Here is a 56,975-nt window from a genome sequence, read left to right as displayed (position 1 = left end):
CGGCGACTACGTCGACTTCTACGCCAGCCTCGACCACGCCACCACCATGGGAGAACTGCTGCGCCCCAAAGGGGAAGCGCTGCTGCCGAATTGGCGGCACCTGCCGGTGGGGTACCACGGCCGGGCGGGCACCGTGGTGGTGTCCGGCACCGAGATCCGGCGCCCGCACGGGCAGTACCGGACCGACTCCGGCGCACCGGATTTCGGGCCGAGCCGGCGCCTGGACATCGAGGCGGAGCTGGGTTTCCTGGTGGGTGCGGGCTCGCCGCTGGGCAGCCCGGTGCGCACGGCCGATTTCGACGCCCACGTCTTCGGGGTCGCGCTGGTCAACGACTGGTCGGCGCGCGACATCCAGGGCTGGGAGGGTCAGCCGCTCGGCCCGTTCCTGGGCAAGTCGTTCGCAACCACGCTCTCGGCCTGGGTGACCCCGCTGGACGCGCTGGACGCGGCGCGGATTCCGCTGCCGGCGCAGGAGCCGCGGCCGCTGCCCTATCTCGGCGACGGCGAGCCCTGGGGGCTGGATATCGAGGTGCGCGTGGACTGGAACGGGCAGCGCGTGTCCACTCCCCCGTTCGACCGGATGTACTGGTCCCCCGCGCAACTGCTCGCGCACATGACGGTGAACGGGGCCTCCACCCGCACCGGCGATCTGTTCGCCTCGGGCACCATCTCCGGGCCCGCGCGCGATCAGCGCGGCTCGCTGATGGAGATGAGCCGGGGCGGCAGCGAGCCCATCGATCTGAACGGGGTGCGGCGCACGTTCCTCGAGGACGGCGACGAGGTGAGCATCACCGCCGTCGCGCCCGCGGTGGGTGGCGGCACGCTCGGGCTCGGCGAGGTGCGCGGCCGAATCGCCGGCTGATAGCGGCCGGGCATGGGCATGACCATGGTCACTGGACATCGCTGAAGCCAGAAGTTGAACGCTACCGTTCCGAAGTCAGAAGACCTCGGAGGGTGCGCGTCAATGTTGACCAGTCTTGCCCGGACCGCCATGGCACGGCCGCGCGCCGTCCTGGTGGCCGCGTTGTTGCTGATGATTATGTGCGGCGGCTTCGGCGCCACCGCGAAGTCACACATGGTCGGCGGCGGCTATCTCACCGGTGAACTGGAGTCGGTGCAGGCCAACGAGTTCATGGCCGACAGCTTCCCCGACGGCAATCCCAACATCATCGTCATGATCACCTCCGAGGGCGGGGTGAACAGCCCGGAATCGCGCGCCGAGGCCCAGCGCATCACCGATCTGCTCACCGCGGACCCCGAAGTGACCGGCGTGCAGTCCTATTGGACGAGCACCACCGCGCGGCCCGATCTGGCCACCGGCCTGCGCAGCAAGGACAGCAAGCGCGGCCTGATCATGGCCACCCTCCAGGGCACCGACAACGAGGTGCAGATCGCCGCGAACGCCCTGAGCGCCGAACTCAACGGCGACCGCGACGGCGTGCAGGTCCGGACCGGCGGCATGGCGGGCACCTTCGCCGACATCAACCGGCAGGTCGAGAAGGATCTGCTGGTCTCCGAGGCGATCGCCATCCCGATCACGGCCGTGCTGCTGGTGCTGGTGTTCGGCAGCGTGGTCGCGGCCATGCTGCCGCTGGCGGTGGGCCTGTTCGCGATCGCGGCCACGCTCGGCATCCTGCGCCTGCTCACGATGGTCATGGACGTCTCGCTCTTCGCGCTGAACATGACCAGCGCGCTGGGCTTCGCGCTCGCCATCGACTACAGCCTGTTCATCGTGAGCCGGTACCGCGAGGAGGTCGCCGCGGGCCGAGATCCCAAGGCGGCCATCGCGCGAGCGGTGCAGACCGCCGGGCGCACGGTGGTGTTCTCCGGGCTCACCGTGGCGCTGGCGCTGGCCGCGCTGGCGGTCTTCCCGCAGCCGTTCTTCAAGTCCTTCGCCTACGCCGGCGTGGCCGTCGTGCTCGCGGCGGTCGCGGCCTCGGTGGTGCTGCTGCCCGCCGCGCTCGTGCTGCTCGGCGATCGAATCAACGCCTGGGATCTGCGAAAGCCGGTGCGCCGCCTGCTCGGTCGCGGCGAGAGCGCGCCGAAGCCGCCGGCGGAGAGCTTCTGGTACCGCCTGGTGTCCGGGGTCATGCGGCGCGCGCTGCCGGTCTCGCTGGTCACCGGCGCCCTGCTGCTGTTCGTCGGATCCCCGTTCCTGTCGGTGCATTTCGGCACGCCCGACGACCGGATGATCGGCACCTTCGCCTCCAGCCGCCAGGTCGGCGACGCCCTGCGCTCGGACTTCAACGCCGACATGGCCTCCAGCGCGGTCGTGGTGCTGCCGGAGTTCCGCGGTTCGGCCGAGCAGATCGGCGCGTACGCCAAGGCGCTGTCGGCGGTGCCGGGCGTGCCGGCCGTGCTCTCCAGCGATGGCGTGTACATGAATTCGGCCAAGATGGCCCCCGGCATCGCGACCATGTCCGGACCGCACGGGGCCTACCTCTCGGTGGGCACCACGGTCGCGCCGTATTCGCAGGAGGGCGAGGATCAGCTCGCGGCGCTGCGCGCGGTGCAGGCCCCGGGCCCGGTGCTGTTCGGCGGCGCGGCCGCGCTGAACGAGGACACCATGGATTCGGTGATCGACCGGCTGCCGCTGGCGGGCGCGATCATCGCGATCATCACCCTGATCCTGCTGTTCCTGTTCACCGGCAGCGTGGTGCTCCCGTTCAAGGCGCTGATCCTGAACGCACTCTCGCTCACGGCCACGTTCGGCGCCATGATCTGGATCTTCGAGGACGGGCACCTGTCCGGGGTGCTCGGCTTCACCCCGACGGGCAGCACCGATCTGTTCATGCCGGTGCTCATGTTCTGCATCGCCTTCGGCATGTCCATGGACTACGAGGTCTTCCTGCTCTCCCGTATTCGCGAGGAGTGGCTGGCCTCGGACCGGACCAGCGCCGCCAACACCCATTCGGTGGCGATGGGCGTGGCCCGCACCGGCCGGATCTTCACCGCCGCGGCCGGTTTGATGGCGGTGGTCCTGCTCGCGGTGGCCACCTCCGAGGTGACCGCGATGAAGCTCTTCGGCATCGGCCTGGCCCTGGCGGTCATCGCGGACGCCACGGTGATTCGCGGCCTGCTGGTCCCGGCCCTGATGCGCCTGATGAGCACCGGTAACTGGTGGGCGCCCAAACCCCTTGCCGCGCTACACAAGCGGATCGGGCTGGAAGAGGAAGTCCCGGACACTGCTGCCGCGCAGCCTGTTCCGGAGCCCGCGCTCGCCAAATAGGCCCCCGGGCGGCCCGCGCACCGACACCAGCCGGATCGCGGGCCGCGGCGGTGCACCCCGATGACCCGATAAGCGGGGGCAGCGCGGCGAGGGTTCGAAACGATAACTTCATCTCGGCTCCCCTGAACCGAATACACCGAGGTATCGAATGAACAAGCGCATTGCCGGCATCGCCCTCGCGGGCGCCCTGCTCGTTCCCGCCCAGCTGGCCGCGTCCGCGATGGCCACCGCCGCCGCGCCGCAGGCCGCGAGCCCGATCGGCTCGTCGGATTACGGCTGCACCTCGTCGCAGCCGCCCACGTGCAACCCGGCGTTCCTGCAGTTCCTGCTGCCTCTGCTGACCGGATCCGCGTCCGGATCCGCCAACGGCGGGAAGTAGCGCCACGCGCATCCCGGCCGGGCCGGGCCGCCCCCGGCCACCGGGAACAGATACGCGGGCCGATCCTTTCGGATCGGCCCGCGTTGCGTTTCCGGCGCTAGCGCGCGGCCTGCCGGCCGACATCCACCACGATGACGAAGCGGGTCAGATCCTCGGTGAGGGTCTCCACGCTGTCCGGATCGCCGCCGTCGTCGTGATGATTCAGCCAATCGGTGACGAGTTCGAACATGCCGCCGACGGTGGCCAGGCTCAGGGCCAGATCCTGGCGCTCGTCGAGCGCGGCCCGATCCGGCCACTGCTGCGCCAGGAAGGCCGCGGCCCAGCGGCGGTTGGTGCGGCGCTGGGCCTCGACCGCGGGCGAAATGCCGCCCGCCTCACCGAAGGTGACCTTGGCCAGCCGGGAGTCGTCGGCGATGGCGTGCACGAACGCGCCGATCACCAGGGGCAGCCGGTCGTGCCAGTCCAGCGTGGCCGCTTCGGCCGCCACCTGCGCCACCCGCTCCTGAATGTCGTGCGTGATCTGCAGCAGCAGCGCGGTGTAGCACGATTCCTTGCTGTCGAAGTGGTCGTAGAAGCCCTTGGTGCCGACGAAGGCCGCCTGGCAGATCTGTTCGATCGAGGTACCCGAATAGCCCTGCCTGGCAAAGAGTTCGGTGGCGGCGGTGAGCAGTTGACGACGGCGCTGCGCACTGCGCTCATCGGCGTCGAGGCCGCGAATACGGCGCCGCACGGGGGTCCGATCCGGTGCCGCGGCTGGGTTGCTGCGGGTCATGCCCACAGATTAGCGGCCGCCTTTTCAGAAAGACATCTTGTTGGCAACCGGGCACCGTGCTGTAATCGCTGTCACGTCGAGGAGAGGGAACAGACGTGGCAATCATCGGGGATCACCGGCGTCGGGGGTGGCGCCGGCTGACCGCGCTCGCGCTCGTCGCGGCGGTATCGGCATCGGCGGCAGTACTGCTCGGGGGAACGGCGACCGCGCCGCGGGCCGCCGCGCAGCCGCTGCCGCTGAACGTGGATCCGTTCTACAGCGCACCGGAGGGCTTCGAATCCCTTGCGCCGGGCGCGATTCTGCGCTCGCGCGAGGTGCAGCTCGCGGTGCTGACCGTCCTGCCGGTGCGGGTGCGCGCCTGGCAGCTGCTGTTTCGCACCACCGACCTGTTCGATCGGCCGACGGTGGCGGCGACCACGGTCGCGATTCCGCAGGGAGCGAATACTTCTCGCGGTCGGCCACTGGTCTCGCACCAGTTCTTCTACGACAGCACCGCGCCGCACTGCGCGCCCTCGTACGTCCTGCAGCAGGGCGGCGGGCTGCCCGCGCTGGAGGGCATCCACTCCACGGTCGAGTATCTGGAGCTGGCGGCCTCGATCAGTCAGGGTTACGCCATCAACGTGCCCGATTACGAGGGCCTGAACGGAAATCTGGCCGTGGCCAAGGAGCCCGGCTACATGATCCTGGACAGCATCCGCGCGGCCGAGGCGTTCGAACCGCTCGGGCTGGACGGCGCGAATACCCCGGTGGCCCTGTGGGGTTACTCCGGCGGCGGGATGGGCAGCGGCTGGGCCGCGGAGATGCAACCCACCTATGCGCCGGAGCTGAACATCGCGGGCATCGCGCTGGGCGCGCCGGTGTCGGACGTGGAATCGCTGCTGCACGTGAACGGTTCGATGTTCGCGAGCCTGATCGGCGTCGGGATCGCCGCGCTGCGCAACGCCTACCCGACGTTCGCCGAGACCACAGACCGGCACCTGACCGCCGAGGGCCGGGCGATCATGGACCGCACCGCGAACCAGTGCCTGGTGCGCAACGTGCTGAATCTGATGTTCACCGATTATCAACGGCTGCTGGATATTCCGATCGCGGACTTCCTGGCGCTGCCCGAGATCGCCGAGGTCTTCGATCAGACGGTGCTCGGCGGCACCGCACCGGCCGCGCCGATGTTCGTGTACCAGGGCGTCTTCGACGAGGCGGTGCCGTGGTTCACCAACGACCGCATGGTCGGCCGCTGGTGCGCGGCGGGATCCTCGGTGCTCTACAAGCGCGATCACCTCAGCGAGCACCTGACCCTGACCACCCTCGGCATGGCCGACGCCTTCAACTGGATCAAGGCCCGGCTAGCTCCGGGCGCGGCCGATCCGGTGGGATGCCGGACCGAGAACGTCGTCACGATGCTGGCGAACGTGGACGCCCTCGTCACCCAGACCGAGATCGGCCTGAACGCCACCTTCGGCGCGCTGGGCTGGCCGATCGGCCCGCGCGAGAACTGACCGCGCCGCCCCGCGCCCGGCCAACGAGGGCACGGCCCAGCGCGGAATCCGCGAAACCCCACGTCGACGGCCGTGCCCGGGTGCTTCCCGGGCACGGCCGTCCGGTTTGCGCGGGTATCGGCCGGTCCGCGCGGGTAGGTCTCGCGGGTTCCGGACGCCCGGTAAGGTCGGCTGCGGTAATCACTGCCAACGGGGGCTCGCACCAGCGGGCTGAGAGGACGGCTAGCCGCAAGGCGTCAGGGCCGTCGACCGTATGAACCTGACCGGGTAATGCCGGCGTAGGGAGGATTCTTTTCCATGTCGAATCGTGCCACCGGGACGTCCGCGCCCGTAGACACCGTGACCACCGGCCCCATCGAGGGCAGCGTCAAGCACTACGAACTCGTCGAATCCGACGGGGTCACGCTGCGCATTCCGGTGCGCCGGGTCAACCTCACCAACGGCGAGCATTTCGACCTGTACGACACCTCGGGCCCGTACACCGACGACACCGCGGTGATCGATCTCGAGGCCGGGCTGCCGCGCACCCGCGACTCCTGGGCCAAGCCCGATGTTCCGGGTCCGCGCACCCAGCTGGCCTGGGCGCGCGCGGGAATCATCACCGCGGAGATGCGCTTCATCGCCGCGCGCGAGGGCGTCGAACCCGAGGTGGTGCGCGAAGAGGTCGCGGCCGGGCGGGCGGTGATTCCCGCGAACCACAATCACCCCGAGTGCGAGCCGATGATCATCGGCAAGAAGTTCCTGGTGAAGATCAACGCCAATATCGGCAACTCGGCCGTGAGCTCCTCGATCTCCGAGGAGGTCGAGAAGATGGTGTGGGCCACCCGCTGGGGCGCGGACAACATCATGGATCTGTCCACCGGCAAGAACATTCACGAGACCCGCGAGTGGATCCTGCGCAACTCCCCCGTCCCGGTCGGCACCGTGCCGATCTACCAGGCGCTGGAGAAGGTGAACGGCGATCCCACGAAGCTGACCTGGGAGATCTACCGCGACACCGTGATCGAGCAGGCCGAGCAGGGCGTGGACTACATGACCGTGCACGCGGGCGTGCTGCTGCGCTACGTGCCGCTGACCGCCAAGCGCGTCACCGGCATCGTCTCGCGCGGCGGGTCGATCATGGCCGCGTGGTGCCTGGCGCATCATCAGGAATCGTTCCTGTACACCAACTTCCGCGAACTCTGCGAGATCCTGGCGAAGTACGACATCACCTTCTCCCTCGGTGACGGCCTGCGGCCCGGTTCGATCGCGGACGCCAACGACGAGGCCCAGTTCGCCGAGTTGCGCACCCTGGGCGAGCTCACGAAGATCGCGAAATCCTATGGCGTGCAGGTGATGATCGAGGGCCCGGGCCACGTGCCCATGCACAAGATCGTGGAGAACGTGCGGCTCGAGGAGGAGCTGTGCGAGGAGGCCCCGTTCTACACCCTCGGCCCGCTCGCCACCGACATCGCGCCGGCGTACGACCACATCACCTCGGCCATCGGCGCCGCTATCATCGCGCAGGCCGGCACCGCCATGCTCTGCTACGTCACGCCCAAGGAGCACCTGGGCCTGCCCAACCGCGATGACGTGAAGGTCGGCGTCATCACCTACAAGATCGCCGCGCACTCCGCGGACCTGGCCAAGGGGCACCCGCACGCCCAGGACCGCGACGACGCGCTGTCCAAGGCGCGCTTCGAGTTCCGCTGGCACGACCAGTTCAACCTGTCGCTGGACCCCGACACCGCGCGGGAGTACCACGACGAGACCATGCCCGCCGAGCCCGCCAAGACCGCGCACTTCTGTTCCATGTGCGGTCCGAAGTTCTGCTCGATGCGCATCTCCGCCGACGTGCGCGAGTACGCGGAGAAGCAGGGCCTGACCGATGTGGCCGCCATCGAGGCGGGCATGGCGGAGAAGTCGGCCGAGTTCGCCTCGACCGGCGGCAAGGTGTACCTGCCCGTCGTTTCCTGATCGGCGACGCGCTTCGGGCGCTGGATGATTCGACGCCCCGGAACGGATAGCGGCTGCGGCCCACCGGATTTCATCGGTGGGCCGTTGTCGTGTGCACCGGGTGCGCGGCAAGCGCTGCCGGGCACGATCCGGCTCAGCGGCGCTGCCAGCGATGGGCGAACTCGTCCGGTGCGGGCGGCGGCCCCGGCAGCTCGCCGACGGTGGCGAGCCCGTCCACCAGCAGGGCCAGCACGCGGCGGCGCAGCTGGGCGGTGCGCTCGGCGTCCGGCAGCGTGATGGCGGCGCAGGATTCGAGGATCAGCCCCACGTCGGCGACGGTGGCGGCGGGGCGCAGGCGGCCCGATTCGTGTGCGCGGCGCAGGATTTCGGTGTTGAGGGCGCCGGCCCGCTGGATGTCCGGCAGGATCGAATCATCCGGGGTGAAGGTCCCCGCGAGGTGCGTGGTCAGCGAGTGCACGTCCGCGTCCACGACCCGCTCGAGGAAGCCCACGAACCCGCGCCAGCCGTCGGAATCCTCCAGCGCCGCTTCGGCTTCGACGTTGTAGCGGCGCAGTCCGTCGTAGCAGAGGGTGCGCAGCAGATCCTCCTTGCCCGGGTAGCGCCGGTACAGCGCACTGATGCCCACCCCGGCCCGCTCCGCGACCGCGGAGATAGGCGCCTTGGGATCGGCCAGGAACACCTCGCGCGCGGCCGCCAGGATGAGTTCGTCGTTGCGGGCGGCCTGCGCCTTGCGGCCGGGCAGTCCGCGCTGAGCTGGGGTTTCGGAAATCTTCGGCATGAATCGAGGATAGCACTTGAACGGAATGATCTGTTCCGCTATCGTTGAAACAGAACGAAACATTCCGTTCCAAACGAGGAGAACGACATGAGCACCACCGCCGCCGCCATCAAGCCCTTCCGCATCGACGTCCCCCAGGCCCGGCTGGACGATCTGGCCGATCGGCTGCGCCGGACGCTGTGGCCGCACGAACTCCCGAACGTCGCCGATACCTACGGCGTGCCGAACCAGCGGGTGCGCGAGCTCGCCGAGTACTGGCTGGAGTCCTTCGATTGGCGGGCGCTCGAGGCGAAGCTGAACTCGTACCCGCAGTTCACCACCGAGATCGAGGGCGAGGACATCCACTTCCTGCACATCCGCTCCGAGCGCGCCGACGCGACGCCGGTGATCCTGACCCACGGCTGGCCGGGCTCGATCCTCGAGTACCTCGACGTCATCGAACCGCTCACCGCGCCGGCCTCGGACACCGATCCCGCCTTCCACCTGGTCATTCCGTCGGTGCCCGGCTTCGGGTTCTCCGGCCCGACCCGCAGCACCGGCTGGAGCCGCTACCGCACCGCCCGCGCCTGGGTCGAGCTCATGGACCGCCTCGGCTACCAGCGATACGGCGCGATCGGCAACGACGGCGGCTCGATGATCTCCCCCGAGATGGGCCGCATCGCCCCCGACAAGGTGATCGGAGTCCATGTGACGCAGCTGTTCTCGTTCCCGTCCGGCGATCCGGCGGAGATGGCGGACCTGTCCGAGGAGGACCTGGCCGGGCTGGCGATCCTGCAGTGGTTCCACGAGAACAAGATGGCGTTCAACATGCTGCACAGCCAGCAGCCGCAGACCCTGGCCTTCGCGCTCGCCGATTCCCCGGTGGGCCTGCTGGGCTGGAACTCCCAGCTCTTCGGCGAATCCCTGGACGCCGATTTCATCATCGGCAACATTGCGATCTACTGGCTGACCGGCACCGCGGGCTCCTCGATCCGCTTCTACTACGAGGACGCCCACACCACCGACCACCCGCAGGGCCCGACCACCGTGCCCACCGCGCTGGCCATGTTCAAGGGTGACTTCCAGTCGATCCGCCGCTTCGCCGAGCGCGATCACAAGAACATCGTGCGCTGGAACTCCTACGACGCGACCTCCGTGCACGGCGGCGGCGCGAACGACGCGGCCGGGCACTACGCGGCCCACGAAGCGCCGGAGGTGCTGATCGCCGACATCCGCGAGTTCTTCGCCCAGCTCGGCTGAGCTGTCCGCACGTCACGAGACCCGCCACCCTCCGGGGGCGCGGGTCTCGCGCGTTCTCCCCGCGTTCGGCGCGCGAGCGTCTCCCGCATGTCCGCGAGACGCACGGCGATGGTTCCGCGCGGTCTCCGTTGGTGTACTGGATTCAGCGAGTTACCAACGGATTTCACCAGGAGAACACAATGCGTATCGCACTTTTCGGAGCCACCGGCACCCTCGGCCGCGTCGTCCTGACCAAGGCGCTCGAGGCCGGTCACGAGGTCACCGCGCTCACCCGCAACGCGGACAACATCACCGTCTCCCACGAGCGGCTGCGCGTGGTGGTCGGCGACGTGCTGGACCCGGCGGCGGTGGAGCGGACGGTGCTCGGCCAGGAGGCCGTGCTGGTCTGCCTCGGCGCCGGGCGCAAGGGCGTGGTCCGCGCCGAGGGCACGCGAATCATCATGGCGGCCATGGAACGCGCGGGCGTGAAGCGTCTCGTCTGCCAGTCCACCCTGGGCGCGGGCGACAGTCACGGCAACCTGAACTTCCTGTGGAAGTACATCCTGTTCGGCCTGCTGCTGCGGCCGGCGATGGCCGACCACAACGTGCAGGAGGGGTACGTGCGGGCGTCGAACCTGGACTGGACCATCGTGCGCCCCAGCGCTTTCACCGATGGACCGGCCGAGGGCACCTACCGCCGGAATTTCGGGCCGGACGAGAAGGGGCTGACGCTGAAGATCTCGCGCGCCGACATCGCGGATTTCCTCGTCGAGCAGCTCACCGACACCACCTACGTGCGCCGCACGCCCGCCATCTCGAATTGAGTTCGAGATCGGCGACGGTGGCCGAGCCGGGGTATCGACGCCCGGCATCGGTGATGGGCAGTGCCGGTCGCTACTCGCACGCCGGGCGGCGACCGGTGCGGCGGCGAGTGGTGGCCGTCGAAGCTGCCGGAGACGCACCGCTGGGTCACACGATCGGATCAGGCGTGGTCGTGCGCCACACTCCAGGACGGGAACGGGTCGGCGTATCCGGCCCAAACCTCCGGCCCCCCAGCCATTTCCGCGTCGGTGAGCAGGGCCGAGTTCAGCAGATCGCGCACGTGCGGGCGGTCCAGCTTCACCCCGATGAAGACGATCTCCTGGCCCGGCGGCATATCCAGCGCCGACCAGTACGCGCCCGCCTCGAAGGTCAGATTCGGCCCGGCCTGCGACCAGATGGCGGCCAGGTCGGCGCGGGTCGCGAGCCAGAAGAAGCCCTTGCTGCGCAGCAGGCGCTGCATCTGCGCGAGCGCCGCCTCCAGGCGTTCGGGATGGAAGGGCCGGTCGGCGGTGAAGGTGATGCTGCTGATGCCGTATTCCTCGGTTTCCGGGGTGTGGCCGCCGGCCAGTTCCTCGTCCCAGCCTTCGTACTGCGCGGCGATGTCGGGGTTGTAGCGGCCGGTGCCGAGCACCTCGGACAGTTCCACCACCCCGTGGGCGGCGTGCACGATGTGCGCCTGCGGATTGAGCCGGCGCAGCATGGCCTCGACGGTGCCCACCGCGTTGCGGCGCACCAGGTCGGTCTTGTTGAGCACCAGCACATTCGCGAATTCGACCTGATCGACGAGCAGGTCGGCGATGGTGCGCGCGTCACCCTCCCCCGCCTGCATGTCCCGGTCCGCGAGGGCCTGGCCCTTCACCACTTCGGCCAGGAACGTCGAGGCGTCGACCACGGTGACCATGGTGTCCAGCCGCGCGAGCTGCCCGAGGGTGAACCCGTCCTCGAACTCCCACTCGAAGGTCGCCGCCACCGGCATGGGTTCGGAGATCCCGGTCGACTCGATGACGAGCTGGTCGAACCGTCCCTCCCGCGCGAGCTTGCCGACCGATTCGAGCAGATCCTCCCGCAGCGTGCAGCAGATGCACCCGTTGGTCAGCTCGACCAGCTTCTCCTCGGTCCGGTCCAGATGCCCCTGCCCCGCGATGAGCGCGGCGTCGATGTTGACCTCGCTCATGTCGTTGACGATGACGGCGACCCGCCGTCCCTCCCGGTTGGCGAGGATGTGGTTGAGCAGGGTTGTCTTGCCCGCCCCGAGGAAGCCGGAAAGCACGGTCACGGGCAGCGGGGCGGGTGCGGGGGCTGAAGTCATCCTTACATGATAATGATTTTCATTAGCAGTAGAGCGCCGGGGGTGGTTGTCGCCCCCGGACGTTGCACGGCGCGGATACGGCGATCGAGCGAAGTAGAAGTAGGGGTTCGTCATCGCCGATCACACTCCCCGCGCGATTCCGGCCCGATGCCGCCCTCGATGCCACCGTCCCCCGCCACCGGCTGCGGGGACGTAGAGGTGTCCCCCGCCCCCGATGCTGTCGAGTCGGAGGAATCTGGCCTCGCCGCCGGCCCGGATCCCCAGAAACCCCCAGACGGTCACGGCGGTGCACAACATAACGAGCGCTACGAGCACGCAAGTCTCCCAAGACATATCGAATCACCCCATTCGAATTCCGTTGCTGCGATATCGGGACGAAGTCGGCGGTTCAGATGCGATTCCATCGCCCGCCGCCTACTCCAGTAGACACCCGGGCGAGCTTTTCTGAACCGTTCACAGCGTGATGCAGAACGAATATGATGGGCGCACAGTTTGAACATGCACGCGCTGTGCACGCACGAAATGTGCACGCACACACTGCACCTGAACAGTTCGAAGCACACGCAGATAGCGAGGCTAACGAAATGACAGGATCGACAGTCTCTCGCAGAGCCTTCGGAAACCTCATTCGCGAATTGCGAGACCGCGCCGGAAAGACCTTGCTGGCGGCAGGTTTGGAGGCCGAGGTGTCACGCATGACCATCCAGCGCATGGAGGACGGCTGGGCAACCAAGATCAGCACCATGCAGCTCAAAAGTCTGCTCGATTTCTACGGCGCCGACGCCGGGAGCCGCAGCGAAGCCTTGGCCCTATGGGACGAGGTCAAGGAGCAGTCGAAAGTGGAAAGGCTGCAGGGGAATTCCAAAGGATTCTGGAAGTCCTACACCGATCAGATCGCTCCGAACTTCCCGAAGTTTCTTCGCCTGGAGTCCGCCGCCGAATCCGTCATCACCTACCAGCCGACCATGATCCCCGGATTGCTGCAAACACCCGCGTATCGCCGTGCCATCATCTCCATCAACGAACCCGGACTGTCCGCTGTCGACATGGAACGCCGCCTGGAGTTGACTGCGAAGCGAAAACTGGTTCTCGACAATGCATTTCAGCTGGAAGCGTTCATTTCCGAGGCGGTTCTGCGCCATCTGCCGGGCGACCCGGCAGTGATGGCTGACCAGTTCCGAAGTCTGGCGGAGGTGGGAGAAACGGTGCGGCTCAGAGTGGTTCCATTCCGAGCCGGGCCTCATCGCGGGCTGACGATGCAGGGCTTCTCCCTACTGCAGTTCCCCGACAGCACACACGGCATGCCGCTACCCCCGGTCGTATTCGCCGAGGGAGCGCTCGGCAGCACTTTCCATGAACATGAGGAAGAGCTCTCCGAATATCGCGAGGCGATCGAGAACCTCCGGACGGTAGCGTTGTCCGCGGAGGGTTCCAGAGACCTCATGCTTCGAGTTGCGAAGGAGTACGCGGCGTGAACAAGCCGAACACAGGCGACTGGTACAAGTCCAGCAGGTCCGAGGGCGGCAAGCAGTGCGTGGAGGTCTGCCACGCCGAAGGCCGCACGGGAGTCCGCGACAGCAAGAACCCCGGCGGCCCCGAGCTGTGGTTCACCCCCGGCGAGTGGGATGCCTTCGTGGCAGGAACCAGTAACCGCGAGTTCGACTGCCCCTGAACCGATCCCGCCGGGCCCGCCCGTCGGTCAGTAGGCCGCGACCGCCGCGTCGAGCGCGGCCTGCAGCTCCTCGCGGACCAGGGTCGTGATCGCGGCGGGTTCGGTGGGCGGCTCGCCGACCGGCCGCCGGAAGTAGAAGCTGGCCGAACGAACATCCGCCGTGCTCAGTTTGACGGCGGGATCCGCCCGGGGCCCGTAGCTCAGCCCGATATTGACCAGCACCGGGTTCGCGCCGAGTTCGCGGGCCCGGCTGACGACATGGCCGATGCCGCCGCCCAGTTCCTGCACCCGCGTGTGGTCGACGTAGTTGCAGGTCCCCTCGGGGAACAGGGCGATGCTGTCGCCGCGCGCCAGGATCTCCGCGCAGGTGTCGATCAACCGCGCCGACGCGGCGTTGACCGGGGAGTTCTCGTGGTCCCGGCTGCGAAAGACCGGCATCCCGCCCATGGTGTCGAGCATGCCCCGCATCTTGGGGTCGGCGAACACCTCGTGCTTGGCCAGCACCCGGGTGTGCCCGATGACGGGCCGCAGCGGGCTGCGCCAGGCCGCCGCGCTCACGGTGTAGGGGTCCTTCTCCGACAGGTGGTTGATCGAGATGACCACCGGACGCCCCCCGGAGATGAAGTCCCGCAGCTCTTTCCGAGCCCCCTCCGCGAAACCGACCCGCGGCCGGAAGCGATGCCCGAGCAACCAGTACGCCGCCTTCGCCTTCACCAGGTTCTGCCGATGATCGCGGTAGTAGTCGTACACGGCGTCATAGTTGTCCAGCGCGATCTCGGGCGGTTCCATACCGACAGCGTATCTGCGGAATACCCCGCCCGATGACGGCGCGGCCACCGCGCCCACGCCTGCCACCAGCACAAACCGCCGATGAGCAGCTTCGGCTGCCGGAACGCGGCCGGCCGTCCGCTGCCCGTGGCCGGATCGGTCGGCGCGGTATGCGATGAGCGGATGATCTTTCGAGACTCTCACGTAACCTCTCGGCAGCGAATGCGGAGTCTCAACCGGGGCTACATATCGGCCAACACCATTCCCGGCGAACTGAAATCATTTAGTGGACAGCGACTTCCGACCGCCTCATACTCGGCGGTATGGGGTGGAAACATAGGCGGGCACCAATTCTGGGTGCGCTGTTGATAATCGGGGTGTTCGTTACCGGCTGTTCGGTGGCACCGAACCCGGACGAGGCGGGGCTGGAATACGACGCGGGGCCCTTCAGCGCGACCACGTTCTCCAATTGCGTCTCGCCCGGCAACCGGGAATATCACGGTCCCGGCGATCAGGTCTATCTCTACCCGGCCGGGCAGCGCACCTTCGAGTTCGCCGGTACCGAGGACGCGGAGATAACCCAGGCGACCGTGGTGTCCAAGGACGATCTCGAGCTCCAGGTCACCGGCCTGGTGACCTTCAGCCTCAACACCGACTGCGACACACTGCAGCAGTTCCACGAACGCATCGGCATCAAGTACGAGGCGTACGAATCCGACGGCTGGGTCAGCATGCTGCGCGACTACATCGGCCATCCGCTCGAACGGGCACTCGACGACGCCACCAAGGCGTTCGCCTGGCGTGATCTGTACACCAGCGCCGAGACCAAGGGCAATTGGGAGCGCGCGGTCGGCGAGTTGCTCGCGAAGTACATTGCCGAGCAGGGCGGCGAGGCGTTCTTCTGCAGCCCGGTCTACACCCCCGGCGCCGGCGACTGCGGCGATCCGCAGCTGACCATTCAGCAGCCGATCCCGCCCGAGCCGGTCCGCGCGGCACTGACCGACACCCAGCGCGCTATCGAGGCGACACGAGCGCAGGGCGAGGAGAACGTGCGGGTGACCACCGAACTGGAGGCGATCCGGAGCCTGGTCGCGGTGCTCGGACCCGAGGGCTACGTCCTGTACCAGGCGATAAAGGACGGCAAGGTACAGGTGGTTCCGGTGCCCAACGGTGTCGGTGTGAACATCACTCCGGGTGGCTGACCCGGGTTCGCCGGGGCCCGAAAGCCCGCCGCACAGGTGGGATATGTTGACGCGATGCCGTATTTGCAGCGTGAGGGACAGGTTTTCGTTCTCCGGTTGGGCAACCGCGGAGAACGCGATACCGAGAACCGGTTTCATCCGGAGTGGGTCGGCGAAATGGGCGCCCTGCTGGATGAGGTCGCCGCGACCTCCGGTCCCCGCGGGCTGGTCACGATCGGTGACGGGAAGTTCTATTCCACCGGTTTCGATGTGGAGTGGGCCGCGCGAAACCCGGAGCGGATCAACGAGAATGTCGCCGACCTGCTGCGGTTGTTCGCCAGAATTCTCACGCTGCCGATTCCGACCGTCGCCGCGATCAATGGTCACGCCTATGGCGCCGGCGCCTTTCTCGCTGTCGCACACGATCACCGGATAATGCGCCGCGATCGTGGCTATGTGTGTTTTCCCGGCGTCACGCTCGGCGTCAACTACGCCCCCGGAATGGTGGAGCTGGCACAGTCGCAGCTCCCGCTCCCCGTGGCCCGTCGTGCCCTGGTCACGGGCCGGCGCTACGACGGGCCGGAAGCGCTGACGACGGGCTTGGTCGACTCGCTCGCCGACGAGCACGATCTCCTGAACTCCGCCGTGGAGTACGCGCAGCACCTGGCCCCGACCAGCGGACCCGCCCTCGGCCACGTCAAGTCGACGCTCTATCGCACGGCGGCCGCGGCCCTGCTCGGGTCCGTCGCGGAATACAACCACGATTCCGCCGCGAGCCGGCCGGGAGATGCCCGATAACTCCTGTTTCGCCTGCGCGTAGGGTCGCAGGCGTGAACCTCTTGCCACTCACGCCGGACGGGCAGACGCCGGTCCGCGCGCTCACCATCGCCGGCACCGACTCCGGGGGCGGGGCCGGTATCCAGGCCGACTCGCGGACCATGGCGCTGTGCGGGGTGCACGCGTGCGTGGCGGTGGCCGCGGTCACCGTGCAGAACACGGTGGGGGTCAGCGGATTTCACGAGATCCCGCCGGAGGTCGTGGCCGCGCAGGTCCGGACCGTGGTGAGCGACATCGGGATCGGGGCGGCCAAGACCGGCATGCTCGCCTCCACCGGGATCATCGAGGCCGTGGCGGCGGTGTGCCGGGAGGTGGGGATCGGGCAGGACGGCGCGATTCCGCTCGTCGTCGATCCGGTCGCGGCGTCCATGCACGGCGACCCGCTGCTGCACGCGTCCGCACTGGATGCCTTGCGCGACACCCTGATTCCGCTCGCCACCGTCATCACCCCGAACCTCGACGAGGTGCGGCTGCTCACCGGCATCGAGGTCGTCGACGACGCGACCGCACGCAAGGCCGCCGTCGCGCTGCACGCCCTCGGCCCGCGGTGGGCCATCGTCAAGGGCGGCCACCTGCGCACCTCGGCGGTCAGCACCGACCTGCTCTTCGACGGCGACACCTTCCACGAGCTGACCGCGCCGCGCATCGCCACCGGCAACGACCACGGCGGCGGCGACACCCTGGCCGCGGCCATGGCCTGTGCCCTCGCGCACGGCTACACGGTCCCCGATGCCTTCGCCTTCGCCAAGGAGTGGACCCGCCGCAGCCTGGCCGCGGCCTACGACCTGGGCGCGGGCCACGGCCCGGTCTCCCCGCTGTGGCGGCTGCACACCGACCCGCGCGGCAACGCGATCTGACACCCACCCCGGCTCCCAGGAACCTCCCAGCTGTGACGCAGGGTCGGCCCAGCGTGGTCCACCAACTTGGTGATCATGACCGACACAGCGACCGCCGTCCGGGCGGCGGAACCAGCAGGGGCAGTGACCGCGCCCGTCGTGGACGTGGTCGTGCCGGTGTACAACGAGGAGCGCGATCTCGGGCCGTGCGTGCTGCGGCTGCGGGATTTCCTGGACCGTAGTTTCCCGTTCTCGACGCGAATCACCATCGCGGACAACGCATCCACCGACTCCACACTCCGGGTGGCCGCGCATCTGGCGCGGGAACTGCCGGGCGTGCGCGTGGTGCACCTGGACCGCAAGGGGCGCGGCCGGGCGCTGCGCCAAGTGTGGCTCGACTCGGACGCGCAGGTCGTCGCGTACATGGACGTCGATCTGTCGACGGACCTGAACGCCCTGCTCCCGCTGGTCGCGCCGCTGGTCTCCGGGCATTCGGACGTGGCCATCGGCACCCGGCTGGCGTCCTCCTCGCGGGTGGTGCGCGGACGCAAACGCGAGATCATCTCGCGCTGCTACAACCTGATCCTGCGCACCTCGCTGCGGGCCGGATTCTCCGACGCGCAGTGCGGGTTCAAGGCCATGCGCACCCCGGTGGCCCGGGTCGTGCTGCCGCTGGTCGAGGACGGCGAGTGGTTCTTCGACACCGAACTGCTGGTGCTGGCCGAACGCATCGGGCTGCGCATCCACGAGGTCCCGGTGGACTGGATCGACGATCCGGACAGCCGCGTCGACATCATCGACACCGCGCGCAAGGACCTGCTCGGTATCTGGCGGGTGGGCCGCGCGCTGGCCGCCGGCCGCCTGCCCATCAACGAACTGCGCGCGGCGGTCGGGCGCGAACCGTTGGTCCCGGGCGTGCCGCTCGGCATGGTCGGCCAGCTGGTGCGCTTCGGCATCGTCGGCGTCGCCTCGACCCTGGCCTACCTGCTGATCTACCTTGCGCTGCAGTCGTTCACGGGCGCCCAGGCCGCCAACTTCCTGGCCCTGCTCATCACCGCGGTCGGCAATACCGCCGCCAACCGCGCTTTCACCTTCGGCGTCCACGGCTCCACCCGCGTGGTCTCCCATCAACTCCAGGGCCTGGCCATCTTCGGCATCGGCCTGCTGCTGACCAGCGGATCCCTTTTCGCCCTGCATCATTGGGCGCCCGACGCCTCGGTCCACGTCGAACTAGTGGTCCTGGTGGCCGCCAACCTGCTCGCGACCCTCACCCGCTTCGTCGGCCTGCGCTGGGTCTTCCGCCAGGCGGGCGCACACGAGCCGGAGGGCGGCCGATGACCCGGCCGCGCCGTCCGGAGTCGCCGCACCGCGAGCGTCCACCGCTGATGTACGCGCGGCGATCGGGCACGGGCACGGTGAGACCAGCCGAGCAATCCACTCCGCGCGATGCACTCATCGAATCTCGCACCCGCCGCGCCGATTTCACCGTCCGGCCGCGGCATCCCCGACACGGCATCCTGCCCGATTGGGCGACCACCGGCATCGATACGCCCGAGGAGGCGAACCATGACGACGTTGCAAGCTGAGCCCGCCCACGCCCCCGTGGCGGCAGCCCCACGGCGGGTTTCGCGCCTGGAGTATCCGGCGCTGGCCGTGCTGCTGATCGGCACCGGGCTGGCGTACCTGTGGAATCTGTCCGCGAACGGGTGGGGCAACTCGTTCTATGCCGCGGCGGTACAGGCGGGTTCGGTGTCCTGGAAGGCGTTCTTCTTCGGATCCTCGGACGCGGCGAACTCCATCACCGTGGACAAGACGCCGCTGTCGCTGTGGCCCATGGAACTGTCGGTCCGGGTGTTCGGGCTCTCCAGCTGGAGCATGCTGCTCCCGCAGGTGCTCATCGGCGTCGCCTCGGTGGCCCTGCTGTGGGCGACCGTACGACGGAACTTCGGGGCGAGCGCGGGACTGCTGTCCGGGCTCGTGCTGGCGCTGACTCCCGTTGCGGCGCTGATGTTCCGGTTCAACAATCCCGACGCGCTGCTGGTGCTGTTCATGGTCGCCGCGGCCTGGGCCATGACCCGCGCGGTCGCGGACGGCCGCTGGCGGTGGCTGCTGCTGACCGGCCTGTTCATCGGACTGGGCTTCCTGACCAAGCAGCTCCAGGTCCTGCTGGTGGTGCCCGCACTGGCCCTGACCTACCTGATCGCGGGCCCGCCGAAGCTGGGCAAACGCGTCGCGCAGTTGTTCGCCGCGGGCGGCGCGATGCTCGCCGGCGCGGGCTGGTGGGTTCTCATCGCCGAACTCTGGCCCGCCGACGACCGGCCGTATTTCGGTGGCTCGCAGAATAATTCGATCATCGAACTAACCCTCGGCTACAACGGCCTCGGACGGCTCAACGGCGAGGAGTCCGGCAGCGTCGGCCCCGGCGGGGAACTGCCCGCGGGCGGGAACGGCATGTGGGGCAGCACCGGCATCGGGCGGCTCTTCGAGCCCGCGCAGGGCGGTCAGATCGCCTGGCTCATCCCGGCGGCGCTGATCCTGCTCGTCGCGGGACTTCTCCTGCGCGGCCGGTCCGTCCGGACCGATCCGCAGCGCGCGGCCCTGATCCTGTGGGGCGGCTGGCTGCTGGTGACCGGACTGGTCTTCAGCTTCATGAAGGGCATCTTCCACCAGTACTACACGGTGGCCCTGGCCCCGGCGGTGGCGATGCTGGCCGGCGCGGGCGCGGTCCTGCTCTGGCGCGAACGCGACCGGCTGTGGGTCCGCGCGACCCTGGCCCTGACCGTCGGCGCGACCGTCGCGACGGCGTGGATGCTGTTGTCCCGCAGCAGTTCCTTCCAGCCCTGGCTGCGCTGGACGCTCCTCGCGGCCGGTACCGTCACGGCCCTGGCGCTGCTGGTCCGCCTGCCCCGCAGGCTCGAACTGGTCGCCGCCACGGCGGCGGTACTGATCGGCCTGGCCGGCCCCCTGGCCTATACGGTCGACACCCTCGCCACCGGTCACGCCGGCCCGATCCCGTCGGCGGGCCCGAATGCCAAGGGCGGCTTCGGCTTCGGCCCCGGCGGCGGCCATCAAGACGGCGGCGGTCCGGACGGCGCCAACCGCGGTGACGGCGGCAACGGCCTGAGCATGCCGCCCGGCAACGCCCGCGGCACGACGCCGGGCGGCCCGATGGACGGCGGCGGAAACGCCACGCCCAACGGCACGACGAACGACGCGCCGACCGGCGCGAACCGTTCGGAGAACCGGATGGGCGGCGCGGCAGGCGGTCTGATGTCCGCCAGCACCCCCGGCGCAACCCTGACGGCCCTGCTCAGCGCCGAAGGCGACGAGTACACCTGGGTCGCCGCGACCGTCGGCTCGAACAGTGCCGCGGGCTATCAGCTCGCCACCGAACTCCCGGTCATGCCGATCGGCGGCTTCAACGGCAGCGACCCCTCCCCCACCCTGGCGCAGTTCCAGCAGTACGTCGCCGACGGCGAGATCCACTACTTCCTCGGCAGCGGCGAGAACGGGATGCGCGGCGGCCACTCCGGCACGAGCGCGGAGATAACCGCCTGGGTCACCGAACATTTCACCGCTCAGGAGGTGGACGGCGTCACCGTCTACGACCTCACCGCCCCGAAGAACTGAACACAAAATACGTACTCCCGCATACGCGCCCGCCTCCCTCGGGAGGCGGGCGCGGCGCGCGTTCGGATCAGCGGTACACGCTACCGGTGCCCGGGCTCTCCCATGACGGGCCGATGCTCCCGGAATCTATGCTGCCGACGTTCACGCTGCCGGTATCGAGACCGCAGCCATCCTGCTTCGGCGCATCGACGGGGGTGACACCGTCCGGCGTCGGGGCGACCGTCACGGTGATCGAAATCGAGTCCGCACCGCGCCGCGCCAGCAGCGTGTGGGTTCCCGCCGCTGACGGGACCCACACGATACTGGCCCTGCCCGGTTCCACCGCCGTATCGCCGCCGTGCGAACGGATGAGAGTACTCCCGATACAGCGGCCGTTGTCGTAGAAGCTCACGTGCCGGCTCGCACTGTCGCCGGGATTGGGTGACACCCCGATGCCGTACTTTCCACCGACGTAGAGGGCCTGCCCGGGGTCGGTGACGGATCCGACGCTGAGACGTTCCAGCCCGGCCGAGGCAGGGGCGGCCACCACGGCGACGGCGACCGATGACATGGCGAAAACAGCTGTCCCCCAGGCGATTCTACGACTCGAACCAGTATCCACGCGCATCCGTTCACTCCTGTCAGAACTACGTCGGGTCGCCGTGGACGATAGTTCTCCGGCCCTCTGAAAATCCTGCAGTTCAAACTTGCCGGGGGCCATCACTTTTCGGGGCACTCGAATCGGGGGCAGACACGACACGGGCCCGCCTCCGAATCGGAGGCGGGCCCGGCGGCGGCTCTCACCGGATCAGGCGAGTCCCCACGCCTGCAGCAGGTAGGTGATGTTCGCGGCCAGGGCGGTGACCGAGTTCGCGAGGTTCAGTGCGGCGGAGCCGAGGTCGATAATGGGCACGCTGGATCCTTCGTTCGGATACGGACTGGGATTCGTTATCCAAACTAGGTTTCTGGGCAAGCGACCAGCAATGTGACAGATCACGTATAACGGCCGGTCAGGCGCGATTATCGCCACTTCGAAACGGCGCTATGACGTAGGTCACTGCCCTACCCTGAAAGACGGCAATGCCGGACGATCCGATCCAGGGACTTGTCGTGATGAACGAACCTCTGCTGCCCCTCACCGATGAACGCCGCGAAGCCTTCTGGCGTCGCGTGGGCTGGAGCCCGGACCTCCCCGAACGAGAACGCAGGAGCATCGAGCTGCGCTGGGACGACGAATACATAGAAATGGCAGAGGTTTACGGCTGGTAGGAACCCTCGAACACGGCGCGCCTATCAGCGCTGCGCCTCCAGCGCGGTGTGCAGGGTGGCCGCCCACTGCTGCACGATCTCCTTGCGGCGCAGGGAGTCGTCGGTGAGCACGTCGGCGAGCCCGAGCCCGCGTGCCAGATCCATCGTCGCCTGAACCAGATGGTGCGCAACGGGATTCGCGTCATCGACCCCGAGCGCCTCGACCGCCATGCGGTGCGAGACGCGGCCGAATCGCGCTTCCATCGGCAGAATCCGCTCGCGCAGGGCCGGATCGGCGGCGGCGTGCGTCCACACCTGCAGCGCGGCCTTGAAGAACGGGGTCGTGTAACCCTCGACCAGGGCGGTGACCACCGCCTCGGTCCGGCCCACGCCCTCGGCCACCTCGCCCAGGGCGAGGGCATCGGCCTTGGACTGGTCCATGCGCGTGTCGAACATGTAGTCCAGGGCCGCGGTGATCAGATCCTCGCGCGTCGGGAAGTGATGCTGCGCCGCACCCCGGGATACCCCGGCCCGTTCGGCCACCACGGCGACCGTCGCCGCCGCCCAGCCCATCTCGGCCAGGCAGTCGATGGTCGCCTCCAGCAGCCGCTGCCGGGTGGCCCGGCTGCGGTCCTGCTTGGGTTCGTGGGGTGTGGCCATGGTGGCTATTCTGCCCAGCTCGGTGGACGCTTCTGAAAGAAGGCCGTCATGCCCTCGATCACATCGGCGGTGCCGAAGAAGCTGCCCGAGCGCTCGGCGAGGGTGTCGGCCTGGCGATCGAACTCCGCGAGGATGGGCGCGGAGGTGAGGCGCTTGCTCTCGGCGAGCCCCTGGGGCGAACCTTTGCGCAGGTCGGCGCGAAATCCCCGCACCGTGGCGGCCGGGTCGTCGGCGGCCAGGGTGATGAGCCCGATGCGCTCGGCCTCGGCGGCGTCGAAGGTCTCCCCGGTCTGGAAGTAGCGCGCCGCCGAGCGCGGGGTCATGCGCGGCAGCAGGGTCAGCGAGATCACGAACGGGGCCAGGCCCAGCCGCGCCTCGGTGAGCGCGAAGCTGCTGCTCCGCCCGGCCACGACGATGTCGCAGCCGGCGACCAGGCCCATGCCGCCCGCACGGACGTTGCCGTCGATCTGGGCGACGACCGGCTTGGGCAGCTCCAGGACGCGGCGCAGCACCGACACCATCCACCCGGTGCGGATGCCGGCCGCCGCTGCCGGATCGGCGTCGATGGCCTCGCGCAGATCCGCACCGGCGCAGAAGGTGTTGCCGGTGTGGGTGAGCACCACCCCGCGCACCGCGGTATCGGCGGCGGCTTTCTCCAGGCCCGCCAGCAGCTCCGTCACCAGCCGGGACGAGAGCGCGTTGCGATTGTGCGGGGAGTCCAGGGTCAGCACGGCGAAGCCGTCGTCCTGGACCTCGTAGCGCACGAACGGCGCGTCGGGGGTGGTCTCACTCATTCAGCTCTCCTGAATCTCGTTGTCGCGCAGAACTATTGCCCGGGTCAGTACGACCGGGGCAGACCGAGCGAGTGCTGCGCCACGAAGTTGAGCACCATCTCGCGGCTGACCGGGGCCACCCGGCCGATGCGCGCGGCGGCCAGCATGCCCGCCAGACCCACATCGGAGGTCAGGCCCGCGCCGCCGTGCGTCTGGATGGCCTGGTCCAGCGCCTTGATACTCGCTTCGGCCGCCGCGTATTTCGCCATGTTGGCCGCCTCGGCCGCGCCGAAGTCGTCACCCGAGTCGTACAGGTGCGCGGCCTTCTGCATCATCAGCTTCGCCAGCTCCAGCTCGATCTTGACCTGCGCCAGCGGATGCGAAATGCCCTGGTGCGCACCGATCGGCGTCTTCCACACCGTGCGCTCCTTGGCGTAGGCCACGGCCTGATCGATGGCGTAGCGGCCCATGCCGACCGCCATGGCCGCACCCATGATGCGCTCGGGGTTCAGACCCGCGAACAGCTGCCCGAGCGCGGCGTCGGCCTCACCGACCAGCGCGGTCGCGGGCAGGCGCACATCGTCCAGGAAGAGCGTGAACTGGTTGTCCGGCTCGATGATGTCCATCTCCTGCTTCGTCTTCACGAAGCCGGGGGCGTCCACCGGGACGATGAACAGCGCGGGCTGGAGCTTGCCGGTCTTGGCGTTCTCGGTCCGCGCGACGATGAGCACCGCGTCGGCCTGATCCACGCCGGAGATGTAGATCTTGCGGCCGGTGAGCAGCCAGTCCTCGCCGTCCCGGCGCGCGGTGGTGGTGATCTGGTGCGAGTTCGAGCCCGCGTCCGGCTCGGTGATGCCGAAGACCATCTTGGCCGAGCCGTCGGCCAGCTTGGTCAGCCAGTGCTGCTTCTGCGCGTCGGTGCCGAACTTGCTGATGATGGTGCCGCAGATCGCGGGCGAGACCACCATGAGCAGCAGGCCGCAGCCCCGCGCGGACAGCTCCTCCTGCACCAGCGCGAGCTCGTAGATGCCCGCGCCACCGCCGCCGTACTCCTCGGGCAGGTTCACGCCCAGGAAGCCGAGCTTGCCCGCCTCGTCCCACAGCTCGTCGAAGGGCTCGTTCTTGCGGGCCTTGGGTCCGGCGTAATCGCGGAAGTTGTACTTGGCGGCCAGTTTGGACACCGCGTCGCGCAGCGCCTTCTGTTCCTCGGTTTCGACGAAACTCATTGCCTACTCCTGGTTTTCGCTGTCTTCGGATTCCGCCTGGACCACGGCGAGTACCGCGCCCACTTCGACCTGCTGCCCCGCGCTCACAGGGAGTTCGGTGAGAACGCCCGCGCTGGGCGCGGCGATGGTGTGCTCCATCTTCATCGCCTCCAGCCACAGGATGGGCTGGCCCTTCTCCACCCGGCTGCCGACCTCGGCCGCGACGCGAATGACCGCGCCCGGCATCGGGGCCAGCAGCGAGCCCTCGGCCACCTGATCGGCCGGATCCTCGAACCGCGGCAGCCGGCGCACCGACACCGGGCCGAGCGGGGAGTCCACCGCCACCAGATCGCCGTAGCGGGCCACGGCGAAGCGGCGGCGCACCGGCCCGCGCTCGCCCGGCACCAGCAGGGTCACCGAATCCGGTGTGGCCTCGATCAATTCGAGCCCGGCGAAGCCGTCGACCTCGAGCCCGGACCGGGTGATGCGGTACCGGACCTCGTGCTTACCGCTGACCCGGCTCTCGTACGACTTGGACTGCGGCTGCGACGCCAGATTGCGCCAGCCGCTGGGGACGCCGGAACCGACCTTGGCGGCCTGGCGATTCGCGGCGGCCTCGGCCAGCGCGGCCGCCACGATCGAGAGCGCCTCGTCCGACTCCGAGGCCAGCGGCGCGGCGAGCGCGTCGAGCCCGTGGGTGGCGAAGAACGCGGTGTCGGTGTCCCCGGCCAGGAACGCCGGATGCCGCAGCACCCGCACCAGCAGATCGCGGTTGGTGACCAGACCGTGAATCTCGGCCCGCTGCAACGCCGATGCCAGCAGATGCGCGGCCTCGTCGCGGGTCTCGGCGAAGGAGATGACCTTGGACAGCATGGGGTCGTAGTGCACGCCCACCAGCGAACCGTCCACGACGCCGGTGTCCAGGCGCACGCCCGGCTCGGTCAGCACGGTGAACTCGCCGATGGTGCCCGGGATCGCGAGCCGGTGCACCGGGCCGCTCTGCGGCTGCCAATCGTGCGCGGGATCCTCCGCGTACAGGCGCACCTCGATCGAGTGCCCGCGCATGGCCGGCTGGGTGGCCGGCAGCGGCCGCCCGGCGGCGACCTGCAACTGCAGGCGCACCAGATCCAGGCCGGTGACCTGCTCGGTGACCGGATGCTCCACCTGCAGACGGGTATTCATCTCCAGGAAGAAGAAATCGCCCTTCTCGTCGGCCAGGAATTCGACGGTGCCCGCACCCTCGTAGCCGATGGCCTCCGAGGCCAGCCGCGCCGCCTCGAACAGCCGCGCCCGCATGCCGTCGATCTTCTCGACCAGCGGGGACGGGGCCTCCTCGACGACCTTCTGATGGCGGCGCTGGATCGAGCACTCGCGCTCGCCGACCGACCACACGGTGCCGTGCTGATCGGCCATGACCTGGACCTCGATGTGGCGGCCGGTCTCGAGGTAGCGCTCGCAGAACACCGTCGGATCGCCGAACGCGGAGGCGGCCTCGCGGGCCGCGCCCTCGATCTGCTCGGTGAGCTCGGACAGTTCGCGCACCACGCGCATACCGCGCCCGCCACCGCCCGAGGACGCCTTGATCAGCACCGGCAGCATGTCGGCGGTGACCTCGGCGGGATCGAGCTGCTTGAGCACCGGAACGCCGGCGGCGTCCATCATCTTCTTGGACTCGACCTTGGAGCCCATCTGCTCGATCGCCTGGACCGGCGGGCCGATCCACACGAGCCCCGCCGCGATGACGGCTTTCGCGAATTCGGCGTTCTCGGAGAGGAATCCGTAGCCGGGGTGGATGGCGTCGGCGCCGGCGGCCAGCGCCGCCTCGATGATCAGCTCACCGCGCAGGTAGGTCTCGGCCGGGGTGTTGCCGGGCAGCCGGATGGCGGCGTCGGCCTCGGTCACGTGGGGCGCGGCCGCGTCGGCGTCGGAGTAGACCGCCGTCGTGCCGATACCCATCCGGCGACAGGTCGCGAATACGCGCCGCGCGATCTCGCCACGGTTGGCGACCAGAACGTTCGTAATCTCCATACCGGCACTCACATTCGGAAGACGCCGAAGCCCTCGGCGCCCTTGATCGGGGCATTGTGGATGGCGGACAACGCCATTCCCAATACCGTGCGGGTGTCGCGCGGGTCGATGACGCCGTCGTCGTACAGGCGGCCCGACATGAACATGGGCAGCGACTCGGCCTCGATCTGCGCCTCGATCATGGCGCGGATACCGGCGTCTGCCTCGGCGTCGAACGGGATGCCCCGGGCCTCGTTGGCCGCGCGGCCCACGATGGAGATGACACCGGCCAGCTGCGCGCCACCCATGACGGCGGATTTCGCACTGGGCCAGGCGAAGACGAAGCGCGGGTCGTACGCGCGACCGCACATGCCGTAGTGGCCGGCGCCGTAGGACGCGCCCATGAGCAGGGAGATGTGCGGCACCTTGGAGTTGGAGACCGCGTTGATCATCATCGCGCCGTGCTTGATGATGCCGTTCTCCTCGTATTCCTTGCCCACCATGTAGCCGGTGGTGTTGTGCAGGAACAGCAGCGGGGTGTTCTTCTGATTGGCCAGCTGGATGAACTGGGCCGCCTTCTGCGCCTCTTCGCTGAAGAGCACGCCGCGCGCGTTGGCCAGAATGCCGACCGGGTAGCCGTGCAACTCGGCCCAGCCCGTGACGAGGCTGGAGCCGTACAGCGGCTTGAACTCGTCGAAATCGGAGCCGTCGACCACGCGCGCGATGACCTCGCGCGGATCGAAGGGGATCTTGAGATCGGCCGGGACGATGCCGGACAGCTCGTCCTGGTCGTACAGCGGTTCGATGATCTCCGCGGCCGGGCGCGCGGCCGGGCCCTGCTTCTTCCAGTTCAACCGGCGAATGATGGAGCGGCCGAGGCGAATAGCGTCCTGCTCGTCGACGGCCAGGTAGTCGGCCAGACCCGAGACCCGGGCGTGCATCTCGGCGCCGCCGAGGGATTCGTCGTCGGTCTCCTCACCGGTCGCCATCTTCACCAGCGGCGGACCGGCCAGGAAGACCTTGGAGCGCTCCTTGATCATGACCGTGTAGTCGGACATGCCGGGGATGTACGCGCCACCGGCGGTCGAGTTGCCGAAAACCAGCGCGACCGTGGGGATTCCGGCCGCGGACAGCCGGGTCAGGTCCCGGAACATCCGCCCGCCCGGGACGAAGACTTCCTTCTGCGTCGGCAGATCGGCGCCGCCGGACTCGACCAGGCTGATGCAGGGCAGCCGGTTCTCCAGGGCGATGTCGTTCATGCGCAGGGTCTTGCGCAGCGTCCACGGATTCGACGTGCCACCGCGCACGGTCGGATCCGGGGCCACGATCATGCACTCGACGCCCTCGACGACGCCGATGCCCGCGACCACGCTCGCGCCGACGTGGAAGTCGCTGCCCCAGGCCGCCAGCGGGGCCAGCTCCAGGAATGGGGAATCCTCGTCGATCAGCAGCTCGATGCGCTCACGCGCGGTCAGCTTGCCGCGCTTGCGATGCCGGGCCACCTTCTCCGGACCGCCGCCGCCGATGTTCTTGGCGTACTCGGCCTCGACCTCGCCGAGCTTGGCCGCCATCGCCTCGGCCGCGGCCGAGAAGTCCGCCGAGGCCGGGTCTACGTTCGTGCGCAGAATACTCAAGACTGGAACCCCAATCGCTTTGCCGCCAGGGCGGTCAGGATCTCGTTGGTGCCGCCGCCGATACCGAGGATGCGCACATCCCGGTACTGCCGCTCCACCTCGGACTCGCGCATGTAGCCGAGGCCGCCGAACAGCTGCACGGCCTGGTGCGCCACCCACTCGGCCGTCTCCACCGCGGTGTTCTTGGCGAAGCACACCTCGGCGATGAGATCGGTCTCCCCGCCGGCCGCGCGCTCGGCGATATGGCGGGTGTAGACGCGGGCGACGTCGATGCGGCGCGCCATCTCCGACAGCGTGTTCTGCACGGACTGCCGGCTGATGAGCGGACGGCCGAAGGTCTCGCGATCGCGGGTCCAGGCCAGGGTCAGGTCCAGGCAGCGCTGGGCCTGTGCGTACGCCTGCACGGCCAGGCCGACCCGCTCGCTCACGAAAGCACTGGCGATCTGGGCGAATCCGGAGTTCTCCGGGCCGACCAGGTTCGAGACCGGCACGCGCACATCGACATAGGACAGCTCGGCGGTGTCCGAGGCCAGCCAGCCCATCTTGTCGAGCTTGCGGCTGACGGTGAAGCCGGGCGTGCCCTTCTCCACCACGAGCAGCGAAACCCCGCCCGCGCCATCGCCTCCGGTGCGCACCGCGGTGACCACGTAGTCCGCGCGCACGCCGGAGGTGATGTAGGTCTTCGCGCCGTTGACGATGTACTCGTCGCCGTCGCGGACGGCCCTGGTGGTGAGGTGCCCGACATCGGAGCCGCCGCCGGGTTCGGTGATGGCGAGCGAGCCGATCTTCTCCCCGGCCAGGGTCGGCTTGACCCAGCGCTCGATGTGCTCGGCGTTACCGGTGGCGGCGATGTGCGGAACCGCGATGCCGCAGGTGAACAGCGAGGCGAAGAGCCCGCCCGAACCGCCCGCGTAATGCAGCTCCTCACACACGATGGCGGCGTCGATGGCGTCGCCGTCCGAACCGCCGACGGCCTCGGGGAACTGCACCCCGAGCAGGCCCAGCGCACCGGCCTTCTTGTGCAGCTCGCGCGGGATCTCCCCATCGCGCTCCCAGTCGGCGAGGTACGGCAGCACCTCGCGCTCGGCGAATCCGCGCACGGTGGCGCGCAATTCGCGACGCTCGGGGCTTTCCCACAGATTGACGTAGCTCACAACAGCTCCACGGGGATATCGATGTGCCGGGCCCGGAGCCATTCCCCGAGCCCCTTGGCCTGCGGATCGAAGCGGGCCTGATAGGCCACACCCGCCCCGAGCAGACCCTCGACGATGAAGTTCACGGCCCGCAGGTTCGGCAGCACGTGCCGGGTGATCGGCAGTTTCGCCGTCTCGGGCAGCAGCAGGCGCAGCTCGTCCACGGTCAGGGCGTTGACCAGCCAGCGCCACTGTTCGTCGGTGCGCACCCAGACGCCGATGTTGGCGTTGCCGCCCTTGTCACCGCTGCGCGCCAGCGCGATGGTCCCGAGCGGGACACGCCGGGTCTCGCCGGCCGGAAGCGGCTGCGGCAGCGCGGGTTCGGGCACGTTGGCCAGTTCCAGGGTGTCGCTCGCGGGGGCGATGTCGACCGTGCTGCCGTCGGGCAGCACCGCGATGTGCGGCACCTGCTTCGCGTCCACGTAGCCGGGAACGAAGACCCCGTACGGCGATCCGTTGCCGGGCAGCGTGCTCAGCGAGAAGCCCGCGTAGCTCGCCAGCGCCAATTCCACGGCGACGCTGGAGAATCCGCGACCGACCTTGTTGGGGTCCGGATCGCGCACCACGCAGCGCAGCAGGGCGCTGGCCTGCTCCTCGGTCTCGGCGTCGGGGCGATCCAGGCGCGCGAGCGTCCAGTCCAGCTCGGCCGGGCGCACCGGCAGCCACGATTCCAGCTGACGCTGTACGAGTTCGGCCTTGGCCTCGATGTCGAGACCGGTGAGGATGAACTCCATCTCGTTGCGGAAGCCGCCGATGGTGTTGAGCGAGACCTTGGTTCGCGGCGGCGGAGCTTCGCCGGTCACGCCGCTGATGAGTACGCGGTCCGGGCCGTCCTGGCTCAGCTCGATGGTGTCCAGGCGGGTGGTGACATCGGGTCCGGCGTAGCGCGCGCTCTGGATCTCGTACATGAGCTGCGCCGCAACCGTATCCACGGTGACCGCGCCGCCGGTGCCGGCGTGCTTGGTGATGATCGTGCTGCCGTCGCGGCGGACCTCGGCGATCGGGAAGCCGGGGCGGTTCAGATCCGCGATCTCGGTGAAGAAGGCGAAATTGCCGCCGGTGGCCTGGGTGCCGCACTCGATGACGTGCCCGGCCACCACCGCGCCCGCGAGCGCGTCGTAATCGGTTCGGCCCCAGCCGAAGTGCGCCGCCGCCGGTCCGACGACCAGCGCCGCGTCGGTGACCCGGCCGGTGACCACGATGTCGGCCCCGGCGTTCAGCGATTCGGCGATGCCCCACGCGCCCAGGTAGGCGTTGGCGGTGAGCGGCGAGCCGAGCCCCAGTTCGCTTGCGCGCGAGAGCAGATCGTCACCGGTCACGTACGCGATCTTCGGGGCCAGCCCGAGCTTGTCCGCGAGCTCGCCGACCTTCCCGGCCAGTCCGGCGGGATTCAGGCCGCCCGCGTTGACGACGATGCGCACACCCTTGTCCAAGGCGGTGCCGAGGGTGCCTTCCAGCTGCCGCACGAAGGTCTTCGCGTACCCGAGGTTCGCGTCCTTCATCCGGTCCCGGCCCAGGATCAGCATGGTGAGTTCGGCGAGATAGTCGCCGGTCAGCACGTCGAGTTCGCCGCCGTCGAGCATCTCGCGCATCGCGCTCGCCCGATCGCCGTAGAAGCCGGAACAATTGCCGATCCGAATGAGCTCGGGATCGTCGGCGAGCTGACTCATTACTGGGCCTCCCTGTGCACCCGCGCGCGGCACGGCGTCCTCGCCGTGTTCGCAACCAGGGTCACACCGCGCCGGAAAAAAATCAAGCCTGCGTGCTTGTTAATTGCCGGCGATTCCGGTCCCCCGCGGAATTCACCCCGGTCGAGCCGCTACCGGAGATTTCGGACACTCCACACGCGGCCCGCGGCGGGCGGGCGCGCACCGACCGGGCAGACTCGACCCGTGACGATTCTGATGCTGGCCCTGGCCGGATTCCTGCTCGGCGGCGCCTACTCGCTGTGGAAGACCTCGCGGCCGCTGGCCTTCGGGCTGGTGAGCCTCGCGGTGCTCGCGGCCCTGGGCGCGTTCCTCTGGCGCTGAAAAAGGCGGCCCGGGAACTCCGAGCCGCCCGTCAACCCCCGGAAATCGCTATTCGGCTTCCAGGCGGAAGATCCGCAGATCCTCCGGCACGCCGCTGAGCGGCGCCGCGAAGAAGCTGCGCCGATAGGGCTTGACCCCGAAGCCCAGCTGTTCGAGGGTCTCCGGCGAGAGCGCCTCCAGGGTGACCGCGGACAACATGGTGTTGCCGTTGCCGCCCGCCGCCATGACCCTGGCCGCGATCGTGACGTCCACGCCCAGCCAATCCCCGCCGATCTCGCGCGGTGACCCGGTGTGCAGGCCCATGCGCATCTGCGGGCGGTAGCCGTCGATGGAGACGGCTGCGAGGTTCTCCTTCGCCGCGACCGCCGCCTGCAGCGCGCGATCGGCCGAGGGGAACACGGCCATCAGGCCGTCGCCCATGCGCTTGATGACCTGACCGCCGCGCTCGGCGACCGGCGGCTCGATGGCCCGGGCGACCCGGCGCAGCAGTTCCAGCGTCGCCTCGTCACCCGCGGCGAGCGACCAGCTCGAGAACGCCACCAGGTCGGTGAACATGATCGTGACGTCCTGCGGGCCCCGGCCCTTGCCGACCCGTTCCAGCATGGCCTGCCACACCTGCAGCGCGCCCAGGCCCAATTCCTTGGCCGCGCTCGGCGAATCGCCGAGCGCCTTGTCCGCCGCGCGGGCCACCGCTCGCGCGCCGCCCGGCCCGGAGACCGAGAGCGGATCGCCGAACGCGGGATCGCCGGGTAGATTCTCGCGGGCCTTGCGAATGACGCCGATCAGATCCCCGCGCTGATTCGCGGCGTTGACCAGGGCCGAGAGCTGGCCCGGGAACCGCGCGCCGGAACGCCGGCGGCCCGATTCGGCATCGTCCTCGAGCTCGTCGTCGGCCAGTTCGGCCGGGGTGAGGGGAATGACCACGTCACGATTGATCTTGCGGGGCTCGCGCCCGCGCGCGCCGTTGACACCGCGCGACCGGCTGCGATCGGTCCCCAGTCCCTCCGTGCGGGACGCGTCGGACGCGTCTTCGCCGCCTTCGGAGGGTCGTTCGCTCACGCGGAGAGCGTATCTCAGCCCTTGATCGCCGGATGGATGAATGACCGCCACCTGACACCTCCCGATCGGTTCGAGCGGCCACACCTTTGGACCCGCCGATTGTTTGAGTGCTTTGGTTGCTGTTGCGATGCTACCCATGCCCAATTACCGGGGCCAGAAACTACGCGCCCCCTGCGACAGTATTCACATCCCGTTCATCCGGTGGGCTGCGCGACCCGGTACGGCATCGGCCCGACGCGGGATCCGCGTCGGGCCGATGTGCCGCCGCGCCGGGCAGTGGCCGACGGCTCCCTGGGCAGGGTCTCTACGCGTCGCGCTTGTTCACCACCACCAGCGCGGCGCCGAAAACGATCGCCACGAAAGCGGCGAAGTACACCAGGCTCCCCCACGGGCCCCAGTGCCAGTTGATGACCTGCAGCTCATCTGCGGTACCCACCGTGTAGAACCGGCCGGCATTCTGAAAAGGCAAGAAAGCGCCGACATTTCGGCCGAAGCTGCCGAAGGCGCCCAGCAGGAGTTCGATGACCGTCGGGAGCAGCAGCACGATGGAGATGGCGGCCGCGCTCTGGCGGACCAGCACGCCGACGCCGATCGCGAAGACCACCGCGAGGAAGGCGTAGATCGGGACGCCGTAGAGCCCGCGCGCGGTGTCGGCGTTGAGCACCAGCCCCTGCGCGGCATCACCGCCGATCGCCTTGGCCAGCGCGTATCCGAGCAGGGACACCACGCCGATGACCACCGCGCCGAAGACGCCGAGCAGGCCCGCCTTGGTCAGCAGAACCTTGTCCCGCGCGGGGGTTGCTAGAAATGTGCTGCGAATGGTTCCGAATCGATACTCACTGGTGACCGCCAGCGTGGCCATGATCATCAGCACCAGTACGCCGAAACCGCTCGTACCGCCGACCGCGCCGCTGAGGGTGATCCCCTCCTTGTCGACCGCCGCGAGCAGGGCCGCGAAGCCGAGGCCCAGCGCCACGATGATCGCCGTGCACCACCAGGGCGAACGGGTCGAGGTGAGCTTGATACGTTCCGCTGCGAGCACGCCCATCAGAGCGCACCTCCCATCACCTGGTCGAAGCCTGCACCGTGGTACTCCACCGCACCACCGGTCATACGCATGAACGCCTCCTCGAGCGAAGCCCGCTGCGGGGACAGCTCGAACAGCGTGATGTCGTGCGCGCCTGCGAGTTTGCCGACCACGTCACTGGTCACCCCCGCCACCACCAGCGCCGCGCCCTCGGTGTCCGCGGCGTCCTCGCGCACGGTCATCCCGTTCGAGGTGAGCAGGCTGCGCAGCTGATCCAGCTGCGGACTGCGCACGCGCACGGACTGTTCCGAGGAGCGCTCGATGAATTCCTTCGTGCTCACATCGGCCATGAGCTGACCCCGGCCGATGACGATGAGATGTTCCGCGGTCTGCGCCATCTCCGAGAGCAGGTGGCTCGACACCAGCACGGTGCGGCCCTCGGCGGCCAGGCGCTGCATGAAGCGGCGGATCCACAGGATGCCCTCGGGGTCGAGGCCGTTCACCGGCTCGTCGAACAGCAGCACCTTGGGATCGCCGAGCAGCGCGCCCGCCAGGCCCAGACGCTGGGACATGCCGAGCGAGAAGCCGCCCGCGTTGCGGTTGGCGACCTCGCTGAGGCCGACCAGGCGGAGCACTTCCTCCACGCGCGCCACCGGAATGTCGTTCGACGCGGCCAGCCAGCGCAGATGCGACCGGGCCGACCGGTTCGGATGCACCCACTTGGCATCCAGCAGGGCGCCCACCGATTCGAGCGGCCGCTGCAGCTCGCGGTACGGCTTACCGTTGATGAGCGCGGTACCGGAGGTCGGCGCGTCCAGGCCCAGGATCATGCGCATCGTGGTCGACTTGCCCGCCCCGTTCGGGCCGAGAAAGCCGGTCACCTGCCCCGGGCGAACAGTGAACGACAGATCCGACACAGCGACGGTTTGCCCGTAGTGTTTGGTCAGGCCCCTCAGTTCGATCATGGGGACCAGTCTTCCCCAACTGTCGTGCTCGCACTATCGACCCGAGGTCGCGCTTCGGATACACCTCGAGGATGACCCGGGGCCGCGGGGCCCGGGGTCGAGCCCCCACCCACACCCCGAAACCCGGACCGACGCCTCGCCGCATTCGGGCCCGCCGGCAGCCGCGTGGTGATCACGTTGTGCGATATCCAGCAGACGGGGGCTTACCGGCGTGGTCGAGCAGCCCGCTGTTCACCGTGGGCCGTCGGCCTGGAAACCTCGCTCGCCCAAGGGGACCCGACCTGGGCCGGATCGTGGCAGCGGTCGAGATGGCACCCGTGACAACCCCGCCGGAGTCGCGCACTCGCCAGGACGCCGCGCGAGTGTCGTGCGAGCCGCCCGGACGAGATCAGAGATCGGGCGAGGAGGCCTGGGCCCAGAAGCGTTTGGGGATGCGGCCCGCCGCGCGGGCGAGGCGGCCCGCTTCCACGGCGTGCGCCATGGCCTTCGCCATGAGGGCGGGTTGGCGGGCTCGGGTCACCGCGGTGGCGAGCAGGACCGCGGAGCAGCCCAGTTCCATGGCCAGGGCCGCGTCGCTGGCGGTGCCGATACCCGCGTCCAGGATGACCGGGACGTTCGCGGCGGCCACGATCATCTCGATGTTGTGCGGATTGCCGATGCCGAGGCCGGTGCCGATCGGCGAACCCAGCGGCATGACCGCCGCGCAGCCGATGTCCTCCAGGCGGCGCGCCAGCACCGGATCGTCGTTGGTGTACGGCAGCACGACGAAGCCGTCGTCCACCAGTTGCTCTGCGGCGGCGACCAATTCGATGGCGTCGGGCAGCAGGGTGCGCTCGTCGGCGATGACCTCGAGTTTGACCCATTCGGTGCCCAGGGCCTCGCGCGCGAGCTGGGCGGTGAGCACGGCCTCGGCGGCGGTGCGACAGCCCGCGGTGTTGGGCAGCGGGGCGATCTCGAGCTTCTTCAGCAGGTCGAGCACCCCGGTGCCGCCGGCGGCGTCCACCCGGCGCATGGCGACGGTGGTCAGCTCGGTGCCCGAGGCGATCAGGGCTTCCTCCAGCACCGAAAGGCTCTCCGCGCCACCGGTTCCCATGATCAGCCGGGAACCGAACTCGCGGCCCGCGATGACCAGCGGATCGGCGCCGCTAGCCACCCTGCACCGCCGTCAGCACCTCGAGTTCCCAGCCGCGCTCGACCGGCTCGTCCCAGCGCGACTTGGGGAACAGCGCGCCGTCCACCGCCACCGCCACGCCCTGGCAGGGCAGGTTCAGCGCCTCCAGCACCGCGCGCACCGACGGCGCTTGCGCGAATTCGTGCTCCTCACCGTTGACGGTGATGGCGACCGGGATAGCGGTCATCGGATTCCTCCTGGGTGGATCGGGACGGACGGGGCGGACCGTGGGGGTGGCGCGGAATGCGGCGGCTCCGGCTCGCGCGCAGCGGAATCCGCGACGATGCCTGCGCCGGAACCCCGGGCACCGCTCGGCCCGGAATTCGGGGCAGCGCTCGCCCCGGGGTATGAGACAGCGCTGACTTCGGAAGATGGCACGCCGCCGGAACCGGCCGGGGCGTGACCGCGAGGACTGTCCGCGCCCGCACCGGGCCGGGTGAAGCGCCCCGGATCCGCGGCGCGCGCGGCGGGGAGGACGGATCCGGCGAGCAGCTCGACGACCGCGTCGGCGGTGACCGGGACGCCGAGAATGCCGTTGCGGCCGTGCCCGGTCGCGGCGATCACGCGCTCGTCGAGATAGCCGATGAGCGGCAGGTTGTCCGGCGAGCCGGGCCGCGAACCCGCCGTGGCCTCGGCGAATTCGTACTCGCCGATGCCGGGGAAGACCGCTTCCGCGTCGGTGATGAGGTCGCGCACACCGGCGACCGTGACGGCGGTGTCGAACCCGGCCTCGTATTGCGTTGCGCCCAGCACGATTCCGTCACCGCGCGGCACCAGGTAGATGGGCCTGCCGTGCACCCGGGCACGAATCACGTGACGCGGCTGCGCCGGCGCGCTGGGGCGGCGGCGCAGGCGAAGTATCTCCCCCTTAACCGGTCGTACGGGCAGTCCGGGCCACAGCTCGGCCGAGGCGGCGCCGGCGGCCAGCACGATGCGATCGTGCGGCAACTCACGCAGCACGCGGACTCCCGCAATCCCGCCACCGGCGGCAAGATCCGGGTCGCCGGTGCGGGGCTCGGCCACCACGCGTTCGGTCCGGAACTCCACCCCGGCCCGCGCGCACGCGTCGCGCAGGGCGGCGACCAGGGCCCGGTTGTCCACCGCGGGCTCGTCGGCGGCCAGCAGGCCGGCGCGTACGGTCCGGCCCAGACCCGGTTCCGCCGCGCGGACTCCGGCGCGATCGAGCAGGCGCAGGCGCTCGGTTCCCGCCGCGACACGCGCCACGCCACCGCCGGAGGACGAAACCGCTTCCGGCACAGCCGAATCGGGCGCGGCGGCGGCCTGGAAGCCGCGCAGCTCGTGCGCGTTCACCCAGTCGGCGACGGTGCGCAGATCGGCGACGTCGGCACTGTCCAGGGCCACTGTCAGGGTTTCGCGGGCGGTGAAGAGCTCGATTCCGGTGGCCGCGGTCAGGCGGGCGGCGAAGTCGGGCCAGCGGACCAGGGACGCCGCGCCGAACTCCAGGGCCGCGTCCTCGCCGGGCCAGCCCTCGGACAGGGGTGCGAGCATGCCGCCCGCGACCCAGGACGCTCCGGCGCCGATCGCGGGGTCGAACAGTGTGACCGTCCAGCCCGATTCGGCGGCCCGCCATGCGATCGAGAGACCGATCACACCGCCGCCGACGACGGCCAGAGTCCGCATCCGGTTCCACCTCACCACTGCCCGGGTTACAGCCCCGGGGCCTGCACTGACAGCGATAACGAGCGCGAAGATCGCGTTCTTCGAACGACCGCATCACGCATGAGACGCGGCTGCGTTTCGTTTCGCCCCACCAAGGTATCGCGACTAGCGTCGAGCCCGTGCAACCCTCCCACCCGAACAGGCCCGCATCGCCGCGGGAACGCCTGGCCGCGGCCCGGCTGTACCTGTGCACCGACGCTCGTCGGGAGCACGGTGACCTGGCCGCCTTCGCCGAAGCCGCGCTCGCCGGCGGCGTCGACATCATTCAGCTCCGGGACAAGGGTTCGCCGGGCGAGCAGCAGTTCGGCTCGCTCGAGGCCAAGGCCGAACTCGGCGCGCTGGCCGAACTGAAAGCCGCCGCCCGCAGACATGGCGCGCTGGTCGCGGTGAACGACCGCGCCGACATCGCCCTTGCCGCCGGCGCCGACGTCCTGCATCTGGGCCAGGGCGATCTACCCCCCTGGTACGCCCGCCGCATCCTGGGCCCCGACGTGGTCATCGGCCGCTCGACCCACAATCGCGCACAGGCCGGCCTCGCCGCGATCGACGAGCACATCGACTACTTCTGCACCGGCCCGGTCTTCGCGACCCCCACCAAACCCGGCCGCCAGGCGTCGGGCATCGACCTGGTCCGCTCGACCGCCGACGCCCACACCAGCCGCCCCTGGTTCGCGATCGGCGGCATAGACGACCAGCGCCTCCCCGAGGTCCTCGCCGCCGGCGCGACCCGAATAGTGGTGGTACGCGCGATCACTCACGCTCGCGACCCCGAGGCCGCCGCCCGCGCCCTCAAGCAACGGGTCCTGGACAACAGCGGCTACTGAACGACCCGCCCCGCGGGTTCCAGGCGGATCGGGACGCCGTTCAGGTGTGCCATGCCCGCCAGGCGTTCCACGTCGGTGAGGGCGCTGGACATCAGGTCGTTCACGTTCGCGCCGCCCGCAGCGTTGGCGCGCTGCCAGCCGCCGCTGTGGCCCCAGCCGTGCGGGATCGCCACCGTGCCCTCGGTCATGTCCTCGGTGCAGCGGGCCACGACCTCGATCGAGCCGTGCGGTGAGGTGACCCGGCAGCGGTCGCCGTCGGAGATGCCCGCGACCGCGGCGTCCTTGGGATTCACCCGGGCCGCGTGTTCGCGATGGCCGCGCATGAGCGGCTCGACGTTGTGCATCCAGGAGTTGTGCGACTTGAGCTCGCGCAGGCCGATCACTCGCAGGGGGTACGCGGGGTCCACCGGATCGGGGGTCAGATCGCGTAGTTCGGCGCGAATCTCCGGGGGCGCCAGGTGCACTCGGCGATCTCGATGCTTCACCACGTCGGCCAACACGCCGGTCTCGACGTCCTCCGCAAGGACCACCCCGTGCGGGTGGCGGCGCAGCATCGCCAGGCTCAACCCATTGCGGCGCAGGCCGAATCGATCGCCGTAGGGCCCGACGCGCAGGGCCAGATCCACCAGCAGCCGCGGGGTCGGGCGCACCGCGCCGCCACCGGGCAACCGGCGGCGCAGCGCGCTGAGCAGCCTGCCCGGCGCGTCGGGCCCGATCACGAAGGGCTGCACCCCGATTCGGGTGGCGATGTCGTCGATGATGCGCCATTCCTCGCGAGCCTCACCGGCGGGCTCCAGCACCCGCTCGGTGTACTGCGTGTACGGGGTCGGCGCGAGCGCGGTGAAGGGCAGCGGAATGTCGTCGCGCTCCAGGAAAGTCGTCGCGGGCAGGATGTAGTCCGCGGCTCGATTGGTCTCGGTGACATACAGGTCGATGGACACGAACAGGTCCAGATGACCCAGGGCGTCGGCCAATTCGCGGCCGTTGGGCAGCGACGACACCGGATTGCCCGCCGAGGTGAACAGCGCCCGCAACCGCCCCGGGCCCGGCGTGGTGATCTCCTTGGCCATGATCGCGGCCGGGAAGGTACCGAGCACGTCGGGGAAGTCGCCGATCCGCGACCGCGATTTGCCGTAGCGGATCAGGCCGAGCCGGGCGTTGAGCTCGGAGACCGCCACCAGTTCCCGGCCGAACACCGAACCGCCGGGCGCGTCGAGGTTGCCGGTGACCAGGGCGAGCGCGTCGATGAGGAAGGCCACCAGGGTCGCGTGCCGCCCCAGGCAGGTGCCGGTGCGCCCGTAGATCGCGGCCGAGGCGGCGCCGGCCAGATCGCGGGCGAGCGTGCGCACCCGGTCCGGGTCCAGACCGGTGACCGCGGCGGTCGATTCGGGGGTGAACCGGGCGACCGCCGCCCGCAGCTCCGCCACCTGCGCGGCCTGACGCCGCAGCGCGCGCTCGTCCGCCAGGCCCTCGTCGAAGATCACCTGCAGCAGGGCGGCCAGCAGCCAGGCGTCGCTGTCCGGGCGCACCCCGAGGTGTTCGAACAGCCGGGCGGTCTCGGTCCGGCGCGGGTCGACCACCACCACGCGCCCGCCGCGCGCGGTGATCGCGGTGAGCTTGTCCCGCACGCGCGGCGCGCTCATGGCGCTGCCGTGCGAGACGAGCGGGTTCGCGCCGAGCATGAGCAGGAAGTCGGTGCGGTTGAGATCCGGCACCGGCACCGTGGTGAGCGAGCCGTACAGCAGATGGCTGGCCACGAACCGGTTGTTGATGTCCTGCGAGCCCGCCGAATACACGTGCTTCAAACCGGCCGCCAGCTGAAAACCCACCAGCCACAGGGTGTGCGAGTAGGAGAACGAGGACGGATTGCCGAAATACCAACCGAGACTGTCGCGCCCGTGTTCGCGCGTGATGGCCCGCAGCCGCCGGCCGATGTCGTCCATCGCCTCGTCCCAGCTGACTCGTTCGAAGCCGTTCTCGGTGCGGCGCAAGGGGTATAGCACCCGATCCGGGTCGTTCTGCACCTCGGTGAACGCGATGCCCTTGGGGCAGGCGTTGCCGCGCGAGAGCGGATGTTCCTTGTCCGCGCGCAGGCGCACCAGCTTGCCGTCCTCGACGGTGGCGATCAGTCCGCAGAGCGGCTCACAGATCCGGCAGTAGGTGGGAACTTCGCGCGTGCTCACGCCATCAAGACAACACCTGCGCGAGAGTGAGGAACAACACATTTCCGGCCAGATCGGCGGCGGCCGCCGGGCCGGACGCGGGCTCGGCCGCCCCGATCCGGGCGGTGCGGGCCGTGCCGTCGGCGGCGTGCCCGTTGCCGCCGGGCAGCAACCACAGGAACCCGCCGTCGGCCAGGTCCAGGGTCCGGGGCAGCGCGGCGGCCACGGCCGCGGGATCGTCGACCCCGTCCAGGCTGACCCGGGTCGGGATCGCCCGCAGCGCCGGCCACGCGGCCGCGAAACCGGGGTGCAGCAGGCGCGCCTCGACCTGGTCCTCCGGAATCCACGCCAGTTCGCGGCTCTCGATGTTGCCGCGCAGCTTCAACTGCTGGGCACTGTCGGCGATGACCGTGGTGTACGTCCAGCCGCTGGGCGCGGTCGAGGTCACCCGGGAACCGCGCACCCGAATCGCGCCCGAGGTGATGCCCGCCTCCTCCTCGGCCTCGCGGACCGCGGCGTGCACACTGGTCTCGTGACTGTCCCGCGCTCCGCCGGGCAGCGCCCAGGTGCCGCCCTGATGACTCCACGCCGCGCGATGCTGCAGCAGCACCGCCGATCCACCGTCGGCGAGCGGGGCGCGCAGCAACAGTCCAGCGGCGCCGAAACGACCCCAGTGGCGGGTGCCATCGGGGCTCTTCGACCAACCGTCGCCGTCACCACGCATACGTCAAATCCCATCGTCGGTCCCCGTCGCGCACGGCGCCGGGTCTTCCCGCGTCACGGCACGGGTACATCCACAATAAGCTCAACCGACAGCAAGTAGCCGTTCGTACGAATTCGGTCAGTGGGAGGTGAGCATGGCTCGCACCGAGCAGTTGCGGCTCGACGAGCTGTCGCCGCGCGCCACGCTCGCCGCCGTCCGGGAACGGCTGGCGGCCACCGAGTTGCGCTCCTTCGCGCAGTCCTCGCCCGCCAAACTGCTCGCCGTCGGACTGGTGCTGCTGGGTTTGTGCGTGGCCGCGGGCACGGTCACCGCCGGCGCGGTGACCGATCGGCAACACGCCCTGGACGTCCTGCTCGACGAGTCCGAACCGGACGCCAATTCGGCCCAGCGGCTCTACACCTCGCTGTCGGTGGCCGACGCCTCGGCCGGTACCGCGTTCATCTCCGGCGGGCTCGAACCCAAGCCCGTGCGTGACCGCTACAACCAGGCGCTCGGCGAGGCCGCCGCGGAACTGGTGACGCAGTCCAATCGCAGTGGGGACGACGAGGATTCGTACCTGCGCACCGGCATCGCGACCGGGCTGCCGGTGTACAGCGGGGTGGTGGAGACCGCGCGCGCCAACAATCGCAGTGAACTGCCGGTGGGCGCGGCGTACCTGAGCGAGGCGTCCAACCTCATGCAGTCGACGCTGCTGCCGATGGCCGCCGAGCTGCAGGCGCATCGCGCCGCCGCCATCACCGCGACCCAGCGCAGCCACGTCCGCCCGCCCTGGCCCGCCATCGTGCTGCCACTGCTGGTGGTGGCCACGCTGCTCGCCGCGCAGTGGTTCCTGTTCCGGCGCTGGCGCCGGGTGCTCAATCCGGGTCTGCTGCTGGCCACGACCACCATGGTGGTGCTGCTGTCCTGGACGGTCATCGCGGGCGTGTTCTCCGCGGTGGCCACCACGCAGTCGCGCGACGACGGCAGCGTGCCGACCGCGGCGCTGACCCGCAGCCGCATTCTGGCCCAGCAGGCGCGCACCGCCGAGACACTCAAACTGGTACGGCGCGACGCCGGAACCGAATACGACCGCACCTACGACGCGGCCATCGCCGAGTTGAGCTCGATTCTGTCCGGCTACGCCGGTGATCAGCCCGGCGCGGCGCAGGTGCGGACCGCGAACGACGCGCTGGGCCGCTGGCGGGCGGCCCACCAGCGGATGAACGAGGCGCTGTCCAAGGGCGATTTCGTCGGCGCCGGCGCGGTGGCGACCGGTCCGGGCACGAACGAGGCCGCGGCCCAGGTCGACGCCCTGGACACGGCCCTCGCGGACGGCATCGGCGATGCCCGGAACACGCTGCGGGACAAAACCTCCCGGGCAGCGCGCGCCCTGGATCTGCTCGGTCCCGGCGCGCTGGTGCTGAGCACCGCCGCCGCCGTCTTCGTGGCGGCGGGCCTGTGGCCGCGACTACGGGAGTACCGATGAGCCGAAGACGACTATCCCGGGACGCCGGCCGGCCGGCGCGATGTAGTGCGCGGAACCTGGTGCGGCCCACCGCCGTCGCGTTCGCGGCGCTGGCGATCACGGTGACCGCGGGCTGCGGGTCGGACTCCGCTCCCCCTCCGCAGTCCACCCGCGTGCCCAGCTACGTGGAGCCGCCGCTGCCCTCGGGCGCCATTGCGGCCCAGACGCATTCGGCGCTGCCCCCGGTGAACGAGACCTGCGCCGATCCGACCGCGAGCCTGCGCCCGTCCTTCGCAAAGGACGGCGCGAACGTCAGCGCCATCCGGGCGCGCGGCAGGCTGCTGGTCGGGCTCGATCCGGGCAGCAATCTGTTCAGCTTCCGCGACCCGACCACCGGCGCGCTCGACGGGTTCGACGTCGACATCGCCCGGGAACTGGCCAGGGACCTGCTCGGGGACCCCGAGCTCATCGAGTACCGCATCCTCGGCTCGGCCGATCGCGAACGCGCGCTGCAGGAACGCACCGTCGACGTGGTCGTCAAGACCATGACCATCACCTGCGAACGGCGCGAGCACGTGGCGTTCTCCACCTCGTATCTGCAGGCGCACCAGCGGGTGCTGACCGCCAAGACCTCCGGCATCGCCGGGCTCGGCGATCTGGCCGGCAAACGGGTGTGCGTGGTGCGCGGCACCACGTCCCTGGATCGCATCCGGCGCGAGCAGCCCGCCGCGTCCATCCTGACCGTGCCCAGCTGGGCGGACTGCCTGGTCGTACTCCAGCAGCGCCAGGTGGACGCCATCAGCACCGATGACACGCTGCTGGCCGGCCTCGCCGTCCAGGATCCGATCACCCACGTGGTCGGCCCCGACCTGAGCACCGAGCAGTACGGGATCGGCATGCCCAAGGACGCGGACGATCTGGTCCGGCACGTCAACGCGACCCTGGAGCGCATCCGCGCCGACGGCACCTGGAACCGCGTCTACCAGCACTGGCTGGCGGGCCCGCTCGGCGACGCCGCCGTCCCCCCGCCGCCCCGCTACCGGGATACCCCATGAGCGGGGACGAGACCACCGCACCCGAACCCGGCGGGAACGAGCGGGACGGACGCCGCGAACACGGCGCGCACGAGACCGGCGAACACGGACCGGGCCAGGCCACCAGGGCTACGCCTCGCCCCGAGACATCCGGCCCCGCAACCCAGTTCACCACGCGCGAGGCCGGCGAGCCGTCCGCCCCGAGCACCTCGGATCCGGGTCCGGCAACGCAGGCGACCCTGCGATTCGTGAACACCGCGGCCGGCACCGCCGAGCCCGCCACGAGGTCTGGGGACAACACGAAGGCCGGCAGCACCACGGAATCCAGCGGCACCGCGACGCGGGCCACCCCGCGCGACGACAACTCCGGCCCGGCGGCGACCGCGGCGGCCGAGCGCGTCCCGCCCGGCGGGGACCTGCCGGGATTCCGGTGGCCCAGCGAGGGCGAGGCCGCGAACTCCGGGGGCGGGCAGGGCACCGCGCCGGAGACCGCGAGCCGGTCCGAGGGGGAGGCGCGGACCCCGACCCGGCCGTCCCAGCGCACCGCGCGTTTGGCGCGGCCGCGACCGCTGGTGCGGCGGCTGGGGGCCGGGCTGGTGCCCATCCCCGCGGTGGAGCCGGTGGAGCCCGAGCGCGCGGTGCTGGCCGATCCGGTGGTGGCCCAGGGCCGCCGATTCTGCTGGCGCTGTGGGAAACCCGTGGGCCGGGCCACCGCCGGGCGGGCCGCGACGGCCGCGGGCACCTGCGACACCTGCGGGGCCGCCTTCGATTTCCGGCCGTCGCTGTACCCGGGCGACCGGGTGGCGGGTCAGTACGAGATCCAGGGCTGTATCGCGCACGGCGGGCTGGGCTGGATCTACCTGGCCATCGACCGGAACGTGAGCGACCGCTGGGTGGTGCTCAAGGGCCTGCTGCACTCCGGCGACGCCGAGGCGCAGGCGGTCGCGCTGGCCGAACGGCAGTTCCTGGCCGAGGTGGTGCACCCCAGCATCGTCAAGATCCACAACTTCGTGGAGCACCCCGGCCCCGACGGGTCGCCCGTCGGCTACATCGTCATGGAGTACGTGGGCGGGCACTCGCTGCGCGATCTGCTCGATCAGTACCGGCGCCCGCAGCGCATGCCGATCGCCGAGGCCATCGCGTACGTGCTCGAAATCCTTCCGGCCCTGGACTATCTGCATTCGGTCGGCCTGGCCTACAACGACCTCAAGCCCGACAACATCATGGTCACCAGCGACCGGGTGGAACTCATCGACCTGGGTGCGGTCGCCCAGTTCGAGGCCTACGGAAACCTGTACGGCACCAGAGGTTTCCAGGCCCCGGAGATCGCCAGGACCGGGCCGACGGTGGCCTCGGACATCTACACGGTCGGCCGTACGCTCGCGGTGCTCACCCTGGATCTGCCCATGGAGAAGGGCGCCTACGTCGAAGGCATCCCCGAACCCGAATCCCAGCCGGTGCTGGCCCAGCACGAGTTCTTCCACCGACTGCTGCTGCGCGCCACCGATCCCGACCCGGATCGGCGATTCGGCACCGCGCGCGTGCTGAGCAGCCAGCTCATGGGCGTGCTGCGCGAGATCCTGGCGCTCGAGACCGGCAACGAACATCCGCAGCTGTCCACGCTTTTCAGCCCGCCGCGCACCAGTTTCGGCACCGCGGAGGTCGTCGCGCAGACCGACGGCATCATCGACGGCGTCCACCGCGACATCCTGCTGAGCCCGCACGAGGTCATGGCCGCGCTGCCCGTCCCCATCATCGATCCCGCGGACCCGTCGGCGCCATTGCTGGCGGGCGCGGCTCACCCCGAGCCGCGGCACGCCCTCGACGAACTGCGCCATGCCCGCCAGCGCGCGGCGGCCGAACCCGGCGGCGCCCCGGACACTTTCGACCTGGAGGTGACCCTCGCCGAGGCCCGGGCCCACCTGGATCTGGGCGAACCCGCCGCCGCCCGCCTGCTGGTGGACCGCCTCGGCGCCGATCCCGAGGAGCCGGACGACTGGCGGGTCGATTGGTACCTGGGCCTGACCGAACTGCTGGAACAGGAGTACGAGCGCGCCTTCGAGCACTTCGACGCCGTCCTGCAGGCCCTGCCCGGCGAGATCGCGCCCAAGCTCGCGCTCGCGGCCACCGCCGAACTCATTCTCCAGCACTGGGATTCCCCCGATCCCGAGGAATGGCGGGCGTACGCGGAGAACTACTACGCCACCGTCTGGCGCACGGATCGCGGCGTGGTCAGCGCGGCGTTCGGGCTGGCCCGGCAGCTGGCCGCCGCCGGCGAGGTCGCCGACGCGGTGCGCGCGCTGGACGAGGTGCCGCCAGCGTCCCGGCACTACTTCGAGGCCCGGATGACGGCGGTGCTCGTGCTGCTGCGCAGCGCGCCGGTCGGCGAACTCACCGAGGCGACCCTGCACGTGGCCGCCGCCCGGATCAAGGCGCTGCCGTCCGGGGAGAGCCGCACCGCGCAGCTGCGGGTCATCGTGCTGGGCACGGCGCTGGGCTGGTTGCAGGCGGGCCGGACACCGCGCACCGCGGAGGCCACGCTGCTGGGCGCGCCGTTCGGCGAACGAGAACTGCGGCGCGGCATAGAGTCCGGGCTGCGCGGGCTGGCGCGGTCGGCGCCCGGCCGCACCCACCGCTACGCGCTGGTGGATCTGGCCAACGCCGTGCGCGCGAAATCCTGGTTCTGACGAACAGGTAATGGCGCGGGCACTGTTCTCCTGCCCGCGCCATTACCGGCTCGTTGACCGGATATCCGTACGGCGCGCCGCGGTGGGCCCCGGGGGCAGCCGGGGACCGGCGGGACCGACGAGGGCGGGTCCCTGCCGCGGGGGTGCTACACGGAATCCGGGGGACCGATGAACAGCCGGCCCGGGAACTACTGTGCCAGAGCGATTGCGAGCCGGGGGTGAAGGGGGTTCACCACACTCATCCGACCAGGTCGGCGGCCGCCCGCGCGATGGCGAGTTCCTCGTTGGTCGGCACCACCAGCACGGCCACCTCCGCGCCCGCGGGCGAGATGTACCGGGCCGAGCGGTCTTTGGCCGCGTTGCGCTCGGGATCCACCGCGATGCCGAACCGCTCCAGCCCCGCCAGCGCGGCGGCGCGCACCGCGGCGGCGTTCTCCCCCACGCCGGCGGTGAAGGTGATGGCGTCCACCCGGCCCAGCTCCACCAGGTAGGCGCCGATGTAGCGGCGCAGGCGGTGGATGTAGACGTCGAACGCGAGTCGCGCTGCGGCGTCCCCGGTTTCGATGAGCCTGCCCAGTTCCCGGAAGTCGTTGACCCCGGACAGGCCCTTGAGCCCGGACTGCCGATTCAGCAGCGCGTCCACGTCGTCGACGTCCATGCCGGCCGTGCGGATCAGATGAAAGATGATGCCGGGGTCCAGGTCACCCGAGCGGGTGCCCATGACCAGACCTTCCAGCGGGGTCAGGCCCATGGTGGTGTCCACCGCCCGCCCGCCCCGGATCGCCGAGGCCGAGGCGCCGTTACCCAGGTGCAGCACAATCTGATTCAGTTCACCGGGCTCCCGGCCCAGGAACTCCGCGACCCGGCCGGCGACGTACTCGTGCGAGGTGCCGTGGAAACCGTAGCGGCGCACCCCGTGCGCGGCGGCGACCTTCGCGTCGATGGCGTACGTCTTGGCGGCCGGGGGCAGCCCGTGGAAGAAGGCCGTGTCGAACACCGCCACCTGCGGCACGTCGGGCAGCAGGGCGCGGGCGCTCTCGATGCCGACCACGTTGGCCGGATTGTGCAGCGGGGCAAGGGCGGACAGCTCGGTGATGGCCCGCACCACGTCGTCGGTGACGAGCGTCGGCTCGTAGAAGACCTCGCCGCCGTGCACCACGCGGTGCCCGACCGCGCCCAGTCCCTCATCGGCCAGATCGTGCCCGCTCGCGGCGAACAGGTCGAAGACCAGCCGCAGCCCGGCGGCGTGGTCCGGCACCTCACCGTCGTGCTCGAAAGTCCGGCCGTCACTCTGGTGTTCGATGGTCGGCGACCCCTCGGCCACCGGCTCGCCGATGCGCTGCACCATGCCGGAGGCGATCACCTCGGCCGACTCCGCGTCCAGCAGTTGATATTTGATGGACGAGGACCCGGAATTGATCACCAGAACCTTCACAGCGACTCCCTCTCGACCCGTCTCCCGGACACCTGTTCCCCTGTCTCCCGCACAACCGCCCGCGCCGCGGCTTTCTTCCGCCGGTGTCAGGACGCGGTCTCCTGCTGGGCCTGAATGGCGGTGATGGCCACGGTGTTGACGATGTCGGCGACCAGCGCGCCGCGCGAGAGGTCGTTGACCGGCTTGCGCAGGCCCTGCAGCACCGGGCCGATCGCGACCGCGCCCGCGCTGCGCTGCACGGCCTTGTAGGTGTTGTTGCCGGTGTTGAGGTCCGGGAAGATGAACACCGTGGCCTGCCCGGCCACCGCGGAGTCCGGCAGCTTGGTGCGCGCGACCGTGGGCTCGATGGCGGCGTCGTACTGAATCGGGCCTTCCACCAGCAGTTCCGGAGCCCGCTGCTGCACGAGCTTGGTGCCCTCGCGCACCTTCTCCACGTCCGCGCCCGAGCCGGATTCGCCGGTCGAGTACGACAGCATGGCGATCCGCGGCTCGATGCCGAACTGGGCGGCGGTGCGCGCGGAGGAGATGGCGATGTCGGCCAGCTGATCGGCGGTCGGGTCCGGCACGACGGCGCAGTCGCCGTAGGCCAGCACGCGGTCGGCCAGGCACATCAGGAACACGCTGGACACCGTCGAGACGCCCGGGACGGTCTTGATGATCTCGAAGGACGGGCGGATGGTGTGCGCGGTGGTGTGCGCGGCGCCGGACACCATGCCGTCGGCCACCCCCATGTGCACCATCATCGTGCCGAAATACGAGATGTCGCCGATGGTTTCGCGGGCGCGATCCACCGTCATGCCCTTGTGGGCGCGCAGGCGCGCGTACTCCTCGGCGAACTCGTCGCGCAGCGGGCAGGTGCGCGGATCCAGCACCTCGGCGGCCTCGATGTCCACGCCGAGTTCCGCGGCCCGCCCGCGCACTGCGGCCTCGTCGCCCAGGATGGTGAGGTCGGCGATCTTGCGCTGCAGTACCCGCCCGGCGGCGCGCAGGATGCGATCGTCGTCGCCCTCGGGCAGCACGATGCGCTTGCGGTCGTTGCGGGCCCGCTCGATCAGCTGGTACTCGAACATCTGCGGGGTGACGATGTTGGGGATCGGAATCTCGATCTGCCGCAGCAGTTCCCGCCCGTCGACCCGCTCCTCCATGAGCGCGAGCGCGGTGTCGACCTTGCGGATGCTGGACAGCGAGACCCGTCCTCGGGTGTGCACGGCGGCCTTGGCGGTCTCGAAGGTGCCCAGATCGGTGGCCAGGATCGGCAGTCTCGGTTTGAGGCCGCGCATGAGCCGGGCCACCGACTCCGGCGGCTTCATCCCGCCGTTCATGATGATGCCCGCCAGCGACGGAAAGCCCTCCGCCTCATGGGCGTTCACCATCGCCAGCAGCACGTCCGACCGATCGCCGGGGGTGATGACCGCGACGCCCTCGCTGAGCCGCTCGAGGATGTGCTCGATGGTCATGCCGCCGATGATCACGTCCAGGGCTTCGCGATGCAGCAGTTCCGGATCGCCGCTGTAGATTTCGCCGCCGATGGCCGCGCACAGCTCCTCCATGGTGGGCGCCTGCAGCAGCGGGACCTCGGGCAGGGTCCAGGAGGGCACCGCGCACGCCTTGCGCAGCGCCTCGGTGTCGGCCTCGAGTTGTTCGGGCGCACAGCGATTGGCCACGACCGCCACCAATTTGGCGTGCTCGGAGACGAGTTCGGTGCGGCACAGCTCCACCAGCTGGGACAGCTCGGCGGGCGTGCGGCCCAGACCGCGCACCACCAGCAGCACGGGCGCGCCGAGGTTCACCGCGATGCGGGCGTTGAAGCGCAGTTCGCTGGGACTCGCGACGTCGGTGTAGTCGCTGCCCAGGATGAGCACGGCGTCGCACTGCTTGGTCATGGCGTGATAGCGCATGACGATCTCGCTGATCGCCGCGTCGGGGTCGGCGTGCACCTGCTCGTAGGTGACCCCGATGGACTGCTCGTAGTCGTCATCGGCGGTGGAGTGCTCGAGCAGCAGTTCGAGGATGTAGTCGCGCTCGGTGGCCGAGCGGGTGATGGGCCGGAACACCCCGACCCGGGGCGTCGTGGCGGCCATCGCCTGCAGCACGCCGAGTGCCACGGTCGATTTGCCGGTGTCGCCCTCGGGGGACGCGATGTACACACTGGAGACCGGTGCTGCAGCCATGGTCCAGAGCCTACCGACCGTTAAGTCCCGATTCGGGCGACTATGGCGCGCAGGTGTCGCGTGCCACAGCGCACCGGGCCGGCCGCACCCGGAAACGACGGTGGCGCGCCCGGACCTGGGTCCGGACGCGCCACATCGGAACGCTGTGCGGGTGCGGCTAGAGCGCGCGCAGGCGCGGCGCCAGATCCCGTTGGAACAGATCCAGGAAGCGGCGCTGATCGTGGCCCGGCGCGTGGAACACCAGGTGGTTCAGGCCCGCGTCCAGGTACGGCTTGATCTGCTCGACGGCCTGGTCCGGATCACTGGCGACGATCCAGCGCTTGGCGATCTGCTCGATCGGCAGCGCGTCGGCAGCGGCCTCCATCTCGATCGGATCGGTGATCGAGTGCTTCTGCTCGGCGGTCAGCGACAGCGGCGCCCAGAAGCGCGTATTCTCCAGCGCCAGTGCGGGATCGGTGTCGTACGAGATCTTGATCTCGATCATCCGGTCGATGTCCTCGACCGTGCGCCCGGCCTTGGCCGCGCCCTCGGCCACCGCGGGCATCAGCTTCTCGGTGTACAGGTCCATGCCCTTTCCCGAGGTGCAGATGAAGCCGTCACCCGCGCGGCCCGCGTACCGGGCCACCAGCGGGCCGCCCGCCGCGATGTAGATCGGGATGCCGCCCTTGGGCACGTCGTAGATCGAGGCGCCGACGGTCCGGTAGTACTGCCCGTCGAAGTCCACGCGGTCGCCGGTCCACAGCGCGCGCATGAGGTCCACCGACTCGCGCAGGCGCGCGAAACGCTCCTTGAACTCCGGCCATTCGCCCTGGTAGCCGGTGGCGATCTCGTTGAGCGCCTCGCCGCTGCCGACGCCGAGCATGATGCGCTCGGGGTACAGGCACCCCATGGTCGCGAACGCCTGGGCGATCACCGCGGGGTTGTAGCGGAAGGTGGGGGTCAGCACCGAGGTGCCGAGCTGGATGCGCTTGGTGCGCTCGCCCACCGCCGCCATCCAGGCCAGCGAGAAGGGCGCGTGCCCGCCGTTGTGCCGCCACGGCTGGAAATGATCGCTGACGGTGGCGCTGTCGAGGCCGTGCTCCTCGGCCGCCACCGCGATCTCCACCAGTTCCCGCGGGCCGAATTGCTCCGCGGACGCCTTGTATCCGAGTTTGAGGTCTGTCACCGCGCCACTCCTGTCGCCTTGTTGCGCTCGTTGTGCGGGCCAACCTCCCGCTGCCGGCCGCCCGGGACGCGATGGACGCGTCGTGCCGAACGGCTTACTTCGCACCATAGTTCCGCCCCGGGCCCCGGTGTGCCGGGGGTCGCACCCGAGGTCTGCAACCGGCGCGGTCAGCGCCCGTATTCCGGTCGCCGCACCTGGCGATTCGCCCACCGCGACCGATCCGCGCGGCGGCGCGCGCCACGGCCTGCCGAAATATCGCACAGCGGGCGGCGAACGTGAAGAACGAGACAAAAAGGGCCGCGCACGGGCGCAGCTACGCGGGGGCAAATTAGACTCGGACCCGTGACCTCCACCGAAGAGCCGATCCTCTCGTACCTGACGGACATGGACGGCGTGCTGGTGCACGAGAACCACATGGTGCCCGGTGCGGACGAGTTCCTGGCCGAGTTGCGCGCCAACGACATTCCCTTCCTGGTGCTCACCAACAACTCGATCTACACCGCGCGCGACCTGCAGGCCCGGCTCCGGCACACCGGCCTGGAGATCCCCATCGAGTCCATCTGGACCTCCGCGCTTGCGACCGCGACCTTCCTCAACGACCAGCGCCCCAACGGAACCGCCTATGTCGTAGGCGAATCCGGGCTCACCACCGCGCTGCACGAGATCGGCTACGTGCTCACCGACAGCGACCCGGACTACGTGGTGCTCGGCGAGACGCGGACGTACTCCTTCGAGGCCATCACCACCGCCATCCGCCTCATCTCGGCGGGCGCGCGCTTCATCGCCACCAATCCCGATGCCACCGGACCCTCGCGCGAGGGCATCCTGCCCGCGACCGGGTCGGTCGCCGCCCTGATCACCCGCGCCACCGGCAAGGAGCCGTACTACGTGGGCAAACCCAACCCGCTGATGATGCGCTCGGCGCTGCGCCGCATCGACGCGCACTCGCAGTCCACGCTCATGATCGGCGACCGCATGGACACCGACATCATCTCCGGCCTGGAGGCCGGGCTGCGCACGATCCTGGTGACCACCGGCATCTCCACCCACTCGACGGTGGAGCAGTACCCGTACCGGCCCACCGCCATCCTGCACTCGGTCGCCGACCTGATCGGCAAGACCAAGGCGCCCTTCGACGCCTGAGGGTTCGGCCGCGCCCGTGGTTCCGGCGCCGGTCCGACCCGCCGGATATCGCCGCGACGCCGCAGCCGGTCCGCCCGGATCCGCGAAGCTGTTGCGCGGCAACCAGTCCGGGCATCGCCCCTAGCTCGTCGCGACCGGCCGTTCGGCGTCGAGCGCGTCCAGTGCCGCCGACAGCGTGGTGAGCGCGTCGACGATCTCGGCGAAACGCTCGGCCCCCAGGTGCGCGGCCATCCGCGCGGAGATGTCGGCGTGCTGCGGGTGAATCCGGCGCACCGCCTCGTGACCGGCCGGGGTGATGGCCACGAGTTTGGCCCGCCGGTGCAGCGGATTCGGCCGGTATTCGGCGAAACCCCTGTCCACCAGCAGATCCGCTATCCGCTGCACGCTCTGGCGCGTGATGCCCATCGCGCGCGCGATGCCCGCCACCGGCAGCGGATCCGGCAGCACCGCGCCGAGCACCTGCCACCAGGCGGCGGTGAGCCCCGCCGGGGCGGCCAATTCCTCGGCGATGGCGAGGAATTGGCCGTTGAGCTTGAACGAGGTGATGGCCGCCGTACTGAACAGTTCCTGTTCGGAGCGCGTCATTGCTGTTCCCGTCGGACGGAGGGTTTCCCCTAGGTGGTGGCGGCCGCCGCGCGGCTCTCCTCGTAGTCGGCCAGCGCGAAGAAGCCGGCCGGATCATTGTGGCCGTAGAGCCGGTGCCAGGCCTCGAGCACCTGCGGTTCGAACAGGCCGAGCCGCGCGAAGATGGCGTGCGCGAAGTCGACCGGGGTGATGCCGCTCGCGGTGATGAGGTCGGCGTCGATGACGGCCGGCTCGTAGACGAAGCCCTTGCCGCCCGAATACTCGGTCATGGCAAGGTATTCCGCCGCGTTGCTGGTGTGCTTGCGCTCGTCCAGCAGCCCTTCGACCGCCATGCCCCAGGTCGCGCCGCAGATGGCCGCGACCGGCACGCCCGCCGCCAGGAACTCGCGCGCCTTCGCGCCGAAGGCCGTCAGGTCACCGCGCTCCCAGGTCTCCGAACCGGGCAGGATCAGCATCTCGCTCTCGGCCGGGGTCAGATCCGCGAGCGCGAGGTCGGGCGTGACGCGCAGTCCGCCCATGGAGGTCACCGGGTCGGTGGTCGGACCGACCGTGCGGATCTGCCAGGCGCCGGGTTCGCGGTGCCACAGCGTGCGGTTGATGTGCGCGGTGGCGTGCCCGACCTCCCAATCGGCGAAGGTGTCGTAAACGGCCAGGTGCACTGTCTTCGTGGTCATGACAGTATCCTGTCATGTTTGACAGTATGCTGTCAATACTTGGACCGCGGACGGCCCCGGAGCTCGGGAAACACCGGGAGAGCGGCCCGGAAACGACAAGAGGGCCGGAACCTGACGGTTCCGGCCCTCGGCCCGCTACTCGAGCAGGGTCAGCTCAGCGCGCGATCCAGATCCGCGATCAGATCCTCCACGTCCTCCAGCCCGATCGAGATGCGCACCACCCCGTCGGTGATACCGATGGCCGCGCGACCCTCCGGGCCCATAGCCCGATGCGTCGTCGTCGCCGGATGCGTGATCAAGGTCTTGGCGTCACCGAGGTTGTTCGAGATGTCGATGATCCGCAGCCCGTTGAGCACCTCGAACGCCCGCTTCTTGGCCTCGGCCTCGGGCGCGGTCAACTCGAAGGTCACCACGGTGCCGCCGCCGGACATCTGCGCCCGAGCCAGGTCGTACTGCGGGTGCGAGGTCAGGAACGGGTACTTCACCCACGCCACGGCCGGATGCTGTTCCAGGAACTGCGCGATGCGCAGCGCCGAGTCGTTGGACTGGCGCACCCGCAGCGGCATGGTCTCGAGACCCTTGAGCAGCGTCCAGGCGTTGAACGGGCTCAGCGCCGGACCGGTATGGCGCATAAGGTTTTTCACCGGGCCGTCGATGTACTCGTGCGAGCCCAGGATCGCGCCGCCGAGCACCCGGCCCTGGCCGTCGATGTGCTTGGTGCCCGAGTAGACGAGCACGTCGGCGCCGAGATCGAAGCCGCGCTGCAGCAGCGGGGTCGCGAAGACGTTGTCCAGCACCACCTTCGCGCCGGCGGCGTGCGCCAGATCGACCACCGCGCGCACGTCCACCAGGGACTGCATCGGGTTGGACGGGGTCTCGAAGAACACGGCCTGGGTGGGCACCGACAGCGCCTCGGTCCACTGGTCCAGATCCTCGCCGTCCACGAAGACGGTCTCCACGCCCCAGCGCGGCAGGATCTCGTTGGCCACCACGAAGCACGAGCCGAACAGGCTGCGCGCGGCGACCAGCCGGTCACCGTTGCCCAGCAGCGCGGCCAGCGCGGTGAACACCGCGGACATGCCGCTGGCGGTCGCGAAAGCCGCTTCGGCGCCGTCGATCAGGGCCAGCCTGTCCTCGAACATGGCGACCGTCGGGTTGCCGTAGCGCGAGTACACGAAGTGCTCGATGTCGCCGGTGAAGGACGCCTCGGCGGCCTCGGCGCTCTCGTAGACGAAACCGGAGGACAGGTACAGCGCCTCGGAGGTCTCCTCGAAACCCGAGCGCCGCAGGCCACCTCGCACACTGAGCGTGGCGGGGCCGACGCCCTCGGGCAGCGGCTTGTCGAACGCGCCACCGGTGATCATGACTGCCTCCACGGAAGTCCGTCCGCGCGCCAGCCTTCGACGCCGCGGTGTCCCTGCGCGTCGAGCGCGCCCTCGAAACCCTCGAGCACATTGAACGACGGAGCGAGCCCGAGCGCGGTCGCGGCGGTCGCCGCGCCGATGGAACGCTGCCCGGAGCGACAGATGAAGATCACCGGCGCGTCCGAGTCCGCGGCCCGGTCGGCCAGCACCTCGCGGAGCTGATCGACGAACCGGGCATTGCGCGCGCCGCTGGTGTCGACCCATTCGATCAACGCCGTCGGGCGGCCGATGCCGCTGGTGTCGGGGACGCCGACGAATCGCCATTCGGCTTCGGTGCGCACATCGACCAGCACCGCATCCGGATTGTCGCGCAACAGTTCCCACGCCTGCTTCGGCGTGATGTCACCCGCGTAGCTCACTTCGAACCTCCTGTGAATCCGCACTTGCCGCACCGTTGCCCGATGCGCGGCCAGGTCGTCACCCGGAGCACCCCACCGCGGAGGAGGGTTGCCGACCAGCCAGCCGGGGCTTGGCGCTGATACTCATGACCTGGGTTGAGATTGACCGACATGGGGCCTCACTGTCAAACCGTGCGGGCGGTCAGGAATTGCACACCAGCCACGCCCCATCGGTCTTGGTGAAAGTCCAGGTCGAGGTGGAATCGCGGTCGTCGGCGCGCCAGGTCACCTGCGCGGTGGCGCGGTCGCCCTGGATATTCGGATCGGTCAGCTTGACAAGCGTTGATTTCCCGGCCTTTTCGCCCGTCTCGGTCCGCAGCGGCGAGCGCTGTTCGTCGAAGCCCGGGCACGCGGTCGAGGGGTCCAGCGCGTCGGTGCCGCTGCGGGATTCGATGAAGTTGCGCGCGGACTTCGCCAGCCGGTTCGCGTCTGTGACATTCTTCTCAGCCGGCGACAGCAGGGCCGAGACCACGATGCCGATGATCACCACGACCGTGACGCCGATGGCGATCAGGAACGGCAGCATGGTTCTGGACTCACGCTGATCGATACGTTCGGGCTGGTCCGCGTCCTCGCTCATGACCTTGATCATGCCTGCTCGGGGCGGGTGTCCCGGCGGCGACACCGGACCGCGCCCGGGGAGAGCATGCCCACAGTTGACCGCACCGGCGCGGGGGGTGGTCCATACCACCGATAGAATCGGCACAATTCCCCCGCGAGGCCGGGAATCGCAGTACAGAGCAGCAACGCTGCAGCTTCGGGGCCCGTAGGGTGGTTCACTCGAAGCCAGGGCGTCAACTTAGCCTAAGCTAAGAACGACGGCTGAGACTTGACGGCAAGATAGTTTTCGACCAAAGGGTGCGCGAAGAATGACCGAACAGCTTGCGGGAACCGATGCAGCGACCCGCCCGCTTCGCATTGCGATCGTGGGCGCGGGCCCGGCCGGAATCTACGCCGCCGACGCGCTGATGAAGTCCGATACCCCCGCCGGTTTCGACGGGGTGAGCATCGACCTGTACGAGCGCATGCCCGCGCCGTTCGGTCTGATCCGCTACGGCGTCGCGCCCGATCATCCGCGCATCAAGGGCATCATCACCGCCCTGCACAAGGTCCTGGACAAGCCGCAGGTCCGCCTGCTCGGCAACATCGACTACGGCGTCGACATCACCCTGGAAGACCTGCGCACGTTCTACGACGCGGTCATCTTCTCCACCGGCGCCAACGCCGACCGCGCGCTCGAGATCCCGGGCATCGACCTGGACGGCAGCTTCGGCGCGGCCGACTTCGTCTCCTGGTACGACGGCCACCCGGACGTGCCCCGCGAATGGCCGCTGCACGCGGAGAAGGTCGCGGTCCTGGGCGTCGGCAACGTCGCCCTCGACGTCGCGCGCGTGCTCGCCAAGACCGGCGACGAACTGCTGCCGACCGAGATCCCGCCGAACGTCTACGACGGCCTCAAGGAGAACAAGGCCGTCGAGGTCCACGTCTTCGGCCGTCGCGGTCCCGCGCAGGCCAAGTTCACCCCGCTCGAGCTCCGCGAGCTGGACCACTCCCCGACCATCGAGGTCATCGTCGATCCCGAGGACATCGA

The 56,975-nt window shown here is 69.6% G+C and carries 50 protein-coding genes, 1 pseudogene and 2 riboswitches (1 of these 53 running past the window's edge); of the genes and pseudogenes, 23 read left to right on the top strand and 28 right to left on the bottom strand.

Annotated features, from left to right (window positions below):
- From fahA to ACWDOP_RS28415, 3 genes are all read left to right on the top strand, one after another.
- On the top strand, nucleotides 1-862 hold the 3' portion of the coding sequence (gene fahA, locus ACWDOP_RS28425) for a fumarylacetoacetase (protein ID WP_456347483.1). Its footprint begins 311 nt before the window's first position; 862 of the gene's 1,173 nt are visible here — the last part of the coding sequence; its start codon lies off the left edge, out of view; its stop codon occupies nucleotides 860-862.
- Between the two features lie 102 nt (nucleotides 863-964).
- Nucleotides 965-3,229 carry an MMPL family transporter gene (locus ACWDOP_RS28420; protein ID WP_456347482.1) on the top strand — a complete coding sequence of 755 codons (2,265 nt, stop codon included), beginning with the start codon at nucleotides 965-967 and terminating at the stop codon, nucleotides 3,227-3,229.
- Nucleotides 3,230-3,377: 148 nt separating this feature from the next.
- A complete protein-coding gene (locus tag ACWDOP_RS28415; protein ID WP_454204571.1) occupies nucleotides 3,378-3,608 on the top strand; it encodes a hypothetical protein in 231 nt (76 codons plus the stop codon).
- A gap of 97 nt (nucleotides 3,609-3,705) precedes the next feature.
- Here the strand turns inward: ACWDOP_RS28415 and ACWDOP_RS28410 are convergent, their stop codons facing one another.
- Entirely contained in the window at nucleotides 3,706-4,380 is a 675-nt protein-coding gene (locus ACWDOP_RS28410) for a TetR/AcrR family transcriptional regulator (protein ID WP_456347481.1), read from the bottom strand.
- Between the two features lie 95 nt (nucleotides 4,381-4,475).
- On the opposite strand from ACWDOP_RS28410, the gene ACWDOP_RS28405 reads away from it, so the two are divergent.
- Nucleotides 4,476-5,876 (top strand): lipase family protein, encoded by a 1,401-nt coding sequence (locus ACWDOP_RS28405; protein WP_456347480.1) that lies wholly within the window; start codon nucleotides 4,476-4,478, stop codon nucleotides 5,874-5,876.
- A gap of 179 nt (nucleotides 5,877-6,055) precedes the next feature.
- Nucleotides 6,056-6,178: riboswitch (TPP riboswitch) on the top strand.
- Entirely contained in the window at nucleotides 6,174-7,832 is a 1,659-nt protein-coding gene (thiC, locus tag ACWDOP_RS28400; RefSeq protein ID WP_456347479.1) for a phosphomethylpyrimidine synthase ThiC, read from the top strand. (Overlaps the previous riboswitch by 5 nt.)
- Nucleotides 7,833-7,965: 133 nt before the next feature.
- On the opposite strand, the gene ACWDOP_RS28395 is transcribed toward thiC, so the two are convergent.
- Nucleotides 7,966-8,610: a TetR/AcrR family transcriptional regulator gene (locus tag ACWDOP_RS28395; RefSeq protein ID WP_454204566.1), complete on the bottom strand. Its 645-nt coding sequence runs from the start codon at nucleotides 8,608-8,610 to the stop codon at nucleotides 7,966-7,968.
- Nucleotides 8,611-8,697: 87 nt separating this feature from the next.
- On the opposite strand from ACWDOP_RS28395, the gene ACWDOP_RS28390 reads away from it, so the two are divergent.
- Together ACWDOP_RS28390 and ACWDOP_RS28385 are read left to right on the top strand one after the other, a co-directional pair.
- Entirely contained in the window at nucleotides 8,698-9,849 is a 1,152-nt protein-coding gene (locus ACWDOP_RS28390) for an epoxide hydrolase family protein (RefSeq protein WP_456347478.1), read from the top strand.
- A gap of 179 nt (nucleotides 9,850-10,028) precedes the next feature.
- A complete protein-coding gene (locus ACWDOP_RS28385; RefSeq protein ID WP_456347477.1) occupies nucleotides 10,029-10,652 on the top strand; it encodes an NAD(P)-dependent oxidoreductase in 624 nt (207 codons plus the stop codon).
- A gap of 158 nt (nucleotides 10,653-10,810) precedes the next feature.
- On the opposite strand, the gene ACWDOP_RS28380 is transcribed toward ACWDOP_RS28385, so the two are convergent.
- Nucleotides 10,811-11,959, bottom strand: a complete 1,149-nt coding sequence (locus ACWDOP_RS28380; RefSeq protein ID WP_456347476.1) for a GTP-binding protein — start codon at nucleotides 11,957-11,959, stop codon at nucleotides 10,811-10,813.
- A gap of 476 nt (nucleotides 11,960-12,435) precedes the next feature.
- On the opposite strand from ACWDOP_RS28380, the gene ACWDOP_RS28375 reads away from it, so the two are divergent.
- Together ACWDOP_RS28375 and ACWDOP_RS28370 are read left to right on the top strand one after the other, a co-directional pair.
- Entirely contained in the window at nucleotides 12,436-13,434 is a 999-nt protein-coding gene (locus ACWDOP_RS28375; RefSeq protein WP_456347475.1) for a helix-turn-helix domain-containing protein, read from the top strand.
- Nucleotides 13,431-13,631 carry a DUF397 domain-containing protein gene (locus ACWDOP_RS28370; protein ID WP_456347474.1) on the top strand — a complete coding sequence of 67 codons (201 nt, stop codon included), beginning with the start codon at nucleotides 13,431-13,433 and terminating at the stop codon, nucleotides 13,629-13,631. Before ACWDOP_RS28375 ends, ACWDOP_RS28370 begins: the two co-directional genes overlap by 4 nt.
- 27 nt (nucleotides 13,632-13,658) lie before the next feature.
- Here ACWDOP_RS28370 and ACWDOP_RS28365 read toward each other — a convergent pair whose 3' ends face one another.
- Complete coding sequence (locus ACWDOP_RS28365; RefSeq protein ID WP_456347473.1) at nucleotides 13,659-14,420, bottom strand: lysophospholipid acyltransferase family protein; 762 nt, start codon at nucleotides 14,418-14,420, stop codon at nucleotides 13,659-13,661.
- Nucleotides 14,421-14,797: 377 nt separating this feature from the next.
- Between ACWDOP_RS28365 and ACWDOP_RS28360 the strand changes: the two genes are divergently transcribed.
- The 6 genes from ACWDOP_RS28360 (at nucleotide 14,798) to ACWDOP_RS28335 (ending at nucleotide 20,883) form a co-directional block, all read left to right on the top strand.
- Complete coding sequence (locus ACWDOP_RS28360; protein WP_454204556.1) at nucleotides 14,798-15,601, top strand: SPFH domain-containing protein; 804 nt, start codon at nucleotides 14,798-14,800, stop codon at nucleotides 15,599-15,601.
- Between the two features lie 54 nt (nucleotides 15,602-15,655).
- The gene (locus tag ACWDOP_RS28355; RefSeq protein ID WP_456347472.1) at nucleotides 15,656-16,378 is read left to right on the top strand and encodes an enoyl-CoA hydratase/isomerase family protein; all 723 of its coding nucleotides are present in this window, start codon (nucleotides 15,656-15,658) and stop codon (nucleotides 16,376-16,378) included.
- Between the two features lie 32 nt (nucleotides 16,379-16,410).
- A complete protein-coding gene (thiD, locus tag ACWDOP_RS28350) occupies nucleotides 16,411-17,274 on the top strand; it encodes a bifunctional hydroxymethylpyrimidine kinase/phosphomethylpyrimidine kinase (RefSeq protein WP_456347471.1) in 864 nt (287 codons plus the stop codon).
- Between the two features lie 75 nt (nucleotides 17,275-17,349).
- Nucleotides 17,350-18,591, top strand: a complete 1,242-nt coding sequence (locus tag ACWDOP_RS28345) for a glycosyltransferase (protein WP_456347470.1) — start codon at nucleotides 17,350-17,352, stop codon at nucleotides 18,589-18,591.
- A complete protein-coding gene (locus tag ACWDOP_RS28340; RefSeq protein ID WP_456347469.1) occupies nucleotides 18,588-18,839 on the top strand; it encodes a hypothetical protein in 252 nt (83 codons plus the stop codon). Before ACWDOP_RS28345 ends, ACWDOP_RS28340 begins: the two co-directional genes overlap by 4 nt.
- Nucleotides 18,820-20,883: a glycosyltransferase family 39 protein gene (locus tag ACWDOP_RS28335; protein ID WP_456347468.1), complete on the top strand. Its 2,064-nt coding sequence runs from the start codon at nucleotides 18,820-18,822 to the stop codon at nucleotides 20,881-20,883. Before ACWDOP_RS28340 ends, ACWDOP_RS28335 begins: the two co-directional genes overlap by 20 nt.
- A 67-nt stretch (nucleotides 20,884-20,950) precedes the next feature.
- On the opposite strand, the gene ACWDOP_RS28330 is transcribed toward ACWDOP_RS28335, so the two are convergent.
- Nucleotides 20,951-21,433 carry a hypothetical protein gene (locus ACWDOP_RS28330; RefSeq protein WP_456347467.1) on the bottom strand — a complete coding sequence of 161 codons (483 nt, stop codon included), beginning with the start codon at nucleotides 21,431-21,433 and terminating at the stop codon, nucleotides 20,951-20,953.
- A gap of 542 nt (nucleotides 21,434-21,975) precedes the next feature.
- On the opposite strand from ACWDOP_RS28330, the gene ACWDOP_RS28325 reads away from it, so the two are divergent.
- The gene (locus tag ACWDOP_RS28325) at nucleotides 21,976-22,131 is read left to right on the top strand and encodes a hypothetical protein (RefSeq protein ID WP_454204550.1); all 156 of its coding nucleotides are present in this window, start codon (nucleotides 21,976-21,978) and stop codon (nucleotides 22,129-22,131) included.
- 24 nt (nucleotides 22,132-22,155) lie between these two features.
- Here the strand turns inward: ACWDOP_RS28325 and ACWDOP_RS28320 are convergent, their stop codons facing one another.
- Genes ACWDOP_RS28320 through ACWDOP_RS28290 form a run of 7 tightly spaced genes read right to left on the bottom strand, consistent with a single transcriptional unit; the run spans nucleotide 22,156 to nucleotide 31,252 of the window.
- Complete coding sequence (locus ACWDOP_RS28320) at nucleotides 22,156-22,770, bottom strand: TetR/AcrR family transcriptional regulator (protein WP_454204549.1); 615 nt, start codon at nucleotides 22,768-22,770, stop codon at nucleotides 22,156-22,158.
- Between the two features lie 5 nt (nucleotides 22,771-22,775).
- Nucleotides 22,776-23,564, bottom strand: coding sequence for an enoyl-CoA hydratase family protein (locus ACWDOP_RS28315; RefSeq protein WP_456347466.1), 789 nt, complete (start codon nucleotides 23,562-23,564; stop codon nucleotides 22,776-22,778).
- Nucleotides 23,565-23,608: 44 nt separating this feature from the next.
- Complete coding sequence (locus tag ACWDOP_RS28310; RefSeq protein WP_454204547.1) at nucleotides 23,609-24,769, bottom strand: acyl-CoA dehydrogenase family protein; 1,161 nt, start codon at nucleotides 24,767-24,769, stop codon at nucleotides 23,609-23,611.
- Between the two features lie 3 nt (nucleotides 24,770-24,772).
- Nucleotides 24,773-26,776 (bottom strand): acetyl/propionyl/methylcrotonyl-CoA carboxylase subunit alpha, encoded by a 2,004-nt coding sequence (locus ACWDOP_RS28305; RefSeq protein WP_456347465.1) that lies wholly within the window; start codon nucleotides 26,774-26,776, stop codon nucleotides 24,773-24,775.
- Between the two features lie 8 nt (nucleotides 26,777-26,784).
- Complete coding sequence (locus ACWDOP_RS28300) at nucleotides 26,785-28,389, bottom strand: acyl-CoA carboxylase subunit beta (RefSeq protein ID WP_456347464.1); 1,605 nt, start codon at nucleotides 28,387-28,389, stop codon at nucleotides 26,785-26,787.
- Nucleotides 28,386-29,543, bottom strand: a complete 1,158-nt coding sequence (locus tag ACWDOP_RS28295; RefSeq protein ID WP_456347463.1) for an acyl-CoA dehydrogenase family protein — start codon at nucleotides 29,541-29,543, stop codon at nucleotides 28,386-28,388. The genes ACWDOP_RS28300 and ACWDOP_RS28295 overlap by 4 nt, the downstream gene beginning before the upstream one ends.
- Entirely contained in the window at nucleotides 29,540-31,252 is a 1,713-nt protein-coding gene (locus ACWDOP_RS28290; RefSeq protein ID WP_456347462.1) for an acyclic terpene utilization AtuA family protein, read from the bottom strand. The genes ACWDOP_RS28295 and ACWDOP_RS28290 overlap by 4 nt, the downstream gene beginning before the upstream one ends.
- 222 nt (nucleotides 31,253-31,474) lie before the next feature.
- On the opposite strand from ACWDOP_RS28290, the gene ACWDOP_RS28285 reads away from it, so the two are divergent.
- A complete protein-coding gene (locus ACWDOP_RS28285; protein ID WP_354989566.1) occupies nucleotides 31,475-31,612 on the top strand; it encodes a hypothetical protein in 138 nt (45 codons plus the stop codon).
- Nucleotides 31,613-31,660: 48 nt separating this feature from the next.
- Here ACWDOP_RS28285 and ACWDOP_RS28280 read toward each other — a convergent pair whose 3' ends face one another.
- The 6 genes and pseudogenes from ACWDOP_RS28280 to ACWDOP_RS28255 form a co-directional block, all read right to left on the bottom strand.
- On the bottom strand, nucleotides 31,661-32,509 hold the full coding sequence (locus tag ACWDOP_RS28280; RefSeq protein ID WP_456347508.1) for an adenylate/guanylate cyclase domain-containing protein: 849 nt from the start codon (nucleotides 32,507-32,509) through the stop codon (nucleotides 31,661-31,663).
- A 466-nt stretch (nucleotides 32,510-32,975) separates the two neighbouring features.
- Entirely contained in the window at nucleotides 32,976-33,719 is a 744-nt protein-coding gene (locus ACWDOP_RS28275) for an ABC transporter permease (protein ID WP_456347461.1), read from the bottom strand.
- A complete protein-coding gene (locus ACWDOP_RS28270) occupies nucleotides 33,719-34,663 on the bottom strand; it encodes an ABC transporter ATP-binding protein (RefSeq protein WP_454204542.1) in 945 nt (314 codons plus the stop codon). Before ACWDOP_RS28270 ends, ACWDOP_RS28275 begins: the two co-directional genes overlap by 1 nt.
- Before the next feature lie 388 nt (nucleotides 34,664-35,051).
- Nucleotides 35,052-35,816 (bottom strand): thiazole synthase, encoded by a 765-nt coding sequence (gene thiG / locus ACWDOP_RS28265; protein WP_456347460.1) that lies wholly within the window; start codon nucleotides 35,814-35,816, stop codon nucleotides 35,052-35,054.
- Nucleotides 35,809-36,021: a sulfur carrier protein ThiS gene (thiS, locus tag ACWDOP_RS28260; RefSeq protein WP_354989562.1), complete on the bottom strand. Its 213-nt coding sequence runs from the start codon at nucleotides 36,019-36,021 to the stop codon at nucleotides 35,809-35,811. The genes thiG and thiS overlap by 8 nt, the downstream gene beginning before the upstream one ends.
- 248 nt (nucleotides 36,022-36,269) lie before the next feature.
- A pseudogene (locus ACWDOP_RS28255) lies at nucleotides 36,270-37,475 on the bottom strand (FAD-dependent oxidoreductase); the annotation flags it as partial.
- 158 nt (nucleotides 37,476-37,633) lie between these two features.
- Here ACWDOP_RS28255 and thiE point away from each other — a divergent pair.
- On the top strand, nucleotides 37,634-38,338 hold the full coding sequence (gene thiE, locus ACWDOP_RS28250; RefSeq protein WP_456347459.1) for a thiamine phosphate synthase: 705 nt from the start codon (nucleotides 37,634-37,636) through the stop codon (nucleotides 38,336-38,338).
- On the opposite strand, the gene ACWDOP_RS28245 is transcribed toward thiE, so the two are convergent.
- Both ACWDOP_RS28245 and ACWDOP_RS28240 read right to left on the bottom strand, forming a co-directional pair.
- Nucleotides 38,332-40,521: a molybdopterin-dependent oxidoreductase gene (locus tag ACWDOP_RS28245; RefSeq protein ID WP_456347458.1), complete on the bottom strand. Its 2,190-nt coding sequence runs from the start codon at nucleotides 40,519-40,521 to the stop codon at nucleotides 38,332-38,334. The genes thiE and ACWDOP_RS28245 overlap by 7 nt on opposite strands.
- Nucleotides 40,522-40,525: 4 nt before the next feature.
- Nucleotides 40,526-41,224 (bottom strand): NUDIX domain-containing protein, encoded by a 699-nt coding sequence (locus tag ACWDOP_RS28240; protein ID WP_456347457.1) that lies wholly within the window; start codon nucleotides 41,222-41,224, stop codon nucleotides 40,526-40,528.
- A 133-nt stretch (nucleotides 41,225-41,357) separates the two neighbouring features.
- Here ACWDOP_RS28240 and ACWDOP_RS28235 point away from each other — a divergent pair, with 133 nt between their 5' ends.
- Genes ACWDOP_RS28235 through ACWDOP_RS28225 form a run of 3 tightly spaced genes read left to right on the top strand, consistent with a single transcriptional unit; the run spans nucleotide 41,358 to nucleotide 46,389 of the window.
- Entirely contained in the window at nucleotides 41,358-42,689 is a 1,332-nt protein-coding gene (locus ACWDOP_RS28235; protein WP_456347456.1) for a hypothetical protein, read from the top strand.
- Between the two features lie 59 nt (nucleotides 42,690-42,748).
- Nucleotides 42,749-43,723, top strand: a complete 975-nt coding sequence (locus tag ACWDOP_RS28230) for a glutamate ABC transporter substrate-binding protein (RefSeq protein WP_456347455.1) — start codon at nucleotides 42,749-42,751, stop codon at nucleotides 43,721-43,723.
- Nucleotides 43,720-46,389 (top strand): tetratricopeptide repeat protein, encoded by a 2,670-nt coding sequence (locus ACWDOP_RS28225; RefSeq protein ID WP_456347454.1) that lies wholly within the window; start codon nucleotides 43,720-43,722, stop codon nucleotides 46,387-46,389. The genes ACWDOP_RS28230 and ACWDOP_RS28225 overlap by 4 nt, the downstream gene beginning before the upstream one ends.
- A gap of 238 nt (nucleotides 46,390-46,627) precedes the next feature.
- Here the strand turns inward: ACWDOP_RS28225 and ACWDOP_RS28220 are convergent, their stop codons facing one another.
- From ACWDOP_RS28220 to fgd, 3 genes are all read right to left on the bottom strand, one after another.
- A complete protein-coding gene (locus ACWDOP_RS28220) occupies nucleotides 46,628-47,824 on the bottom strand; it encodes an acetate kinase (RefSeq protein WP_456347453.1) in 1,197 nt (398 codons plus the stop codon).
- Between the two features lie 86 nt (nucleotides 47,825-47,910).
- Nucleotides 47,911-49,995: a phosphate acetyltransferase gene (gene pta / locus ACWDOP_RS28215; protein WP_456347452.1), complete on the bottom strand. Its 2,085-nt coding sequence runs from the start codon at nucleotides 49,993-49,995 to the stop codon at nucleotides 47,911-47,913.
- 157 nt (nucleotides 49,996-50,152) lie between these two features.
- On the bottom strand, nucleotides 50,153-51,160 hold the full coding sequence (gene fgd / locus ACWDOP_RS28210; RefSeq protein ID WP_456347451.1) for a glucose-6-phosphate dehydrogenase (coenzyme-F420): 1,008 nt from the start codon (nucleotides 51,158-51,160) through the stop codon (nucleotides 50,153-50,155).
- A 342-nt stretch (nucleotides 51,161-51,502) separates the two neighbouring features.
- On the opposite strand from fgd, the gene ACWDOP_RS28205 reads away from it, so the two are divergent.
- A complete protein-coding gene (locus ACWDOP_RS28205; protein WP_454204531.1) occupies nucleotides 51,503-52,303 on the top strand; it encodes an HAD-IIA family hydrolase in 801 nt (266 codons plus the stop codon).
- 120 nt (nucleotides 52,304-52,423) lie between these two features.
- On the opposite strand, the gene ACWDOP_RS28200 is transcribed toward ACWDOP_RS28205, so the two are convergent.
- The 5 genes from ACWDOP_RS28200 to ACWDOP_RS28180 form a co-directional block, all read right to left on the bottom strand.
- Complete coding sequence (locus ACWDOP_RS28200) at nucleotides 52,424-52,888, bottom strand: MarR family winged helix-turn-helix transcriptional regulator (protein WP_456347450.1); 465 nt, start codon at nucleotides 52,886-52,888, stop codon at nucleotides 52,424-52,426.
- A gap of 29 nt (nucleotides 52,889-52,917) precedes the next feature.
- The gene (locus ACWDOP_RS28195; RefSeq protein WP_456347449.1) at nucleotides 52,918-53,562 is read right to left on the bottom strand and encodes a type 1 glutamine amidotransferase family protein; all 645 of its coding nucleotides are present in this window, start codon (nucleotides 53,560-53,562) and stop codon (nucleotides 52,918-52,920) included.
- 149 nt (nucleotides 53,563-53,711) lie between these two features.
- Entirely contained in the window at nucleotides 53,712-54,926 is a 1,215-nt protein-coding gene (locus ACWDOP_RS28190) for an O-succinylhomoserine sulfhydrylase (protein WP_454204528.1), read from the bottom strand.
- On the bottom strand, nucleotides 54,923-55,345 hold the full coding sequence (locus tag ACWDOP_RS28185; RefSeq protein WP_454204527.1) for a rhodanese-like domain-containing protein: 423 nt from the start codon (nucleotides 55,343-55,345) through the stop codon (nucleotides 54,923-54,925). Before ACWDOP_RS28185 ends, ACWDOP_RS28190 begins: the two co-directional genes overlap by 4 nt.
- 15 nt (nucleotides 55,346-55,360) lie before the next feature.
- A riboswitch (SAM riboswitch) is annotated at nucleotides 55,361-55,476 on the bottom strand.
- Nucleotides 55,477-55,526: 50 nt separating this feature from the next.
- Entirely contained in the window at nucleotides 55,527-55,964 is a 438-nt protein-coding gene (locus tag ACWDOP_RS28180) for an Rv0361 family membrane protein (protein WP_456347448.1), read from the bottom strand.
- Between the two features lie 289 nt (nucleotides 55,965-56,253).
- Between ACWDOP_RS28180 and ACWDOP_RS28175 the strand changes: the two genes are divergently transcribed.
- On the top strand, nucleotides 56,254-56,975 hold a 722-nt coding region (locus tag ACWDOP_RS28175; RefSeq protein WP_456347447.1), incomplete at its 3' end, for an FAD-dependent oxidoreductase.

This window comes from Nocardia sp. NPDC003693, assembly GCF_053981095.1.
The sequence above is the reverse complement of the archived record's forward strand: the minus strand, read 5'-3'. Positions and strand labels throughout refer to the sequence as shown.

Coding starts and splice junctions, on each gene's coding strand:
- ACWDOP_RS28355 (WP_456347472.1), top strand. CDS start 15,656: ATGCCGTATTTGCAGCGTGAGGGACAGGTTTTCGTTCTCCGGTTGGGC.
- ACWDOP_RS28380 (WP_456347476.1), bottom strand. CDS start 11,959: ATGACTTCAGCCCCCGCACCCGCCCCGCTGCCCGTGACCGTGCTTTCC.
- ACWDOP_RS28325 (WP_454204550.1), top strand. CDS start 21,976: ATGAACGAACCTCTGCTGCCCCTCACCGATGAACGCCGCGAAGCCTTC.
- ACWDOP_RS28340 (WP_456347469.1), top strand. CDS start 18,588: ATGACCCGGCCGCGCCGTCCGGAGTCGCCGCACCGCGAGCGTCCACCG.
- ACWDOP_RS28180 (WP_456347448.1), bottom strand. CDS start 55,964: ATGAGCGAGGACGCGGACCAGCCCGAACGTATCGATCAGCGTGAGTCC.
- ACWDOP_RS28290 (WP_456347462.1), bottom strand. CDS start 31,252: ATGAGTCAGCTCGCCGACGATCCCGAGCTCATTCGGATCGGCAATTGT.
- ACWDOP_RS28235 (WP_456347456.1), top strand. CDS start 41,358: ATGGCTCGCACCGAGCAGTTGCGGCTCGACGAGCTGTCGCCGCGCGCC.
- ACWDOP_RS28395 (WP_454204566.1), bottom strand. CDS start 8,610: ATGCCGAAGATTTCCGAAACCCCAGCTCAGCGCGGACTGCCCGGCCGC.
- ACWDOP_RS28275 (WP_456347461.1), bottom strand. CDS start 33,719: ATGGGCGTGCTCGCAGCGGAACGTATCAAGCTCACCTCGACCCGTTCG.
- ACWDOP_RS28410 (WP_456347481.1), bottom strand. CDS start 4,380: ATGACCCGCAGCAACCCAGCCGCGGCACCGGATCGGACCCCCGTGCGG.
- ACWDOP_RS28335 (WP_456347468.1), top strand. CDS start 18,820: ATGACGACGTTGCAAGCTGAGCCCGCCCACGCCCCCGTGGCGGCAGCC.
- ACWDOP_RS28385 (WP_456347477.1), top strand. CDS start 10,029: ATGCGTATCGCACTTTTCGGAGCCACCGGCACCCTCGGCCGCGTCGTC.
- ACWDOP_RS28420 (WP_456347482.1), top strand. CDS start 965: ATGTTGACCAGTCTTGCCCGGACCGCCATGGCACGGCCGCGCGCCGTC.
- ACWDOP_RS28195 (WP_456347449.1), bottom strand. CDS start 53,562: ATGACCACGAAGACAGTGCACCTGGCCGTTTACGACACCTTCGCCGAT.
- ACWDOP_RS28375 (WP_456347475.1), top strand. CDS start 12,436: ATGATGGGCGCACAGTTTGAACATGCACGCGCTGTGCACGCACGAAAT.
- thiC (WP_456347479.1), top strand. CDS start 6,174: ATGTCGAATCGTGCCACCGGGACGTCCGCGCCCGTAGACACCGTGACC.
- ACWDOP_RS28315 (WP_456347466.1), bottom strand. CDS start 23,564: ATGAGTGAGACCACCCCCGACGCGCCGTTCGTGCGCTACGAGGTCCAG.
- ACWDOP_RS28310 (WP_454204547.1), bottom strand. CDS start 24,769: ATGAGTTTCGTCGAAACCGAGGAACAGAAGGCGCTGCGCGACGCGGTG.
- pta (WP_456347452.1), bottom strand. CDS start 49,995: ATGGCTGCAGCACCGGTCTCCAGTGTGTACATCGCGTCCCCCGAGGGC.
- ACWDOP_RS28365 (WP_456347473.1), bottom strand. CDS start 14,420: ATGGAACCGCCCGAGATCGCGCTGGACAACTATGACGCCGTGTACGAC.
- ACWDOP_RS28190 (WP_454204528.1), bottom strand. CDS start 54,926: ATGATCACCGGTGGCGCGTTCGACAAGCCGCTGCCCGAGGGCGTCGGC.
- ACWDOP_RS28345 (WP_456347470.1), top strand. CDS start 17,350: ATGACCGACACAGCGACCGCCGTCCGGGCGGCGGAACCAGCAGGGGCA.
- ACWDOP_RS28240 (WP_456347457.1), bottom strand. CDS start 41,224: ATGCGTGGTGACGGCGACGGTTGGTCGAAGAGCCCCGATGGCACCCGC.
- ACWDOP_RS28200 (WP_456347450.1), bottom strand. CDS start 52,888: ATGACGCGCTCCGAACAGGAACTGTTCAGTACGGCGGCCATCACCTCG.
- ACWDOP_RS28225 (WP_456347454.1), top strand. CDS start 43,720: ATGAGCGGGGACGAGACCACCGCACCCGAACCCGGCGGGAACGAGCGG.
- ACWDOP_RS28270 (WP_454204542.1), bottom strand. CDS start 34,663: ATGATCGAACTGAGGGGCCTGACCAAACACTACGGGCAAACCGTCGCT.
- ACWDOP_RS28330 (WP_456347467.1), bottom strand. CDS start 21,433: ATGTCATCGGTCGCCGTCGCCGTGGTGGCCGCCCCTGCCTCGGCCGGG.
- ACWDOP_RS28415 (WP_454204571.1), top strand. CDS start 3,378: ATGAACAAGCGCATTGCCGGCATCGCCCTCGCGGGCGCCCTGCTCGTT.
- thiS (WP_354989562.1), bottom strand. CDS start 36,021: ATGACCGCTATCCCGGTCGCCATCACCGTCAACGGTGAGGAGCACGAA.
- ACWDOP_RS28305 (WP_456347465.1), bottom strand. CDS start 26,776: ATGGAGATTACGAACGTTCTGGTCGCCAACCGTGGCGAGATCGCGCGG.
- ACWDOP_RS28320 (WP_454204549.1), bottom strand. CDS start 22,770: ATGGCCACACCCCACGAACCCAAGCAGGACCGCAGCCGGGCCACCCGG.
- ACWDOP_RS28390 (WP_456347478.1), top strand. CDS start 8,698: ATGAGCACCACCGCCGCCGCCATCAAGCCCTTCCGCATCGACGTCCCC.